Raw genomic sequence first — 57,671 nt, forward strand, 5'->3', positions numbered from 1 at the left:
ATGTTCCAATTGTTTGCTCCCAGTGCTTTTAGAATTCCTATCATTTGGGTTCTTTCTAAAATCAACACCAACAAAGCTACTATCATGTTAATTGTTGCAACGATTATCATTACAATTAATATGATTACAATATTGAAATCAAATAACTTTAACCATTCGAAAATACTATAATATTTTTCTTCTATGGTTGTACTATTATAAGTAGGAGGAATTTCTTTATAAATCTCTTCTCCTTTTTGTTTAATTTGAGTAAAATCGTCAATAAAAACTTCGAATGCACCAATTTGATCGTCTTTCCATTTATTGATCTTTTGAATATGACGAATATCTCCTATTATATAAGAAGCATCAAATTCTTGAAAACCCGAATTATAAATGCCGACAATTTTAAAAATACGTAAATTAGGATTGTTGCCTGATTCTTTTAGAAAATAGGTTTTGAATTTATCTCCTAATTTTAAATTTAACCTTTTTGCTATATATTGAGAAATTAATACTTCTTCATTTAAGTCTGATTTTAAATTTGGCATTTTACCTTCAACCAAATATTCCTTTAGGTTTTTAAAATTATAGTCTTTACCTGCTCCTTTAAATATAATTCCTTCAAAAGTTTCTTCGGTATGGATAATTCCTGCCTTACTTGCTGTTGCTTGAATATGACTTATGCCAGAAATATTTTTAAACTTTGGATAAAAATTCTGTTTTATTGATATGGGTTCTTTTGTGACTTCCGATTGATTGTTATCATAATTAGAAATTATAACATGACCATTAAACGCTGCAACTTTTTCTCGAATCTTATTTTGAAGTCCAATTCCAGTAGCTACAGAAACTATCATCATAATAATACCAATTGCTATAGCTGTGATGGCAATTTTTATAATTGGTGAAGAAATACTACTTTTATAACTTTTGGTAGTTATTAGTCTTTTGGAAATAAAATACTCTAAATTCAATTTTGGCTTTACTTTTGATTTCAAAAATACATCTTAAACACGAAATACACTAATAAAATTATTACACCTATATATAATGAGATATTTTACTTTATTTTTTTGCCTTTTGTCAGTTGTTTCTTCTTGTGGAAATTCTATTAAAAATATGGAAAACAAAGAAACTAAAAAAGTAGAAACAATTGTTTCAAATAAATCCAAAGCAGTAAAAGAAATAACTGTAAAAAAAACAATTAAACTTGAAACTGAAGTGGATACTGTTTTTAAAACTGGAGCTGATGATTGGAGAACATATTTGCCTGTATTAAAAAAATACAATTCGGTTGGTATAGTTGGCAACCAATCTAGTTTAGTTAATTACAATCCAAATTTAGATAATGATACTGATTATTACACTAAAACCGCAACAGACACAATGCACTTAGTTGATTGGTTGATTGGCTCAAAAATAAAGGTTTCTAAAATATTTGCTCCAGAACATGGTTTTAGAGGAAAAGCTGATGCTGGTGAATTAATTGTAGATGGAAAAGACACTAAAACAGGTTTACCTATAATATCCTTATATGGAAACAACAAAAAACCAAAGCCAGAACAATTAGAAGGAATTGACGTAATGGTTTTTGACTTACAAGATGTTGGTGCTCGATTTTACACTTACATCTCATCTCTACATTATGTGATGGAAGCATGTGCAGAAAATAATATTCCTCTGATTGTTTTAGACAGACCAAATCCAAATGGAGGAATAATTGATGGTCCAATTTTAGAAAAAGAAAATACTAGTTTTGTTGGAATGCATCAAATTCCGGTATTACACGGAATGACTATTGCAGAATATGCTATGATGATAAATGATGAAAAATGGCTAGCTAATGGCATTCAGTGTGATTTAAAAATTGTAAAGTGTTTGGATTATAATCATGATATGAAATATAATTTACCTGTAAAACCATCACCAAATTTACCCAATGCAAAATCAATAAATTTATATGCAAGTTTATGTTTGTTTGAAGGAACTAATGTAAGTGTTGGACGAGGAACTGAACAGCAATTTCAAGTTTATGGTTCTCCTTTTTTACCTGTAAGCGATTTTAGTTTTACTCCAATACCAAACGAAGGAGCAAAAGATCCATTATATAATGGTGTGCTTTGTTATGGTGAGGATTTATCAAAAATTAAAAGAGTAAAAGATTTAGAATTAAAATGGTTATTAAAAGCTTATGAAGAAACTCAAGATAAATCTAAATTCTTTAATTCGTTTTTTATTAAACTAGCAGGCACTAAAAGTTTACAAGAGCAAATTGAAGCAGGATTTTCTGAAAAAGAGATTCGAAAAACCTGGAAAAATGATTTAATCGAATTTAAAGCAATGCGAGAAAAGTATTTGATTTATGAATAAGTCACAAATTGGAAAAGTATAAAACCCAAAAAGGAGCTTTAATTATTTAACTAAAGTGGTAATTTCTCTTTCATTTTTTCTACGATATTATAAGCAGCTGGACAAATTGGAATATTTTTCAGTGTTAAATCTGTAATTTGATTGAACTTTTTTCTATCTGTGTGAGGAAATTCGCGACAAGCTTTTGGACGAACATCATAAATAAAACAAGTATTGTCAGAATCTAAAAAATGACAAGGAACACTTTGCAATACATAATCATCATCTTCGTCTACTTTTAGATATTGCTCAATAAACTGTTGTGGTTTTTGTTTTAAATGCTTTGAAATTCTTTCAATATCTGCTGAAGTAAACAGAGGACCTGTTGTTTTGCAACAATTGGCACAATCTAAACAATTGGTTTTCTTAAATTCTGCATCATGTAAATCTTGCATTACATAATCTAAATTTTTTGGAGTCTTCTTTTTTAACTTAACAAAATACTTTTTGGTTTCGATATGTGTATCTTTGGCAAGTTTTGTGAGTTCGTTTAAATTTGGTTTTAACATCATATAAAATTTCAATCACAAAGCTAATCAACTTTAAACTTTTAAACTAATAAAAGAATCCTTGAAAAGATTCTGAAATAAATTCAGAATACATGAAAGACCTATTCGGAAAAGCCATTTTAGATTACCAAACCAATAATTCTCCTGAAGATTTGATTACAGAAACTTCAATTTCTGAAGCTGATGAAATGAGTGTTGCTTATCTTTTTAGAAATTTTGATGAAATGCCAAAAATCGAACAAAAAGCATTAGAACTTTCAAAAGGTAAAGTTTTAGATATTGGTTGTGGTTCAGGAACTCATTCCCTTTACTTACAAGAAAAAGGATTTGATGTGACGTCTATAGATATTTCTGAAAATGCTATTGAAGCTTGTCAACTTCGTGGTTTGAAAAATGCTAAAGTTGAAGATGTTTTAGATTTAGATGAAAATGAAAAATATGATACCATTTTACTTTTAATGAATGGAACAGGTATTTTTGAAACCTTAGAAAATTGTTCGGAATATCTTCTAAAATTAAAATCGCTTTTAAATGAAAACGGACAAATTTTAATTGACAGTTCTGATATCATATATATGTTTGATGAAGGTGAAGATGGTGGAAGATGGATTCCAAGTGATGGTTATTATGGTGAACTAACTTTCAGTGTTCAATATAAAGGAGAAATTGAAGAAACTTTTCCTTGGTTATATTTGGATTATAACACTCTTCAAAATGCCTGTTTCGATAATGGTTTGAAATGTGAGCTAGTTTTAGAAGGAGTACATTTTGATTATTTGGCTAAACTATCAAAGTAAATTTCAATAAAAAAATTCCAAATTCCAACTAAATAGCGTTTGGAATTTGGAATTTTAAATATTGAACTTTTATATATTTATTCCATATACTTCATCATCATACCTTGTAATTCAGCTCCCCACTCTTTACCTGCTTCCATACTTTTTTTGTATAATTCTCCAGCATTTTTAGAAATTTTCATTCCAACTGGTGAATCATAAAACTTAAGCATCGCTTTAATATCTTCATGGGTATATGTTTCCATGTATATTTTTGCCATACTCTCATATAAAGAAGGTAATGTTGCATCAAAATCTTTTGAAAATGCTTCATATTTATCCGCAGGAATCATGGCCTTAATTTGATCTTTGGCGGCTTCCATTTGTGCAGCAGAACCAGATGCCTTTATTACTTTAATCGCATCATCTTTAAAAGAGCTTTGCGCTAATGTTATTTGAGTTACTAAAAGAATAATAACTGATAAAATTAATTTTTTCATTTTGCTTATTTATTTATTATTATGTAAATATATTGATTTCAAAAAACATTCCAAAAAATAATTATGGAATATTCAAATATTTATGAGTTTGTAATGAAACTCTCCATTTTGGGTTTTTCATTACATAATCTACAATTAAAGGAGTCATTTCTTCTTTTTTGCTCCATTCTGGTTGTAAAAATAAAATTGCGTTTGAATTGACTTTTGCAGCTTGTTCTTCAGCAAATTGAAAATCGTGTTTGTTGTAAATAATTACTTTAAGTTCATTCGCGATTGCATAAGCATCATCTACTGGTAATTTATTTTTCTTTGGCGAAAGACAAAACCAGTCCCATTTTCCTGAAACTGGATAAGCACCCGAAGTTTCAATGTGAACGTTTAAATTTTTATTTTTTAAACTTGACGTTAAAACAGACATATCCCACATTAATGGTTCTCCACCAGTAACTACAACTGTTTCTGCATATTTTTTTGCATTTTCTACTATCACATCTGTATTTGTAGGTGGATGAAGTTCTGCATTCCAACTTTCTTTTACATCACACCAATGGCAACCTACATCACAACCACCAATTCTTATGAAATATGCAGCAGTTCCTGTGTGAAATCCTTCTCCTTGAATGGTATAAAATTCTTCCATTAACGGAAGCATTTCTCCTTTATTGACTGCAATTTGTGTTTCTTTGTCTAACATTTTTCTTTAAATAGGGTGTAAAGTTACTAAATTTAGAAGTTAGAATTTAGAATTTAGAACTATAGTTCTTAAGGATTAAGTTTTTTTATTTAATTTTGACATAATTAGATATAAGATGGAGAGAATAAAATTTACAGAATTAGGTTTTAAAAAGAATTTGGATACTTTAATTGTTGTTGTTGGAATAATATGTCTAGTTATTGGTTTGATCGGTGTTTTTGTTTATCCCGAAAGTAAAATGGGATCATTAGCAGCAATTTCAGCATCACTTACTACTTTTCCTCAGTTTAAAAATTTATTTTTTAAGAATTATTTTGTTTGGAATAAAAAAGGAGGAAACATCAAAATTAACTCTAAAAGTAAATCTATTGCTTTTTCTGAAGTTGAATCCTTTAATTTTGAAGAAAATAAATTAAAAATTACAAAGAAAAACAAAACTCAACTTGAATTTTCATTAAATGAAATCAATAATGAAGATATTATTAAACTAAAAGAAATTTTAGCAAAACACATCAAAAAATCATGAAAAAATATTTTATACAAAAAGAACCTTTTGTAGTTCCAACAACTGATGGAAAGTTAATTGAAGAACATCATGGAAATGCTACAACTGGAAACAAAGACATTTCAATTGCTCATATGGTTGCACCACCAAAATGGTCAGAGCCTTTTCAAACTCCAGAATTTGAAGAATATACTTATGTGATTTCTGGAAAAAAACAATTTAGTATTGAAGATGAAGTTATTGTTTTAGAAGCTGGTCAATCCATTAAAATTGAAGCCAATACTAGAGTTCAATATTCAAATCCGTTTGACGAACCTTGTGATTATATTTCTATTTGTAAACCTGCTTTTGATTTTAACAAAGTGCATCGAGAAGAATAAATTATTCTTTTTTCATATCTTTTAATAATCCCATTGCGAAATAACCAATAATTGCGATACCAAATAAAATGCAAATCCACATAAATGCTTTGGTTTGCCAAAATGGTTTTTCGAAAGTATTTGTCTTTTGATTTTCTATTTTCTTAAAATTTGAAATCATTGCTTTTGGATAATCTTTAGCATTAAGTATAAAATTGGCTAAATCATATTGTGGTTTTGATAATGTAGAATCAATACTAACTTCATACTTTTCATTACTCTTTAAGTCTGAAATTACATACAATGAATTTTGCAATAACTCAATTTTTGAAAATTCTAAAGGTTGATTGTCTTGGTTTTCAATTTCTAAAGTGAATTCTTTTTCAAAAAAACCATTTAGTTGAAAGGAGTTTGAAGTATTCGAGTTTAATACAAATCCAGAAATTTCTTCTTGATAATTCTCCGTTCTCTTTTTAATTTTTCTTGTTCTTTTCACAAATAGTCTTGTGTTTCTAGAAAACAATTTGGTTGCAATTGCAAATGAAATTCCGTCCACTTTTTGAAAATTATCCGCTGAAAAAGTAATTATAGTTTTCTTGTCTTTCTTGTTTTCTGAAATTTTGTAGGTGAAATCATTTAATATTGATGATAGAATAACTTTTTCATCTCCTTTAAAAAATCCAATATCTAAAACATTTATAGGTAATGAATTTTTATCATTAAATTCAATCTTTAAAAACTTAAAATTGTTGTCAGGAAAAGAAACTATTTTTTCTGCTATTTTACCACTTTTATCATTTATATCTGTTAATGTTTGATTTGCAACTAGACCAAACCATTCTTTTTGATCATTACTTCCACTAATAGAATACGTTTTGTTAATTGTTGTATTAGTTATATGCAAACCTAATTCAGTGCTATTTTTTTGCATGGGATTATAATAAGGAACAACAATTGAAGTAAGTGAATCTTTCAAAATCGTTTTACTCAAAATCTTTAATTCTTTAAATCTCAAAAAGTATTGATTTATGTCGTCAAAAACAACATAGGAAACTTCATTCTTATTCTTATCTAAAATCCTGAAGTAATCTAAATTATCATGACTCGCAGAACGAACTTTTGAATCAATTAGAATTTTATGAAATCCATCTTCTTTGATGTTTTCAATTGTTCCTTTGTGATTTTGAGCAAATCCAAAAGTTATGCTGAATACTAAAACTAGTATAAATTTAATTTTCATCTGAATTCTTTTTTGAAGTTTCATCAACCACTAATTTCTTTATTTTTTGATACACAAATGATATGATCAAAATTAAAACTCCTAATAATATGAAGGCAATTATCTTTCCAGTTTCGGAAACGTTATTGATATCGTAAGCAAATAACTTCACAATAGTTAATCCTAATAAGGATAAAGCTATGATTCTTAAATTTTTCCATTGTTGTTTAATTCCGATAATTAGAAAAACAAACGAGAAAATTCCCCATAAAATAGGATAACCAATTTTAATAATTTGTCTTTTAAAGTTGTCTAATTTTAAATCTAAATAGTATTCTTTCTCATAAACTACATAATGATCACTCGAATCTGTTTTTGGAAAAGCTTTAGCAAATTCAACTTTATCTATATTATCTTGCGAAAATTGTAAGCTATGTGTCATAATTTCATTACTCAAAATATAAACTATGGCAAACACAAACAACCAAGGAGCTATTTTTGAATTTAAAATCTTCAATTTTGGTTCTGTTGTTGAAATTTTGTAAACTTCAAATCCGAAATAAACCAAACAAGCAAATATAATATAATGTAAATAAAAGGCATAATTTACATTTGAATCTTGAATAATGTTCGTGATGATTTCTTTATTTGGAAGACTATAAAACCAAACTATATAAAGTAATGTACTTACTAAAGTTATGATTAATAATACATTTCTAAAGATTATGTTTTTATATTTTGAAACTAAAAATAATAAAATTGCTGTAAATACAAAATGATAAGTCACAGAAAATGATTGCGCAGAACTCGAATTACTCAATAACTGATTTGATTGGTAAATGGTTTCGAAAATTCCAGTAAAATAGAGCACAATTACAGTTACAACTAATAAAGCGTTCTTATAAAATACAGCATCAAAAGTGAAATTGAATATTTTAGAAGTAGTTTCTTCTTTCTTCAAAATAAAATATGAAAGTACTAATGAAACTACAACAACAATTCCTGTAATAAATATTGAATTTAAAATAACGGATAAATCATTTTGGTTGTAAGTATAAGTTTGCCAATCCAACATTAAACTAATAATCGTCAAAAATTGAACTATAATTGCTCCGATTTTAAAGGAATTTATTTTAGATTTTTGCGACAACCAAAACAATAAAACCGCTTCAGCAGCCCAAAACATTGTGATTTGATTTCCTTCAAATTGTATTGGAATGGTTAAAGTAACAAAAGTTAAGACCAAACCAATTAATAAATAGATAGCGTTTTTGTCTAATCCGAATTTTCTATATAAAATGATAGCGTAAACTAAATTGTATAAGGCTAATAATAAGGTAAACATTCCTTTGAAGTTAATTCCCCAATTGTGAATGATTCCTAATCCTAAACCAAAGAATAAGAATGTATTTGCAACTAAAATCATGTATTCAATCACTGAAAACACACCTTTATTTCTTAAATTATTTAGCACAATTACAATACTGAAAATGAAATAGAATAATGTTGCAAATAATAATGCTCCTAAATGTGGTAGTTTGTTATCGTAAAGTTCCGTTGTGTACCAAGTTGAAAATAAAATACTAGTTAATATAAATGACAAAATAGTTATTACTTTCCATTTTTTAAAATAGGAAATCGCTAATAATCCAATGTTTAAAATTGCGATGTATGAGAATAAAACAACGTAATTTCCACTCCCTGTACTTATCATAAATGGAACAGCAAAACCACCAATATAAGATAAAACAGCTAATTCTTGTCGGTTGTAAGAAATGGAAACCAAAACACTAAATGCTGTAATTACAATCATAATTGCAAATGCAACGGTTTGACTAAACAATTGGTATTCGTGAAAAGCAATTGCAATCGTAAAATAGAAAATACTAATTGCTCCAGCGACTAACACCGAACTGAAAGCAGCAAAATTTTTCTTGAGTTTGTGAGCAATAGCCATGACTAATGAACCTGCTAAAACTCCGATTCCGACTCTTGCTGGTTCGTTTATCCAATCTTTGTCAATAGCATATTTTACAAAAAAACTGATTCCTAAAACCAAAATTAAGATTCCGATTTTATTGATAAGATTTTCTCCAACGAATTTTTCTAAATCAGGATTGTTTTCTTTAAACGTTTCAAACCAAGATTTTTTTGGAATATAAACTGGTTTTGGTACAGGTTTGTATTTTGGTGCAGAAATAGATTCAACAACTTCAATAGGTTTTTCTACAGTTATTTGTTCAACTTTTGGAGTTTCAACAACAACTGGTTCTATTGGTTTTGTTTCTTCTATTGGTTTAACAACTTGCTCTAAAGGTTTTTCCTTCTTTTGGATAGTTTTAGAATCAAGTTCTTTTTTTAGTTCAGAAATACTTTCATTCATTCTATAGAATGAATCTTGTAAGTTTTTAAACTTCGAATTCATTGAACTATAAATTAGAACGACTAAAATCAATATCACAAATAAAAAAAACTCTAACATTGTCTAATTTTTAAAAAGATTTAATCAAATGTAAGAAAATAACTGGTAGATATTAATTATGTTTTAACATTTCAAGTATTCTTTGTTCCACAGGTTCAGTTTCCCAAATCTGCTCTATACTTTCCATAGCCAAAATTTCTTGCATAATTTCGTTTTGTCTATCACCAATCGATAGTGCATCTGCATAAGGTTGATGACTAAAAGTAACACGACTGTATAAAGGAATCCATTTGTCTGGATGCTTTTCTGAAAACCATTTTTCAATTTTCTTTTGTAATAAGAAATTTGGATCAGCCGTTTTCGTACTCATTTCTATGAAATTTCTATACGATAATTCGGCAATGGCATCAGCATTTGGTTTGCGCGAGTTTTCATATTCAGTAAAAATTGTTTGCCAATCATCACCGTATTTTTCCATCAATTCATTTAGAATTGTAATATCTTCAAAACCTGCGTTCATTCCGTGACCATAAAAAGGCACAATTGCGTGACAAGCATCACCAATTAAAGCAACTTTATCATTATGTGTCCAAGGAAAACATTTCATAGTTACCAAATAACTCTTTGGATTTTTAAAGAAATCTTTTACTAAATCTGGAATAACTTCTGTAGTTGAAGGAAAATATTTGGCAAAAAAGTCAACTAATGTTTTCTCATCATCTAATTGCTCAAAAGAATTCTCTCCTTCAAAAGGCATAAACAATGTACAAGTAAAACTTCCGTCTAGATTTGGTAAAGCAATCAACATGAAATTTCCTCTTGGCCAAATATGCAGTGAGTTCTTATCTAATTTATGCGTTCCATCTTCATTCGCTGGAATATTTAGTTCTTTATAACCAATTTCAAGAAACTCTTGCGAATAATTAAACATGCTTTGACGTTGCATTCTGTGTCTAACTCTTGAAAAAGCACCATCAGAACCGAAAACCATATCGTATTTATGTTCCGTCCACTCACCTCTTTCGTCTTCACCAATATGAAGAATTGCTTCAGATAAGGAAACATCCCAGACTTTTTGTTCAAAGAAAAACTCAACACCTTCAACTTCTGCTAAGTCAATCATTTTTCGATTCAAAACTCCCCTTGATAGCGAGAAAATAGCTTCTCCATCTTTTCCATATTTCTGATAAATCAGTGATTGGTCCATATTATGAATCGCACGTTTATCCATTGGAATACCAATTTTTCTAATATCATCAGCAATTCCAATGTTCTCTAAAGCTCTCCAACCACGATTTGACATCGCAAGATTGATACTTCTTCCTGAAAATTTGATGTTTCTAATATCTGGACTTCTATCGTAAACGTGAACAGTATGACCTGCTTTTTTTAAATATATAGCTAATAATGAACCTACTAAACCTGCTCCAACTACTGCGATTTTTTTAGAACTCTGCATAATTATTCTTTTCTTATTACAAAAATAACGATTATTAATAGTTTTAAGGCAAGTTTTTAATTCAAATAGTATTATTTTTTGTTTAATCATACTGTGTTTAAGTTAAACAAATTGATTATATTTGAACTTTAAAACAAAATTATGGTTCAATTTAATAAAGAAGATGTTCAAAAACTTCCAAAAATAAATCGCTTAAACCTTATAAATAGTTGTACAGGTTATAAATCGGCAAATCTTATTGGAACAAAATCAAAAGATGGAAAATCAAATGTGGCAATTTTTAGTAGCATTACCCATTTAGGAAGTGATCCTGCTTTATTGAGTTTTATATTAAGACCAGCAACTGTTCCTAGAAACTCTTATACGAATATGAAAGAAACAGGTTATTTTACGGTTAACCATATAACAGAAGAAATAATTGCTCAAGCCCATCAAACTTCTGCAGCTTATGATTTTGGAATATCTGAATTCAAAATCACAGGTTTAGAAGAAAAATATCATAATGAAATTCATGAACCGTTCGTTGCTAAAAGTCCTGTTCAGATTTTATGTAAATATTTAAGTGAATATGAAATTAAAGAGAACAATTGTATTCATGTTTTAGCTTCAATTGAAACAATATTTTGTGATGAAAAACTTATTACAAAAGACAATTGGTTGCAATTAGAAAAAGGAAATATAGTAGCAATAAATGGTTTAGATGGTTATTGTTTACCAAAATTAATTGATCGTTTTGAATACGCTAGACCAAATACTGAAACAAAATCTATGCTTAAAAATGGCTCATAAAAAAATTAATTTACCAGAAAAAATATGCATTGTTTGTCAATTACCTTTTTCTTGGCGCAAAAAATGGGAGAAAAATTGGGAGCAAGTTAAATATTGTAGTGATAAATGTAGATTAAAGAGAAATTCCAATAATAAAATTCCAAATTCCAATTAAAATGAATAATCTAGTTTGGTTTAGAAATGATTTACGAGTAAACGATAATAATTCGCTTTTTCAAGCTTGTGAAAATGCTAAAAATGTAATTGGTTTGTATTGTTTGGATCCTAGACAATTTGAAACTAATAAATCGGGTTTCAAAAAAACGGAAAAATTTAGAGCAAAATTTTTGTTGGAAACATTGCGTGAACTCAAAAATAATCTAGCACTAAAAAATATACCTTTTTATGTTTTTCATGATTTGCCTGAAAATATAATTCCTGATTTGGTCTCAAAACATCAAATAGATTCTATTTTTTTACAAAAAGAATGGACACCTGATGAAGTGAAAATTAATACAAATTTACAAGAACTACAAAATCTTAAAAGTGTTAATTGGATTGAAACTTTTGATCAATTTCTTTTTCATCCTTCTGATATTCCTTATCAAGATTTCAATAAAATTCCAGAAATTTTTACTGAATTTAGAAAAAAATGTGAAAAAGAATCAAAAAATAGAAGTTGTGTTTCTATTGAACAAATACCTTCCGAAAATTTCTTTGAAACCTCTAACATACTTCCTAGTTTGGAAGATTTAGGTTTAGAATCATTCAAATTGCATAAAAAATCAGCTTTTCCTTTTCGTGGTGGCGAAAATCAGGCATTAAAAAGAGTGGAGAATTATTTTTTTGAAACCGAAAATTTGTCAGAATACAAAAAAACACGTAATGGGTTAATTGGCGAAAGTTACAGTTCAAAACTATCAGCTTGGCTAGCAAATGGAAGTATTTCGGCAAGAACAATCTATTGGCAAGTTCAAGAATATGAAAACCAAATTTGTAAAAATGAAAACACTTATTGGCTAATTTTTGAACTTATTTGGCGTGATTATTTTAAATATATTTCGCTTAAACACGGTGACAAGATATTTAAGCTTGATGGAATTTTACAAAAACAATACGAATGGAAACTTAATGACAAAGCTTTTCGACAATGGATAAATGGAAACACCAAAGAACCTTTTGTAAATGCTAACATGATTGAGCTACAAAATACCGGTTTTATGAGTAATCGAGGAAGGCAAAATGTAGCGAGTTTTTGGGCAAAAGAATGGGAACAAGATTGGCGATTTGCTGCTGCATATTTTGAAAGTATGCTAATTGATTACGATGTACATTCAAATTATGGCAATTGGATATACAATGCTGGTGTTGGAAATGACCCAAGAGATAGAAAATTCAACATCAAAAGACAGGCTGAAATGTATGATGGAAAAGGAGAATTTCAAAAACTATGGTTAAACGTTTAAATTAGAACCTCAAACAAGTTCACATTGACAGAAAAAAAATGAAAAAACTACGTCTAATTCTAGGTGATCAACTCAATTATCAACATTCATGGCACAAAGAAGTTGATGAAAACACAATTTATTTGATGGCAGAAATGCGTCAAGAAACCGATTATGTGAAACATCATATTCAAAAAGTAATTGCTTTTTTTCTTTCGATGAGAAATTTCGCTGATGTATTAAAATCAAAAGGTCATGAAGTAATTTATTTCAAAATTTCTGATGAAGATAATGCACATGATTTAGAAAATATAATTAAGAATTGTATTGAGAAACACAACATTTCACAATTCGAATATCAATTACCTGATGAATATAGATTAGACGAACAGTTAAAAAACATATGTTCAACCTTAAAAATTGAAACTAAAGCATTCGATACAGAGCATTTTTACACTTCAAGAACTGAATTAACTGAATTTTTTGAAGGTAAGAAAATGTTGTTAATGGAAAATTTCTATAGAATGATGCGTAAAAAACATCATGTTTTAATGAAAGGCTCTCAACCAGAAGGCAATCAATGGAATTTTGATAAGGATAATCGTTTAAAATATAAAGGACAAGTTCCTATTCCAAATGAAATTACTTTCAATCAAAATATTGAAGCAGTTCTAAACGAAATTGAAAAAGCAAATGTTGCTACTTTTGGAAAAATTGATACCAAGAAATTTTATTGGCCGACTTCAAGGGAAGATTGTTTAAAACAGTTAGATTATTTCTGTAAAAATTTATTAATTCATTTTGGTGATTATGAAGACGCTATGCATACGGATGAAAAATTCTTATTTCATTCGCGTTTATCATTTGCCATGAATAGTAAAATGCTTTCCCCAAAAGAAGTTATTGAAACTGTGGTTGATTTTTATCACGAAAACAAAGAGGCTATTACTATTTCTCAAGTTGAAGGTTTTGTTCGTCAGATTTTGGGTTGGCGTGAATATGTTCGTGGAATTTATTGGAAAGAAATGCCGAATTATTCTAAAATGAATGAATTAGAAAACCACAATAAATTACCTGATTTTTATTGGACAGGAAAAACAAAAATGAATTGCATGCAAAAAGCCATTTCTCAAAGTTTGGAAGAAGCTTATGCGCATCATATTCAACGTTTAATGATTATTGGAAATTTTTCTTTGTTAACTCAAATGCACCCCGATGAAGTTGACGCTTGGTATTTAGGTGTTTATATTGATGCTATTGAATGGGTCGAATTGCCCAATACTCGTGGAATGAGTCAATATGCTGATGGTGGAATTTTAGCCACTAAACCTTATGTTTCATCAGGAAGTTACATTAATAAAATGAGTAATTATTGTTCTAGTTGTCATTACAATGTAAAGGACAAATTTGGCGATAAAGCTTGTCCGTTTAACACTTTATATTGGAATTTTCTTGACGAGAAAAAACAATATTTTGCCAATAATCAACGAATGGGAATGATGTTAAACATGCTCAAAAAAATGAAACCAGAAGAATTAGCTAAAATCAACGAGAAAGCTAATCATATTATTGAAAATTTAAACGAATATTAGTCTTCTTCTTTGTTTTTAGGTAACTCAACTTTAACATGTCCCCATTTTTTTCCTCTTTTAATATCAAACAAATGTGTTTCAGAAATATTAAATTCTTTGGCAATCATTTTAAGCCTCGTTTTTCTGTTTGGATTCAATAATTTCATCTTCAACCTAATCACTTGTGTTTCTGTTAGTTTCGAATTATAGGTAACAATATGAGAAACAGCTCTTATTTGTTTGGCTTTGATAATTTTTGGATTTTTCATCCTATGTGCCTGATATTCATCACTTGTTGCCCATTTTAAATTACTAAAATGCACATTCATCAAATCATAATCTAAATGCAAGATAAAAATTTGATCTTCGCTAACCTTTTCAACAAAATTATTAGCCACAAGATGACTTAAACGGTAATTAAAATGAGTTAACTTATTGTTAATTACCCTAGCCAATTTTAAAACTCTAAAACCATTTGTGATAGCTCCTTTTATCAGTTTAGAATCTTCTATTGATTCTTTATAACTTCTTAAATTTCCGTAATTTGAAATTGAGTATTTTATATTATGTTTTGATTTTACAACTTCAAATTCTTTCCATTCTTCCCTTACCCTTATGAAATTTTGCATACTTTTTATTTTTTTGTAGGAATCTCTACTTTTATATGGCCCCAATTTTCGCCCGTTTTTATACGATGAATCTGCATTTCTGAGATATTAAATTCTTTTGCTATTAGTCTTAATCTAGTTTTTCGATTGGGATCTAATATTTTTCTTTTTAAACGAATTACATCTGTAGATGTTAATTTTGCACCATCGCGCTTAATATTGAACTCTTTAAATTTCTTCTTAGCTTCGATAACCGCTGGACTTTTCTTTCCGTGAGCAATCATTTCGTCATAGGTTGCCCATTTTAAATTATTCAAATGGTTGTCTAATTTATTGTAATTCAAATGCAAAACATGGGTTTGTTCTTCACTTGTTTTTGGAATAAATTGTTCTGCAATTACTTTATGAATTGAATAACAATAGTAATTCATTACATCATTTTCAAATCTCTTATACCTTAAAAATTGAAATCCTTCAGTTATAGAACCCTTTAAGTCTCTACCGTTTTCAATTGTATCGATAAAACTTCTAAAACCACCATAATTTGATACTGCATATCTTGTTTCTCTTTGTCCTGCAATGTCAAACTCTCTCCATTGTTCACTAAATCTTTTGAAGTTTTCCATATTGTTTATTTTTGAAATGTAATTTTATCTCCAACATTCATTTTTTGTGATTTTGCCAAAACACCACACATGTGAAATAACATTCTTGCCCCAACATTTCCATCCCAATCATCATCACCTGGTGCAACTTCTACTAAATCAAAACCAATTATTTCTTTATTTGATTCTGCTAAACGACTTAATAAATAAGTTGCTTGTTCATATGACATTCCTCCTGGAACTGGTGTTCCTGTGTTTGGTGCGTATAAACGACTCATTCCGTCAATATCAAAAGAAATACACACTTTTTGAGGTAAAGAATAAATTAAATGATCACATAAATGTTGCCAAGTATTTCCTTCAAAAAGTTGCTTTTTGATGTCAGTATCTGTGTGAACTAAAACTCTTCCTTCTTGTTTTTTTACAACTTCAACTTCTTGTTCGCAGAAATCACGAATTCCAACTTGAACAATTTTAGAAATTTGAGGAATTTGTAATGCATTATACATTATGGAAGCATGAGAATATGTAAATCCTTCATAAGCAACACGTAAATCCATATGAGCGTCTAAATGCAGAATTCCGAAGTTTTCATGTTTGCTAGCTAAAGCTTTATAATATCCTAAAGGAGTTGAATGATCTCCACCAAGCAAAACTACTTTTTTCCCTTTGTTTAACCATTGTAATGTTTGTTGTTCCACAGCTTCCACCATATTAGAACACGCATAATTTATTTCTTCTAAACCTTCGTTTAAGCTTGAGTTTTCTGCAATGCTCTCTCCTTCTTCTAAAGCTTTGATTATTGGCTGTGCTAATTCTTTATATTTTTTTGAATTGGAAGCTAAATCCTTTGCTGGTTCATCTAAATATATGCCTAATTTCCATAATTCTGGAAACTCTTGATGTAATAAATCTATTTGAAATGATGCGTCTAAAACAGCTTCTGGTCCTTCACTTGCTCCTGCTCCATAACTAACCGTTACTTCCCAGGGCACAGGAACTACAATAATTTCTGATTGTTCTGCTGAAAATGGTAATCCAAAAACGGTTGCATCTGCTAAACCTGGTTGTGATGGATCGAATGAGTTTATTATTTCTTGTTTTTCCATTTTTAGGATGTTCGATTTTCAGATATTGGATTTTCGGATAGTATGCGTAAATCTTGATATATCTTTATTTATTTAAATTTGTTATTTTAATTTGTTTTGCAAATATTTCATAAAACTTATTATCCTTTTTATAATTGATGAAAGTTCTTCTGCTAATATTTCATATTCAGTTGTTTTTATGTAATTTAAATCTTTTGAAACTAATAATTGTGTTTCTATTTCATAACATGAACCTAAAGATGTTTCAAGAAAAATTATAAAATGCTTGTCAGATGACTTTGCTGAACCTTCTGCTATATTAGAAGGAACTGAAATAACTGCTCTAGTTAATTGACTTATTAATCCAAATCTTTCTGAATCTGGAAATGTTGCTGTAACCTTATAAATCTTTGGGCAAAATTTGATACTTGCTTTCCAAATTTCTAATTCTTTATAATTGTGCATCTTTTTTCAATATATGTTATCCGAAAATCCAATATCTGAAAATCCGAAAATCTATTCTAAAATTCCTTTTTTCAACAATTGTCCGAATTCATACATGTCTTCGAAAGATGTGTAAAGTGGAACTGGTGCTAATCTAATAACATTTGGTTCTCTCCAATCTGTGATTACTCCGTTTTTCATTAAATAGTCGAATAAACTTCTTCCCTCTCCGTGAAGAAACACTGATAATTGACAAGCTCTTTCTTCTTGATTTGAAGGTGTAATGATTTCAAATGTACTATCTACTTCTTTATCAATTTCATGAAGAATATATTCTAAATAGGCTGTAATTAAATTACGTTTTTTGATTAATTTTTTCATTCCGATTTCTGCGAACATATCTACAGAAGCTAAATAAGGTGCTAAAGATAGAATTGGTAAATTACTAATTTGCCATCCATCTGCACTTCGAGCTGGATCAAATTTTGGTTCCATTAGAAAACGTCTTTCTTTGTTATGTCCCCACCAACCAGCAAATCTTGGTAAATCTGTATTGTTATGATGTGCTTCGTGAACGAAATATCCTGAAGCATTTCCTGGTCCAGAATTCATGTATTTATAACTACACCAAGCTGCGAAATCAACATTCCACTCGTTTAGTTTTAATTCAATATTTCCTGCTGCGTGAGCTAAATCCCAACCAACGTAAGCTCCGTATTTATGACCTGCTTCTGTGATGGTTTTTATGTCAAAAACTTGACCTGTGTAGTAGTTTACTCCACCGATTAGAACTAAAGCTAACTCATCTCCTACTTCATCAATCTTAGCTAAGACATCTTCTAGACGAATGTTGTGTTCTCCTTCTCTTCTTTTAATTTCTACAATAGCATCTTCTGGTTTTAATCCATGAAAATGAACTTGACTTTGAAACATGTATTGATCAGATGGAAAAGCTTTTTCTTCGCAAATAATTTTATATTTTTTTGGTGTTGGATTGTAAAATGAAACCATTAACAAGTGAAGGTTTACGGTCAACGTATTCATTACTCCAATTTCTGAAGGTTTTGCTCCAACGATTTCTGATAAAGGTTGGCAAAAACGTTCTTGATAATCCCACCAAGGTTTGTCGGCATAAAAATGTCCTTCTACCGCTAAGTTTGCCCAATCGTTCATTACTTCATCCACATAAGCTTTTGTTCTAACTGGCTGTAAACCCAGTGAGTTACCTGTAAAATAAATTACTTGTTTTCCGTTTACTTTTGGAAAAATAAATTCGTTTCTATAGTGACTTAATTCGTCTTGTGCATCTAATTGTTGTGCAAATTCTCTAGTATTATGAAAATCCATTGTGGTTATTGGTTTGAAGTGTAAAAATAGCGAAAAGTTTAGAGGTTTAAAAGTATAGCTGTTAAAAGTTTGATTTTGTGTAAGACAATGGCCAACTAGCCCTGATACAAGAATTGTTTGAGCTCTCCTTTTTAGGAAGCGAGTTCTTGTAGCAGGAATATGGTTTTCTAAAATGCCCGAGCCATTCGCTACTGATATTCATCTGCACAAGTCCAAAAAAAAATCTCATCATTGCTGATGAGATTCTATAATTTTGATAATTGCTTTTGATTAAATAATCAACATTGCATCACCATAAGTGTAAAATTTATATTTTTCTTCAATAGCTTGTTTGTAAGCTTCTTTTAATAAATCGTGACCACAAAATGCAGCTGTTGTCATTAAAAGAGTTGATTTTGGTAAATGAAAATTTGTAATCATGCAATTTGCGATTCCGAATTCGTAAGGTGGATAAATAAATTTGTTTGTCCAACCTGAATATGGATTAAGTGTTTGTTGTGAAGAAACTGTACTTTCTATGGCACGCATAGATGTTGTACCCACTGAACAAATACGTTTTTTATTTACTTTTGCATTGTTTACGATATCACACGCTTCTTGAGAAACAATGATTTCTTCTGAATCCATTTTGTGTTTTGATAAATCTTCTACTTCAACTGGATTGAAAGTTCCTAAACCAACATGTAAAGTTACTTCTGCAAAATCTACACCTTTGATTTCTAATCTTTTTAATAAATGTTTAGAAAAGTGTAAACCTGCCGTTGGTGCTGCAACAGCTCCTTCATGTTTAGCATAGATTGTTTGGTAACGATCTGCATCTTCTGGAGTTACTTCTCTGTTGATGAATTTTGGGATTGGCGTTTCTCCAAGTTCAGTTAATTTGCTTCTAAATTCTTCGTAAGAACCGTCATATAAAAAACGTAATGTTCTACCTCTTGATGTTGTATTGTCAATTACCTCAGCGACTAATGAATCGTCATCACCAAAATATAATTTGTTTCCGATACGTATTTTACGAGCTGGATCAACTAAAACATCCCAAAGGCGTTGTTCTGCATTTAGTTCTCTTAATAAAAACACTTCGATACGTGCACCTGTTTTTTCTTTGTTTCCGAATAAACGTGCTGGAAAAACTTTCGTATTGTTTAAAACCATTACATCCCCTTCATCAAAATAGTCAATAACATCCTTGAACATTTTGTGTTCGATAGTTTTTTCTTTTCTATTGATAACCATTAAACGAGATTCATCTCTGTTTTCTGCTGGAAATTCTGCTAATAATTCTTCTGGTAAAGTGAATCCGAAATGTGATAATTTCATATAAGAAAGTTATAAGTTATATGTTATAAGTTGGTTGCCCACACTTTTAACGAGTGCAAATATACGACTGTGGAATAGGCGTTGTCAAGTGTTTTGATGTTTATTTTTAAAAAATCAATGAAAACGGCAAGTCACAATGTTTTATATATCAGAAATATGAAAGCCCAAGCTTTTTAAATCCTCCCAAAAAGTGGGAAATGATTTTGAAACCACCTCAGCTTCATTAATAACTAATGACGTTTTTAATGCTAATGGTGCAAAAGCCATCGCCATTCTATGATCTTGATATGTGTCTATACTTGATTCGATTATTAGATTTTTCGATTGTTCGATTGTTAGAGAATCGTTTGTAACTGAAACAGTAGCTCCAAGTTTTGACAATTCGGTTTTTAGTGCTTCTAATCGGTCGGTTTCTTTAATTTTTAAAGTGTGTAACCCTGTTAAATGACAACCTATTCCTAATCCGAAACAGGTTACTGCAATGGTTTGAGCAATGTCTGGAGAATTTTTTAAATTGTGAATTGTGAATTGTGAATTGTGAACGTAGACTTTACGTAAAATAATACTATGATTTTCAAAAAAAGTTTCTACTCCAAAGTCTTTGTATATTTCTGCTAATGCTGAATCTCCTTGTAAGCTATTTTGTTTGTAGCTTGAAAGAGTGATTTGTGTTCCAATTTCTGAAAGGGCAACAATTGAATAGAAATACGAAGCCGAAGACCAATCTGATTCAATGGTGAATTGTGAATTGTGAATTGTAAATTGTGGGTTTACTTTGATGACATTATTTTTAAAACTGGTTTCAACACCTATTTCATTTATTAATGCTAATGTCATTTTTATGTATGGAATGGACGTGATTTCTCCTTCGAGTGTTAATTCTAATCCGTTTTCCAACTTTGGTGCAATTAATAATAAAGCTGAAATATATTGACTACTAACATCTGCTTTTAAGGACACTTTGTTTTTTGTGATTTTTTGACCTTTGATTCTTATTGGTGGAAAACCTTCATTTTCTTCATACGTAATTTCTGCTCCAAGTTGTTTTAAAGCTTCTACTAGAATCTTTATTGGACGTTCTTTCATTCTTGAAGAACCCGTTAGAACAATTTCTCTATTTTCTTGAATGGCAAAAAAAGCGGTTAGAAATCGCATAGCTGTTCCAGCATGATGAACGTCAATTAATTGTGAATTGTGAATTGTGAGTTGTGAATTTCGTAATGCTTCTACCATCACGTTTGAATCATCTGATTGAGAAATGTTTTTTAATTCAATATTTGGATATAAAGCTTGCAACAATAATAAACGATTGGTTTCTGACTTAGAACCCGTAACATTAATTGAAGATTGAGTTTTATTTATACTTGATTGTTGAAGTACTATATTCATTTAGTTAGAAACAAATTTTAATCCTACTAATGATAGAATTAATGTGGTTAAAAAAAATACACGCCAAAAAGTTGCTGGTTCTTTAAAAATAAATATTCCAACTAAAACACTTCCAACAGCTCCAATTCCTGTCCAAACTGCATAAGCTGTTCCGATTGGTAATTCTTTTGTTGCTTTTACCAATAAAACCATACTTATGGTTAAGCAAATTAAAAAACCAGCATACCAATAATAAGATATGTTTCCTGAAGTTTCTTTTGCTTTTCCTAAGCAAGTTGCAAAACCTACTTCAAAAAGACCTGCTATTATTAATAAAATCCAGTTCAATTTATTTAAGTTTTTCGTTATTGTGATGTCTGTCGTGATCGCGATTAGTTTTTAAATCTAATTTTTTGTCAAAAGCGGCTTGAAGGTCGATTCCGGTTTGATTGGCAAGACACAAAACTACAAAAACTACGTCAGCTAATTCTTCGCCAAGGTCTTTATTTTTATCGCTTTCTTTTTCGGATTGTTCTCCGTAACGACGAGCGATTATTCTAGCCACTTCTCCTACTTCTTCAGTAAGTTGAGCCATGTTTGTTAATTCGTTAAAATAACGAACTCCATGTTCTTTTATCCAAGTGTCAACTTCTTGTTGGGAATTTTTTAGGTTCATTTTTTATAATTATGAATGGTGAATTGTAAATGATGAATTGCAAATTTACAATTCATAATTTGTAATTCACAATTAAAGAATTGCTAACCAGTTTTTTTCTTCATAAACACCTGTTTCTTTCTCCGAAGCTATCACTTTTGCCGCTAATTCTTTCATAGCTTCGGCATTTTCTTCTTTATTGATAATGCAATTAATGATATATTCTCGAACTTGTGCAACAGTTTCATCAATAATTTTCATATGCTTTTCTTGGTCTTGCATTGCCATTACTAAATTGGCTTCGGCTAGTTTTTCGTCTAAGATTTTGTCTTCATAGTTGGCAATATCCTCGTCCATCTCTTCAAAATCATAGTCGAAAATACCACGTTCGTTTAAACGTTTGGTAACTATTTGTTTAAATTCTCGCATGATATCTGGTTGATCTAATAATGGTTGTTGCTCTACCCATTGCATAAAGGCCTCGTCTGCAACATCTGCTTCTAAATAATAAATTATTTTTTCGGTATATTTTGTTTTCACCTTGTTGAAATTTTTAGGTTTATTGTTTTGGTTTATTAAATGTATCTTCTTTCCATTTTTCGGGATTGGTTTCTATATAATTACAAATTCTAAGATAGGATAATTCATCTTTTATAATATGATCATAAAAAGAGCGATGCCAAACAAAATCTTTAAAACCCATGCTATGAATTTCTTTTGAAGATGTGGTTTTAAATGCTCCAACTAATTGTGACACTGATTTTATTTTAGTACTTGAATCCACTAAATGACTATCTATTTCTAAAACAAAATGAAAATGATTTGGCATTACAATAGTAGCATGTAAAACAACATATTTATAATGTTCTGCTAACCAATTTATTTGATTTTGAACAACAACACCAAATTTATTTAAATTCATTTTTTTATTTTCTACAAAACCCAAACAACAATCGAAATTTTTTACATTGCCCGTAATGAAATATAAATTATTTTGCGAATAATTATATCCTAATTTTCTATTGGGCTTTCTATTTAAATTATTTTGCATTTTGAAAATTAAATTAATCTTTCAATTAAAATTACGAATTATTCTGCAAATATTGGGTACGGACAGGTCGCGACCTGTCCCTACACAAAATTATTTTTCTTATTTTTCTCTTGATAAACAACATATCACAATTTGTGAATTATTAATACCAAATTTAATAATTAATTGTTAATTATTAATGCTGCCTTGCGAATTGTGGGTTTTGTTTAAAAAGCGCCATTTTTGGGGTTATGAATGCCAAATTTGGGGTTTATAGCGTCATATTTGGGGTTATTGACGTCAAATTTGAGGTTGTTTGATGCCATGTATGAGGTTGTTTGCGTTTTAATTGGGGTTTTGGATGCCAAGTTTGGGGTTCTAGATGTGATATTTGGGGTTTTTAATATAATTGCTTTGCAATTATATTAAAAACGGACAGGTCTCGACCTGTCCGTACTTTTATTAATTTAAAATTATTCTGTGGGAGTGTTTGTTGTGCCTGTTCGGTTAAAGAATTGCGATAACTCATTCACTTTAGTTTCATAGCCAGCTACTTTAGTATTAAACTTATACTTGCTATAATCATAATCGGTTAATGCTGCCTGATAATTGTCGAAATCGTGTAAAATTTTATTGTTGTTTAAACCATCAATAATGTTTTGCAGTCGGTTGATGGTATTTTGCAGAAACTCTCTCGAATCGAAGTCGTTTTGAAACTCAGCCCAATCGACATCTGGAGAACTTAATGCTGGTTGTCCGCTTTTATAATCTTTTACCTTATTTACAATAAGTTTATTCTGCTCGTTTATGCTACCGTATTTTTGGCGTTCATCGGGCAAAAGGTTTCTAAATTTAGCACTCAAAAGGTTTTCTAGCGCTGTTAAATTGGTTGCTGTTCCTGTTTTTTCGGCAGCTGTGTAGTGCACTGGGTTTAAATTTTCAAAAGGCATAAGTATCTGGTTTTAAGTTAATACTAAACCAAAATTAGTGAATTTTCTTATATCTTGAAAAAAAATTATTCTTTGTTCTTAGTGTCAATAATAATGGTAACTGGACCGTCATTTACTAGTGCAACTTTCATGTCTGCACCAAATTTCCCTGTATGTATTTTCTTACTCACTTCGTTTTCCATTTGCGAAACAAAATTCTCATATAAAGGAATGGCAGTTTCTGGTTTTGCGGCTTTTATGTAAGACGGTCGATTTCCTTTTTTGGTAGCTGCATGAAGTGTGAATTGACTAACCACAATAATTTCACCATTTATATCTTTTACGGATAAATTCATTACTTCACTTTCATCAGCAAAAATGCGAAGATTAGCAATTTTTGATGTCAACCAATTGATGTCTTCTTGATTATCTGCTTCTTCAATTCCTATTAAGATTAGTAAGCCTTGATTTATTTGGGCTACTATTTTGTTTTCTATTTCAACGGATGCTTCTAATACTCTTTGAATTACTGCTTTCATAATTTTTCATTTAGTAATTGCGAGGTACGAAGCAATCTTTTCAACTTTACGTAAAACTTCATGAGATTACTTCGTGCCTAGTAATGACTGCCAATTAACAGATTGCGACCAGGGACAGGTCTCGACCAGGGACAGGTCTCGACCTGTCCCTACTCGGATTTTCTTGTTTTATCGCTTTCTGCTCTGTCTTCTCCGTAGATGTCGTTTCTATAATTGTCTTCGTCTCCTTCTAATAATTGCAAATAAGATTTATATCTTGACCATGCAATTTCATCTTTATCTAAAGCATCTTTAACGGCACATTTTGGTTCGTCTTTATGCAAACAATTGTTGAATTTACACTCCTCTTTTAAAGCAAAAAATTCGGGATAATAATCTCCGATTTCTTGTTTATCCATATCTACAATTCCAAATCCACGAATTCCGGGTGTGTCTATTATTTGAGCTCCGAAAGCTAAATCAAACATTTCTGCAAAGGTTGTAGTATGTTTTCCTTGTGAATAGGATGCCGAAATTTGATTGGTTTTTAAATTTAATGAAGGTTCTAAAGTATTCACCAAAGTTGATTTTCCAACACCTGAATGTCCTGAAAACATAGAAACTCTATCTTTCATTAAAGCTTTAAGTTCTTCAACTCCAGTTCCATCTTGAGCAGAAACTCGCAAACATTTATAACCTACACTAGTGTAAATGTGTTGCATGTATAATTGTTCGTCTAAAGTAGCTTCATCAAACGTATCAATTTTATTGAAAACAATTACTGCTTCAATTCCATAGGCTTCTGCTGTAACTAAAAACCGATCGATAAAACTAGTTGTAGTTGGTGGATTATTAATCGTTACCAATAAAATAACAATATCAATATTTGATGCAATAATATGCATTTGATGGGATAGGTTAACCGATTTTCTTACAATATAGTTTTTACGATCATGAATAGTATTAATTGTACCAATATTTGCTTCATCAACGTTATCCACATCAAAGTCTACTACATCTCCAACTGCAATTGGGTTTGTACTTTTAATTCCTTGCATTCGGAATTTTCCTTTAATACGACATTCGAAAAACTTATTTTCTTTAGTTTTTACGGTGTACCAACTTCCTGTAGATTTATAAACGATTCCTGTCATTCTTAATTTAGAAATATGAAGTTAGACTTTAGAATTATTCTAACTTTCAACTTATGAGTTACAAAGATAGCATTTCTTGTTTTATTAAATAGAAAAAGGCCATCTATTAGACAGCCTTTTAAAAATTTTATGTAGTAGAGAATCTTATTATTGAATAATCATTCTTCCTAATTTATCAGCTTTCTTTCTTGAAGCATAAATTAAAAATTCGTTGTCATTTTTTCTATAATAAACACCTGGTCTAATTACTAATTCGTTTTTAATAACTTCTTCCGGATCAAATCTTGTGATATTTCCTTTAGCATCAAATCTGAATAAAGTTGGAACTGCATTATTATAATTACCTAAACTTTTTATTTCCTCAATATCAGTAATTCCTTTATTCTTTTTGTTATCATTAAAAATAATATTCAATTGACCATCTTTATAAATAGGAATAGCACTTAAATATTCTGGTCCTTTGCCCATTACTGCTAAAGGGATTGAGACACTCATTCCTACTGAAAAACTTCCACCACTTGAACCTCCAAACATACCTACAGACATTACAGTAACTGCTGCTGCTTGATCTTTTGCCACTACATTGCTCCACTCTAAAGAACCGTCAGGCTTTAAGCAAGTTACTATTATTCATTTCTAATGAAAGTTATAGGTTGAATTGCTAAGGGACCTATACCAGATTTTTGACCTACAATTACTAGTTGATATTCTGATAAAACAATTAAACCACCATCATTTTTTTCAATTATTGTATGAATGTTATATAATGGTTTTACGTCTTTTCCTTTTTTAGCTCTTCTTTCTCCTAATAACTTTACTTTAGTCTCGTAGTCAAATTCATTAAATTTAAGGTTATCGTTAACGTTTGTTGCTAAATTAATTGTTGCATTGTAAACCCCTTTTAATTCTTTATTTGCCTTTCCATTATCTCTAACACTTGAATAAAAACCTACTAATTGTAACGTTTTTTTATTCGTAGCCATCATTTTACAATTGATAATTTCTTTGTCTTTAAAGTTAATATCAATTACTTCTTTTTTATAAGCATTAGCATTTTTAAATGCAAAAACTTGAAAGTTTTCAACTTTTTCTTTCTTTTTAGAATCTCTATAACTTTCATTAACTACCAAGAAAACATCGTTAAAAACATTTACATCAAAATCTGACAATACGAATTCATAGTCTTTTTTTGAATCATCGTAAGTAACTTTATCTATGTTTGAGAAAACTGGTTTTAAGTTGGAATCAAATAATTTGATTTCATATTTCAGTGCGTCTTCCTTGTCAAAAATAGCAGTATGCATAATTAGAATACTGTTTTCATCCGGTGAAACTTTAAAATAGAAAGATCCTTTGTCTCTGTTTTTAGCTACTTCAGATTCGAAAAGTGTAACCATGTTTTTTTTCAACTTTCCATCTTCACCCAGTTCTAAACCTGCTAAAGTATATATCTTGTCTTTTTTATGATAAACACTTCCAATAATATATGGTTTACCATCTAACAAAGCTACTTCTTCAAATTCGATCTCTCTATCTTTTAACTCAGGCAAAACAATTAGCTTGTTTGAAAGCATTTTCATTTCACCTGAACTAAAAGTTTTTATGTAATAATCATCCTTGCCTTTTAAAGCTAAAGCGTATACAATTCCGTTATTTTCACCAAAAAGTTTTACAATTTTTGCTTTATCATCTGGTAATTCAACACCATATGAAATTTTAATATTTTCAATATCATACTGTGCAAAAACATTTGTACTACAAACTACAAAGAGTACAAGAAAAAAGTAGATTTTATTCATTTTTATAATTTTTTTTGCAATAATAAGAAAAAAAAATTAACAATTAATTATTTACAACCTTTTCTTGATGATTTATACTTTCTTGGTGAATAGCTTTAAACAAATGCATTACAAAATCATTACTTAATCCTTTTTCTTCTCCTTCTAAAATCATTTTGCCTAGAATTTCATTCCAACGTTTATTTTGAAGAATTGCTACATTATTCTCTTTTTTCAAGACACCAATTTTATCAGCTACTTTCATTCTGCTTCCTAAAACTTCAAGTATTTTAGCATCAAGTTCATCAATTTGAGAACGCAAACCATTCATTTTACTTAAATATTCGCTTCCGCTTTCTGTTTCTTTTCTGACTTTTAAATCTTCAAAAATTTGTTTTAATGTTGTTGGAGTTACTTGCTGAGCAGCATCACTCCAAGCGTTATCTGGATCGATATGAGTTTCAATAATTAATCCGTCAAAATTCATATCTAAAGCTTGTTGTGATACTTCTTGAATCATATCTCTTTTTCCTGTAATGTGCGAAGGATCACAAATTAAAGGTAAATCTGGAAAACGATTTTGTAAGTCAATCGGAATTTGCCATTCTGGAATATTTCTGTATTTCGTTTTTTCATACGTTGAAAATCCTCTGTGAATTACTCCTAATTTTTTGATATTTGCTTTGTACAAACGTTCAACTCCACCAATCCATAAAGCTAAATCTGGATTTACTGGATTTTTAACTAAGACTATTTTATCAGTTCCTTCTAAAGCATCAGCAATTTCTTGCACTGCAAATGGATTTACAGTAGTTCTTGCTCCAATCCACAAAACGTCGATATCGTGTTCTAAAGCCAATTTTACGTGAGCAGCATTTGCTACTTCTGTTGCCATTAGCAATCCTGTTTCTGCTTTTGCTTTTTGCAACCATTTCAAACCGATTGCACCAACACCTTCAAATCCACCTGGACGCGTTCTTGGTTTCCAAATTCCAGCTCTAAATATACTTACATCAGAATTTTTTAATTCGTGAGCAATTTTTAAAACTTGTTCTTCTGTTTCTGCACTACATGGACCAGCAATTACTAATGGATGATCTAATTTAAAATCATCTAACCATGTTCTCATTTCTTTCTTATTTTCCATTTTTTAGCTATTTTAATATTTCTTTAATTCTATTTGTATTTTGCATTTCGTTAAAAACCTCATCATAATTATCATTTTGAAGTAACTCTTTGAACTGCGTTAAATTTAATATGTATTCGTCTAATGTTTCAATAATATTATCTTTATTCTGTTTAAAAATCGGTGTCCACATGGCTGGTGAACTTTTGGCTAAACGAACAGTACTTTCAAATCCACTGCCAGCCATATCGAAAATATCTCTTTCGTTTTTCTCTTTTTCGATTACTGTTTTTCCTAACATAAACGAACTAATATGGGATAAATGTGATACATAAGCAATGTGCTTATCATGTGATTTTGGATCCATATATCGAATTCGCATGCCTAATTTTTGAAATAAATCTAAAGCCAACTCTTGTTGTTTGTAAGCCGTTTTTTCTACTTCACAAATGATGTTTGTTTTTCCTTGAAACAACTCTTTTATAGCTGCTTTTGGTCCAGAAAACTCTGTTCCTGCAATTGGATGTGTTGCTAAAAAATTGCGTCTTCTTTGATGGTTTTCAACGACTTCACAAATTGGAAATTTAGTTGAACCAACATCAATCACTAAAGCATTATCATTAATCTTATCTAATATCTGAGGCAAAATTACTAAACCAACATCAACTGGCACTGAAACAATTACTAAATCTGCATTTTCTAAATCCTCAAAATTGGCTTTCTGATGAATAATTCCCAATTGAATTGCTTCAGCTAAATTGCTTTCATTACTATCAATTCCGAAAAAAGTAGCTTCTTTAAAATGTGATTTCAGATCCAATGCTATTGAACCTCCTATTAAACCTATTCCTATTATATATATATTCATAAAAATTCCAATATTAAAAATTCCAAATTCCAACTAAAATCTTGAAATTGCTTCTTTTATTTTTTCTTCAGTTACACATAATGAAAAACGAATGTATCCATTTCCGTTGCATCCAAAAATAGTTCCTGGTGTGATGAATATGTGTTTTTCTAGTAATATTTTATCAATAAATGCTTCAGAAGATTCTACATGACTTGGTAATTTTGCCCAAACGAATAATCCAACTGAGTTTTTATTTACTTCACAACCTAATTTTTCTGCTAGTTGAATTACTACTTCTTTACGTTTTTTGTAAATATTATTTTGTTCATCAAACCAAGATTTATCTAATTTTAAAGCTTCAATTGCTCCTTTTTGAATGCCATAAAACATTCCAGAATCCATATTACTTTTTACTTTTAGAATGGCATCCATGAAATTTGAATTTCCTAAAACCATTCCAACTCTCCAACCTGACATATTATAGGTTTTGCTTAATGAATTTAGTTCTATTGCAATATCTTTTGCTCCTTCAACTTGTAAAATTGACATTGGATTATCATTCAAAACAAAACTGTATGGATTGTCATTTATAATTAGGATTTTATGCTTTTTCCCGAAAGCGACTAGTTTTTCAAACAATTCTAAAGAACCATTAACACCTGTTGGCATATGAGGATAACTCACCCACATAATTTTGACATTTGATAAATCAAGTTGTTCTAATTTTTCGAAATCAGGTTGCCAATTAGTTTCATCAGTCAAATCATAATAAACAGGTTTTGCTTGAACTAATTCTGTCACAGCTGCATACGTTGGATAACCTGGATTTGGAATTAAAACGGTATCTCCTTCATTTAAAAAAGCCATTGAAATATGCATAATTCCTTCTTTCGAACCCATTAAAGGCAATATTTCTGAATTAAAATCTAACTCAACATTAAAGTGGTTTTTATAAAAATCAGCCATTCCTTTTCTTAATTCTGGCAAGCCTTGATAACTTTGATATTCATGTGCCTTGTCATCAAACATTGCTTTTTGAATGGCTTCAATAACTAATGGTGAAGGCAATAAATCTGGACTTCCAATTCCCATATTGATAATTGGTTTTCCATCAGAAATAAGCTGACGAACTTCTTTCAACTTTTTTGAAAAGTAGTATTCTTGAACTGTATTTAGTCTGTTGGCTGTTTTTATCATTAGGTTATTGCTTTTTGGAACACAGATTTGAGAAATTAAAGAAATTTATATAATTGTTTTTTGTTGTTTACAAAGATTTCACAAATTTTTACAAATTAATTCTTTTGATTTTTGTTATTGAAATTGCTCTTGACTATTGTTATTGCTCTTGATTTTTGTTGTTATTTTTATATTCACCCAAAACTTTAAAATGAGTTGTCATTATTTCTAAAAGTTGTTTCGCTTTTTCGTAATCTTTGTAATCATCAAATGTGATATCAACAAAAAATGAATATTGAAAAGGTGTTTCTATTTTTGGTAACGACTGAATTTTAGTTAAACTTAATTTACAATCACTCATTACATTTAAAACCGTTGCTAAACTTCCTCTTTTGTGTTCTAACTCAAATTTTAATGAAGCTTTATTTATTAAACTTTTATTTGATTCATCTTGGTTTGTACTAATAATTACAAACCGAGTTTGGTTGTCATTAATCGTTTGAATTTCGGATGCTAAAATTTCTAAATCGTATAATTCAGCAGCTGTTTTACTTGCAATTGCGCCAATTCCTTTTAAATTATTATCATGAATTCGTTTGGCTGTTTCGGCTGTGTCTTTGTCTTCCACTAACTTTATATGCGAATATTTTTTAAAGAATTCTTTACACTGCAAAATTGCCATTGGATGTGAATGAACTTCTGTAATATCTTCCAACTTTTGACCTTTCAAAGTCATAAAATTATGATGAACAGATAAATAGTATTCACCTATTATTTTCAAATTATTATTATCTATCAAAGCGTAATTCGGAATTATTGAACCCGCAATTGAATTTTCTATTGCCATTACAGCAAATTTCGAATCTTCTTTTAAGACACTTTCAACTAAACTATCAAAAGACATACATTCGTGTATAGCAATAGCTGCATCAAAATAGTCTAATGCTACTTGATGGTGAAATGAACCTTTTATGCCTTGTATTGCTATTTTGTTTTTCATTAATATTCGTTTTATTCAAAAGATTCTGAACTACTGAACTAAATTCAGCACGAGTAAATTCAGAATAAAAAAAAATCCCGATTTTCATCGGGATTATATATTGTGAATTTAATTTATTTTAAAAATTAGCATACGATATAACAATCCCTTTCTGTTCTCCAGAAGAAATAAGAAAAATTGTTATAATAAAGTGTACTGCTTGTCATTTGTTTTTTTATTCTATTGGCTAAAGTAGAAAATAATTTCTATAAAAAAACTTAATTTAATAAAAAAAATCACTTAAACGTTTTCGTCAACTAAAAGTTTTTTTGAATTCCAACTGTATAAGCTTGACCAAAATTAATGTAAAAAACACTATTTGTATTGTTCAAATCTTGGTTTTTCATTGAACTATAAGACATCCCTCCTAATCCAAAATTCATTCCAAAACCATTTTTAATTTTTAAATGAATTAATGGTTGTAAAGTTGCATAAACCCCATTTGATTTTGAAGTAATTTCTGAAAAATTATCAGTAGAAAAGACTTCTTTTCGATTTTGAAATCCAATGCCTAAATCAGTAAATAATGAGAAGCTATCATTTAAAGATGTTGAATATCTTAAGAACGAACCAAGAGAAAAATTATCTCTTTTACTTAAATAATTATTGGCAGTTGATTGTCCATACCATTTACTTTGGTTAATTGATGATTCCAAACCAACTGTCCAATTATCATTAAATTGATATCCTAGTTTTGGATTAAATCCAAAATTTTGATTATCAATTGCATTATCTTCAGATTTCTTATCTGAATAATAACTTGCACTTCCTGAAACTAAATAAGTTCCTTTTTGAGCATTTGCAACAATAGCAAATGTCATTAATAAAAACAATAATGTTTTCTTCATTTTTTTGTTTAATTTAAAATTACATAACAATGATACTAAAGAAATTTCTTAAATTTTTATCAAAAAAAATAAAATTTAGTTAATTTAACTTTTCATGATTTCACACTAGTCAAATTCTTTAATTAATTATTACATTTGCTATAAATATTACAACATGTCAATAGAAGTTAAGAATATAACTAAAAATTACGGTGCTCAAAAGGCATTAGATAATGTTTCGTTTTCGGTTAAAAATGGAGAAATTGTTGGTTTTCTTGGTCCAAATGGTGCTGGGAAATCGACTTTAATGAAGATTTTGACTACTTATATTACTTCTGACGAAGGAAGTGCTTCTGTAAATGGCAATGATGTTGAAACGGCTTCAAAAGAAGTTCAGAAGTCTGTGGGTTATTTGCCTGAACATAATCCGTTGTATTTGGATTTATATGTTCGTGAATATTTAGCTTTTAACGCTGATGTTTATAAAGTAGATAAATCAAGAATTGAAGAAGTAATTCAATTGACTGGTTTAACTCCAGAAGCGAATAAGAAAATTGGACAACTATCAAAAGGTTATAGACAACGTGTTGGTTTGGCAACTGCTTTGTTACACAATCCTGATGTTTTAATTTTAGATGAACCTACAACGGGATTAGACCCAAATCAATTGGTGGAAATTCGTGAATTGATTAAAAACATTGGAAAAGACAAAACGGTTTTTCTTTCAACACACATTATGCAAGAAGTTGAAGCGATTTGTGATAGAGTTATCATCATCAATAATGGAAAGATTGTAACTGACAAAAAACTTAATACTTTAGTAAAAGAGCAACAAGAACAAACTATTGAAGTGGAATTTGATAAAGTGGTTGATGAAACTATTTTAAATACAATTCCGAATATAAAAACTACTAAAAACTCTCACGATTTTATTTGGGAATTGACTTTTGAAACTGAAAGTGACATGAGACCAATCGTTTTTGATTTCGCTCACGACAATGGCTTAAAGATTTTACAGTTGAACTTGAAGAACAAGAATTTAGAACAAATTTTTAGAGAACAGACGAAGAAGTAGTGTTCAGTGTTCAGTGTTCAGTGTTCAGTGTTCAGTGTTCAGTGTTCAGTAATTGGTTTTTTATTTGGAGTTTGGTTACATTTTTAACTCATAATCTTTAAATTTTTCAATCTTTCAAATCATTTAATATCTTAATTATAAATTAATTGTCCTTGATATAAAACTTGTACCTCAACAATTGGTGGATTGTTTTTTAAAATTACATTTCCTGTGCTGTAAATTGTTCCAGATATTTTTTGCTGTGGATTTACTATGATATCATTCGAACTTCTTTGGAAAACATAAACATTTTGAGCGATTAGATTTGAACCCTCAAAAAGTTCGTCTCCATTGTAAAAAGCTACTGATAATTCGTTAGTATTTCCTGAAATATTGTAAAAACTGGCTCTGTTATCTTCTACAAATAAACTATTGCAATTCACTTCTAAATGAAATTCTCCTGAAGCAGTGTCTTCAAACAAACCTGATTGCAAATGAAAGTTTGTGAAATTCAACACATTTTCTGAATACACATTGTGTTGAGAAGATGAATAAATTGTATCTAAATCATCAATTGAAATATAAATTTTTATAGGTTCATAACTTTGAAAAGTTTTTGTTGCATTTTTTGCATCAATAAAAAGTTGCTTGTCGATTACTGAAAAACTAACTTTATCAATCACATTTTCTCCTGCTGTAATTTCAACTTTAGTTTCCGTTTTATCTGTTATATGCAATTCAATTCCTTCTGAAATATTAATTTTATCAAAAAATCCAACCGAAATTTCTTTTGAAACTATTTCACCCGAAGATTCTAGCAGCTGATTTTCATCGCAACTCAATAATAAGAAAAGACCAAATAAAACGACTAATTTTTTCATAATTTCACTCCTATTCCAAATTCTAAAGCTTCAGCTTTTGCAGCATGTGTTTTTAAGGATAAACTGCTGAATACAGTTTTGTTCCAATGGTATTTTACACCTAATCTTTGATATATAGGTCCTAAAAAATCAAAAGGTTCATACACATAATATCCAACTTGAGCTTCAAGGGAAATTTTATTAATTACTAATTCATAACCTGCAAAAAGTCCGACACGTTTGAAATCAGTATCTTCTTTTATATTTTCATTTGGATAAGCTACTGACTTATATTTTATGTATTCTTTCAAATAATACATGGCAAAGACATCAACTCCTAACTGTATTTTACTTTTTTTTGTGAATTGCTTATCGGCATAAAAACTCAATTCATAAAAAGGTTTTTGACCGCTTCCAATTATATCACTTTCATTTATTCCTGTTCGGAAAGCAATGTTATATTTTAATGGAAATGTCGTTTTTAAAGTGTCGTTTGATATTTTATATTCGATATTTTCATCCTTAAAAGCATAATTCAATCCTAACTGAAATGATAAAGTATTTGTACTCGTATTTGGTGATTTTATATTAGCATTTGAATGGTGGAAAAAAGCTAAGCCTGTTTGAAAACCAATATTTCCAATGACTTTTTCTTTACGATAATTCAATAAAAAATAGGTCGAAGGCATAACTTTAGTACTGTATGCGAAATTTCTAAAATTCTCGTTTTTATCATAAGGATTTGTGTTGTAAGCAACTCCTTGTCCAATTCGAAACACTAAATTTCGATTTAAAAAGTAGAAATTATAATGACCAAAAACTCCATATAAATCTCCTAAAACTTGATTTTTATTGACTTGATGATGCAATGAAAATCCGTAATCTGGAAAATTAAATTCTGATTGCCATTCTTCTTCCCCAAAAGTCTTTTTGTTAAAACTCAACAAAATACTTTCAGGATGTTTCGTAATCAAATGTTTAATTGTTTGATTATGAGGCAAAATTTTTCCATACAAATAATCAGCATCAACAGAAAATTGAGCGCTTGCCATTGAAAAAATGAATAAGAAAAATAAAATTTGCTTCATATTGAGGGCAAATATAATAGAAAGTTTATCAAAAAACTTCTTTAGCAATAGCTTTTATATTTTCTGCTTTTCCCATCGAATAATAATGCAAAACTGGAATTCCGGCTGCGACTAATTCTTTACTTTGTTGCAAACACCATTCTATTCCGATTTGTTTTACAGCATCATTATCTTTAGCTTTTACAACAGCCATTATTAAATCGTCTGGTAAATCAACACTAAAACGATGTGGAATTAAGTTTAATTGCTTTTTTGTAGCAATAGGTTTCAATCCTGGAATAATTGGAACTGTGATTCCAGATTTTCTACATTTTTTTTCAAATTCAAAGAATTTTTGATTATCAAAAAACATTTGGGTTACAATATAATCTGCCCCATTTTTAATTTTTTGTTTTAAGAAATGAATATCGCTATCCATACTTGGTGCTTCCATATGTTTTTCAGGATAACCTGCAACACCAATGCAAAAATCAGTGCAAGAAGAATTCTGTAAATCTTCATCTAAGTAAATTCCGCTATTCAAATTCGAAATTTGTTTTACTAAATCTGATGCAAATTCATTGCCTTCTTTTTCTGGTTTGAAATAGGTTTCGTTTTTCAAAGCATCACCACGAAGAGCTACAACATTATTAATTCCGAGAAAATCCAAATCAATTAGTAAATTTTCTGTGTCTTCTTGTGTAAATCCACCACATAAAATATGAGGAATGGCATCCACTTCATATTTATTTTGAATTCCAGCACAAATTCCAACGGTTCCTGGTCGTTTTTTTACAATCTTTTTTTGCAACAAACCGTTTGGTAGTTCTTTGAATTCGTACTCTTCACGATGATAAGTAACATCAATAAAAGGTGGCTTAAATTCCATTAAAGGATCAATACTATCAAAAATAGATTGAATATTTTGTCCTTTTAAAGGTGGAAGAATTTCGAAGGAGAATAAGGGTTTTCCGTTGGCTTTTTCTATATGTTGCGTTACTTTCATGTTTTAATCTGCTATGTTTGGTGATAACCATTTTGTGGCAACTTCTGTTGAAATTCCTCTTCGTTTAGCATAATCTATTACTTGATCTTCTTTAATTTTTCCTAATCCAAAATATTTACTTTGTGGATTGGCAAAATAATATCCAGAAACGGATGAAGCTGGCCACATTGCCATACTTTCCGTTAAGGTTACTCCGATTTCTTGTGCTACATTTAATAATTTCCAAATCGTTGGCTTCTCTAAATGATCTGGACAAGCCGGATAACCTGGTGCTGGACGAATTCCTTTATATTCTTCTTTGATTAATTCGAGATTGTTCAAATTTTCATCAGAAGCATAACCCCAAATTTCCTTACGAACTTTTAAATGTAAATATTCAGCAAAAGCTTCGGCTAATCTGTCTGCTAATGCTTTTACCATAATTGAATTGTAATCGTCTAAATCTTTTTCATATTCCTTTGCTTTTTCTTCGACTCCAAAACCTGTTGACACACAAAAACATCCAATATAATCTTGAATTCCTGAATCTTTTGGTGCGATAAAATCGGCTAAAGCTATGTTTGGTGCTCCTTCTGTTTTTTGAGATTGTTGTCTTAAAGTTAGAAAGGTTGTTGCTTGTTGGTTATCAGTTTTTAGTTGAATATCATCATCATTAATTGTGTTTGCTGGAAAAATTCCCAGAATTCCTTTTGCGGTGAACCATTTTTCTGATACAATTTTATCTAACATGAATAAAGCATCGTTGTATAGATTCGTTGCATCTGTTCCTACAACCTCATCCACTAATATTTTTGGAAATTTTCCGAATAATTGCCATGATTGAAAAAAGGGTGTCCAATCGATAAACGGAATTAATTCAGATAATTCAACCTCAACCACTTTTGTTCCTATGAAATTTGGTTTGGTTGGTTGATAATTCTTCCAATCTAATTGCAATTTGTTTTTTCGAGCTTGTTCAATGGTTAGATAATTTTTATCGCGACTTCTGTTTAAGTATTTATCCCGTAATTCATCATATTCTTCACGAATAGCTTTTACATAATTTTCTTTGGTTTCTTTTTGCAATAAATTACTGGCAACAGTTACAGCTCTTGAAGCATCATTCACGTGAATTACAGTTTCTTTATATTCTGGTGCAATTTTTACAGCTGTATGTGCACGTGAAGTTGTTGCACCACCAATCATAATTGGAATTTTTATGTTTAGTTTATCCATTTCTTTAGTTAAATAAACCATTTCGTCTAAAGAAGGTGTGATTAATCCGCTTAAACCAATAATATCTACGTTTTCTCGAACAGCAGCTTCAATAATTTTTTCTGGTGGAACCATAACTCCCAAATCAATGATTTCAAAATTATTACAGCCTAAAACTACAGCGACTATGTTTTTTCCAATATCGTGAACATCACCTTTTACAGTTGCCATTAATACTTTTCCAGCACTTGATGATTTTCCTGTTTTTTCAGCTTCAATAAATGGTAATAAATAAGCAACAGCTTTTTTCATAACTCTCGCCGATTTTACAACTTGCGGCAAGAACATTTTTCCACTTCCAAATAAATCTCCTACAACGTTCATTCCAGCCATTAAATTAACTTCGATAACTTCGATCGCTTTTGCTGAATTTGAACGAGCTTCTTCTGTATCAATTTCTATGAATTCGTCAATTCCTTTGACTAATGAATGTTTTAAACGTTCTTGAATGGAACCACTTCTCCATTCTGCAATAACTTTTTCATTTACTTTATAATCTCCTTTGTAACTCTCGGCTAGATCTAAAAGTCGTTCAGTCGCATCTTCTCTTCTATTTAATAAAACATCTTCTACGTGTTCTAATAAGATTGGGTCAATTTCATCATAAATCTCTAACATTTCTGGATTTACGATTCCCATTGTCATTCCGTTTTGGATGGCATGATATAAAAAAGCAGAATGCATCGCTTCTCGTACTTTATCATTTCCTCTGAATGAGAAAGAAACGTTACTTACACCACCTGAAACATTTGCGTACGGTAAATTTTTTCGGATCCATTTCGTAGCTCTGAAAAAATCTAATGCGTTTAATTTGTGTTCATCCATTCCAGTTGCTACAGGGAAAATATTTGGATCGAAAATAATATCTTGAGCTGGAAATCTGACTTTATCTACTAAAATATCATAACTTCTTTTGCAAATTTCAATTCTTCTTTCGTAATTATCCGCTTGACCATTTTCATCAAAAGCCATAACAATTACTGCTGCACCATATTTTTTTATTAATTTGGCATGATGAATAAAAACTTCTTCACCCTCTTTTAAGGAAATAGAATTCACCACACTTTTCCCTTGAACTACTTTTAAACCAGCTTCAATAATTTCCCATTTTGAGCTATCAATCATTATTGGAACACGTGCAATATCTGGTTCAGCCGCAATTAAATTTAGGAATTTGGTCATAGCATAAACACCGTCTAACATTCCTTCATCCATGTTTACATCGATAATTTGTGCTCCACCTTCTACTTGCGTTCTTGCAACATCTAAGGCTTCATCGTATTTTTCCTCTTTAATTAATCTAAGAAACTTGCGAGAACCAGTTACATTAGTCCGTTCACCAACATTTACAAAATTGGTTTCTGGCGTTATAATTAAAGGTTCTAATCCTGATAATTGTAAGTATTTATTGGTTTTATAGCTCATCGTTTATTCTCTTGTAATGCTTGTTGACTTCTTTATAAAACAGTTTAAAATCTGTTCTAAAATTTTGCCATTTATTTTGTAATCCTTTTTTTGTGTCTACTATTTTATTTTTCATTATAATCAGACTTCTACGGTTATTCCTCTTGGTTTAAATTCATGTGCTACTTCGGCAATTAGTTGGATGTGCTCTGGAGTAGTTCCACAACAACCACCAATAATATTCACTAAATTATCTTGTAAATATTCCCGAATTAAAGCCTGCATCTCTTTTGGAGTTTGATCGTATTGTCCGAAAGCATTTGGTAAACCTGCATTTGGATGTGCTGAAATATTTAATTGTGTATTATGTGCCAAACGTTTTAAATAGGGTTTTAATTGGTCTGCACCTAAAGCACAATTAAATCCGATACTTAACAATGGAATATGGGAAATTGAAATTAAAAAAGCCTCAACGGTTTGACCTGATAAAGTTCTTCCTGAAGCATCTGTAATTGTTCCAGAAACCATTACTGGAATATCGATATTTTTTTCTTCCTTAACTTCTTCAATAGCGAAAAGAGCTGCTTTTGCATTTAACGTATCGAAAATCGTTTCTACTAGTAAAACATCACAACCACCATCAATTAGTGCTTCTACTTGTTGTTTGTAAGCAATTCGTAAATCATCAAAAGTCACTGCTCTAAAACCTGGATCATTTACATCTGGAGACATTGATGCCGTTCTGTTTGTTGGTCCAATTGAACCTGCTACGAATCTTGGTCTATCTGTGAATTCATCTGCAACTTCTCTTGCAATTTTAGCCGATTCATAATTTAATTCATAAACTATGTCTTCTAAATGATAATCAGCCATTCCGATAGTTGTCCCAGAAAATGTATTAGTTTCAACAATATCAGCACCAGCTTGAAAATACAAACGGTGGACTTGCTTTACAGCTTCGGGTTGTGTTATGGAAAGTAAATCGTTATTTCCTTTTAATGGATGCGGAAAACCTTTGAAACGTGTGCCGCGAAAATCTTCTTCTGAAAAATTATTGCGTTGTAACATTGTTCCCATTGCTCCATCAAGGACTAGGATTCTTTCTTTTATAGCTTCTTGTATTTTTGACATATCGTATTACTTATAAATTGTCATCAAGAAACTGGAAAGAATTTCGTTGAGTTATCTGCTTTTTACTATCTGACTTAACAGATACTGAAATAACTTCAGCATAAAAATAGAATGTAGCACCTTTCTCATTAAAGGAATAAGAGGTTGCCAAGCTTTCATTGAGTCTAATCTCTCCAGCTTTCGTGATAACAATCATTATGTTTATGAACAGGACAAAGGTAATATTAAATTTTTAATTGTGAAATATTTTCCGAAATAACTTTATTATTGACTTAAAGAAAGAATAAAAATCCACTAAAGTTGATTATTTTAGAATATTTTAAATTAAAGACAGCGTTTTGCCGTGATTTTGATTTTAAAATAAACTCATTTTAAATTAAAAAGTCCCTTTACTATGAATAAAGGGACTTTTTTAAAGATTAAAATAATCCTTCCACAGATAAATAACGTTCACCCGTATCATAGTTAAAGGCTAGAATTACAGCATCATCTGGCAAAGAAATAATTTTTTTAGCCACAGCTGCTAAAGTAGCTCCTGTAGAAATTCCAACAAAAACTCCTTCTTGTAGAGCACTATTTTTAGCAAATTCAAAAGAATCTTCTTTTGAAACCGTAATTACTTCATCTATTAAATTGCTGTGATAATTTTCTGGTACAAAACCAGCACCAATACCTTGTAAAGGGTGTGGTCCAGGATTTCCACCACTTAAAACAGGAGATAATTCTGGTTCAACTGCAATTATTTTTACGTTAGTAAATTTTTGTTTTACAATTTCAGCAACTCCTGTAATATGACCACCCGTTCCAACTCCAGTAATGATATAATCTATACCATCAGGAAAGTCTTCTATAATTTCAACTGCTGTAGTTTTTTTATGAATTTCAATATTTGCAGGATTTTCAAATTGTGAAGGTGACCAAGCATTTGGAATTTCTTTAACTAATTCGGCTGCTTTTTCGATAGCACCTTTCATTCCTTTTTCACGTGGAGTTAACTCGAATGTAGCTCCATAAACTTCCATTAATTTTCTTCTTTCCACACTCATGGATTCTGGCATTACCAAAATCACCTTATAGCCTTTTACAGCAGCAACTAAAGCTATGCCAATTCCAGTATTTCCAGAAGTTGGTTCGATAATTACACTGTCTTTATTCAAAAGTCCCTTTGCTTCAGCATCTTCTATCATACTTAAAGCAATACGATCTTTGATACTTCCACCGGGATTTGCTTTTTCTAATTTAATCCAAACATTTTTATTTGAACCAAATAATCGATTGATTTTTACAACGGGAGTTTTTCCAATTGTTTTTAAAATATTTTCTACTTTCATAACTTTTATTTTTAATTAATTATATACTAAAATTGATTGGTTCAGGAAAATTATTCTTGGACCTTACACTTATTTCACTCTTATGATAGACTAATGTTTTTGATGGAATTGAATCCGTAATCCAAACATTTCCTCCAATTACTGAATCTCTTCCAACAATTGTATTTCCTCCTAAAATAGTTGCATTGGCATAAATGATTACATTATCTTCTATTGTTGGATGTCTTTTCACTTCTGCTTTATCTTTACTTACACTTAAAGCCCCTAAAGTTACTCCTTGATAAATTTTAACTTTATTACCTATTATAGCAGTTTCCCCAATTACAATTCCGGTTCCGTGATCAATAAAAAAACGTTTTCCAATAGTTGCTCCAGGATGGATATCTATACCTGTTTTTCCATGAGCGTATTCTGAAATTACTCTTGGTAAAACTGGCACTTTTTTATTCCAAAGATTATTTGCCATTCTATAAATCGCAATCGCAAAAAAACCTGGATAAGCTAACAAAACCTCATCTTTTGATTTTGCCGCTGGATCAAATTCAAGGATTGCATCCAAATCAGCTAATAAATCTTGATGAATGTTTAATAAATCTTCAAAAAAAGAATCTGCCAATTCATCTTCATTTATATAACCAACTTGAGACAAAAAAAATTGTAACTCTTGGTTCAATTCATTTTCCTTATGTTGAAACATTTGAATTGTTTCACATTGTCCGTGTCCGTAAAATAGCCATGCAAATAAATCCTCTAACCAATTTTCAATTTTCTTTTTAATAATTGGTACAGTTTGTTCGGCCTTATTTTTATCAAACAATACTTGACTTATATTTTTACTTTTCATACTAATCGATTTAATCAAATTCTTTTAAAACAAAAAACCTCTACAGATAGCAGAGGTTTCATTTGATATATTTTAAAAATTTAAAATTATGCAATAGAAGTCCTCTGAGGAAATTTCCACATCTTACAACAAGTATTACAAATAATTAAATTCATTTTTTATTCTATTTACATTACAAAGGTATTATCAAATATCAAATAAAGATTTATTTTCTAAAAACTTTAACTTTATTTTTAAATTTAAGGAATTTTATCTTCTTTTTAGTCGACAAATAGTTTTATTTTCTTTTTGTACTATTTTAATACATAAAAAAAAGGTCAGAACTAATTCTGACCTTTTATAAAATATTATTAGAAAATTGTTAGTTTTTTACGAATTTAGATGTTGCAACACCTTCATCAGTTTTAACATTTAACATATAAACACCAGAAGTTAAATCCGAAACATTAATTTCCATTTCAGAATCAAATGCATTGTTAATTGTTTTTACTGTTCTTCCATTAATATCAACCATAGTGATTTCATTCACTGATAAACCGTTTTTAACAGATAAGTTTAAAACGTTGTTTGCTGGATTTGGGTAAATAGAGAAATTATTTGCAAAGAATGATTGAGTACTTGCAACAGCGGTTGTTGTTACTTTAAAATCATCTACTGCAAAACCAAATTGATCGTCTGATACACAATTAATTGAAAAATAAACTGCTTGCCCATCAAAAGATGCTGGTACAGTGTAAGTATATTGAACCCAATTTATATTTGACGGAATAGTAATTGTACCCGCAGATAACAAAGTAATATTTGCAGTAGTGTTTCCAGAAGAAATACCGACTTTAAACTTTTCAGCACCAAAACCAGAATCACAAGCTTTTGCCCAAAAAGTTAAAACATTTCCTGAAGAACCTAAAGTTATTTGAGGAGATATTAACCAATCATTATTTAATAATGGAGCTGGACTAGCTGCTGCAAAACATACCATGTGTTTATTACCAGTTCTTGCAGTCCAATTACTTGTTGCTGTTGGTGCTAATGGAGCTACAGTTGTAGTTGCATTAAAAACCTGAAAAGATTTTGCAACTCCTGAATTAGGAAATGTTACACCTGTAAAACCGTAAGTGGTTTTTAAGTCAACATCAATAAGAGTCCAATTTCCAACACCTGTAATAGCAAAATCTGCATAAGTATCGAAAGAATCCTCAAACAATGTTGTTTGAGCAAAATTTGTTGCGTTAACACCTAAAAGTGCTAAACCTAAAAGTAAAGTTTTTTTCATAATGTAAAATTTTTGATGAATTAATATATAAATCAAAAATAAGGAATTTAGTTACATAAATAACATTTTAAACCTTTTTTAACAAATTATCTGTTCTATTATATAAAACATTTCTATCTTTGCCAAACTAAAATTAGAGGAAAAATTTGACTGATTGCAACCTCGTTAAAAAAATGCTAAAGCAGAAACTCTCCTTTAGTATTTGACGCGAACATATCTTTTAAAATTTTCCATATTAAAATAATTAAAATTTTATAATATGGCATATTTATTTACGTCTGAATCTGTTAGTGAAGGACATCCAGACAAAGTAGCGGATCAAATTAGTGATGCATTAATTGATAATTTCTTGGCATTTGATCCAGAATCGAAAGTAGCTTGTGAAACTTTAGTAACAACTGGTCAAGTAATTTTGGCTGGTGAAGTAAAGTCGAACACCTATCTCGATGTTCAGCAAATTGCAAGAGAAGTAATCCGAAAAATCGGATATACAAAAAGTGAATACATGTTTGAAGCTGACTCTTGTGGTGTGCTTTCTGCTATTCACGAACAATCTTCTGATATTAATCAAGGAGTTGATAGAGCTAATAAAGAAGAACAAGGTGCTGGTGACCAAGGAATGATGTTTGGTTACGCAACTAATGAAACTGAGAATTACATGCCTTTAGCATTAGATTTATCTCATGCTTTATTAATTGAGTTGGCTAATTTAAGAAGAGAAAATTCTGAGATTACTTATTTACGACCAGATGCGAAATCACAGGTTACTTTAGAATACTCTGACGACAACAAACCTGTTAGAATTGATGCTATCGTTATCTCTACACAACATGATGACTTTGTTAAACCAAAATCAAGTTCAAGAGCAGATAAAGATGCTGCCAATGATGAAATGTTGGTAAAAATTAAAAGTGATTTAGTTTCAATTTTAATTCCAAGAATTAAAGCTAAATATCCTCAATACGCTCATTTATTTAATGATGATATTACGTATCACATTAACCCAACTGGAGTTTTTGTAATTGGTGGACCTCATGGTGATACTGGCTTAACAGGAAGAAAAATTATCGTTGATACTTATGGTGGAAAAGGAGCTCATGGTGGTGGTGCTTTTTCTGGAAAAGATCCAAGTAAAGTTGACCGTTCTGCTGCTTATGCAACAAGACATATTGCTAAAAATTTAGTTGCTGCTGGTTTATGTGACGAAATTTTAGTTCAGGTGTCTTATGCAATTGGTGTTGCAAAACCAACATCAATAAATGTTAATACATACGGAACTTCAAAAGTTAAAATGACTGATGGAGAAATTAGTAAAAAAGTTGAAGCTATTTTTGATATGCGTCCTTACTTTATTGAACAACGTTTAAAATTAAGAAATCCAATTTATAGTGAAACGGCTGCTTATGGTCATATGGGAAGAACTCCAGAAACTGTAACTAAAACTTTTCAATTGCCTAATGGTGAACCAAAAACAGTTACTGTTGAATTATTTACTTGGGAGAAATTAGATTTTGTTGATAAAGTAAAAGCCGCTTTTAAATTGTAAGAGAGTTGAAAGACCGCTTCACTAAAAGAGTGAGATAATGGACTTATAAATCCATAAAAAAAACCTGATTTAAAATTTTGAATCAGGTTTTTTTATGGATTTAGATAATGAATTTATAAATTATATTTCAAACTTAAAATTAAATATCTTGGTTGCACAAAGTAGCTCGAAAAATTACTAATTCCTCCCAATTGACTAAAACTATTGGTATTTAAAGATTCTGTGTTTAAAATATTTGTTCCAGCTAATTTATATTCCCATTTGCTGTCTTTCTTTTGATAAATTAAACTTGCACTTAAAAAATCGAATTCATTGTCTATCTTCTTTGATATATTTAAAATAAATATATTTTGTTGTAAATTTTTATTTTTGTAGCTTCGTATATTAATATTAATTAATAAAAACTTTAATTATGAAAAAAATTTTTAATTTATCATTTGTCTTAATTTTCACGAGTGCATTTGCAGTAAATCCTTTGTATAAAAATCAAAACATTAAAAATTATTTAATCCCCAAAAATCCAATCTGTGACGATAATTATCTTTTTGAGGTTTCAAACGCTGATTATGCTTATTATTGGTTATCCACTTATCCTCCTTCAAACGCAAATCAATGGTATTATGATACTATCTGGGCAAATTACACTCAAGCACTCAGTCAAGCTTCACAAAACAGAAAAGACTGTAATAGGTCAACACAATAAATTTATGAATTAGGTCTTTTAAATATGTTTAAATGATATTATTTAAAAGACCTTAATTATTAATTTATAAATTATACTTTAAACTCAATATTATAAATTTTGGCTGCACAAAATAGCTCGAAAAATTACTTATACCAGCTAACTGATTAAAACTGTTGTTGTTTAAAGCTTCAGTATTAAGTAAATTTGTTCCAGATATTTTATATTCCCATTTACTGTCTTTTTTCTGATAAATTAAACTTGCACTTAAGAAATCAAATTCGTTATCTATGGTTTTTGCTTTATTTCTATTGTGATTATATGTGTAATCTGAAACAAACGAAAAAGCATTTAAAAAGAAGTATTCTAACCCAACAGAAGGGCTATCTGTAAAAAAAGTATCTGTAAAGTTATCATTTATTGTGTAAACATAACCTAAAGACAAGTTTGGAGCATTTTTAAAATTAGTAGAAAATTTTGCATTATAACTTTGTGTAAATGATTCTGTAGTTTGAATTTGGTCTGGTTGAGATGGAAAAACACGAATGTTGTTGAATTTACCCCAATTGAAACTACCACCGACAGATGCTTTGTAGTGTTTTAAAAAAGAACGACCGTAACCAAATATACCAAAAATTGTTTCATCGGCAAAATTAGAAGGCAAATTAACAGAAGATGTAGTTTGAAAAACACTATTTAACAGAGCTTTGTTCTTAATAGGATTAACTTGTTTATTATATGCTAAATTAGCAAAAATATTTTCGAAATTAAACATGTTATATTTAAAATATCGAATAGTATGACTTTGTGATAAAGAATTTTCTAGATTACGATTTCCACTGAATAAACTGTTGTAATTAGAAAAAATATAGCCCTCAGCAAGTCTTGTAATATCGGTGAAATTATTTTGCAAACTATACTCGTATGTTAAAGTTTCCGATTTTTTAATATCATATTTTACATAAAAATCTGGCAGAATACGATTAAAATTCATTGAATTTGAAGAGCCCAATTGTGTGTCTTTTGTGATGTAATTGTGAACACTAAATCCTGGATTAAATGTAAATTTTCCTGTAATGAACTTATAATGCAGACCAACAAATGTATCATTAAATGCAAAATTCACTTGGTTTTTTGTGTCAATTGTAGAAAGTGTATTTATATCTTCTTTTACCGATTGGTTATCTAATATTTGAAAAATATCTGAATTAAAATTTTGATATGAATACGTGTTTCCAATAGTCACATTAATATTACTTTTTGGAGTAAGCATATAATAATAATCCCCTTTTAAATCAATTTTATTGGTTTTAATAAATCTGTTTTGATTGATGTTATATGGTGAAACATCTGGGATTTGCGTATCAAAAACTAAAACTGGGAAAGGGTTATTCGCTAAAATGGCATTATAAAACGGATCTTCTTCTTGGTATAAATGTTGCGTTTCAAAAGCTAAAACGTTTTTACTATCTAATGTATAATAGTAATTGAAGTTTTGATTTAAAGAAACTGGATTTTGTTTTTTATTGGTATCAATATTTCCAATTACATTTGAGTTAGAATTTTGATTTTCAACTTGGTCAGAAAATTTTACTAAAACGTCATAATCTACATGCAATTTATCAGAAGGAACATAACTTGTACTTAACTTCAATAAAGTTTGTGTTGTAGTCTGATTTGACAAATCTGTTCTAGTTTCATCTTCTAAACCATTTTCATTTGGTCTGTCTGTGATGGATAAATTTTTAGTAGCTGTTTTATTTCCTAAAACGATTCCGAAACCACTAAAAGTTAGAGCTTTTGAAGGATTATAACTAAAATTAGCAGCTCCAAATTTTGTATCAATATTTAAGGCTTGATTGTTGTTTAAGTTTCCAATTCCTAGATCATTTGAAGAAACGTTGAAATTTGAACCTCCTTTTCGCATCATATTTTTAAATCCTCCAGTAAATTTGAAATAATCCCTTGTGGTTAAAGGCAATTCACCAATATTATTGAAATTACTTATTACATTCACACTAAATTTCGGATTGTAATAAAACAACTTGGGATTTATTAAATAGCGATCTTCTGTATCCCATGCTCCAGCGCCAGCCGTAACATCTCCAAACCAAAAGTTCTTTTTCCCTTCTTTTAATTTTATGTTTATAGCAACGTTTTCTTCGTTATTTTCTAACCCTTTTAAGTTAGAAACCTCGTTATAATTTCTTAAAACCTGAATTTTATCTAATGCATTTGCTGGAATGTTTTTAGTAGCAATTTTTGTATCACCATCAAAAAAATCTTTCCCTTCAACCATTACTTTTTGGACTGATTTTCCTTCCACCGTAATATTCCCATCTGCATCAACTTCTACTCCTGGTAATTTTTTTAAAACATCTTCAAGCTTACGTTCAGTACCATTCGTAAAAGAATCTGAATTATATATAATAGTATCTCCAGAAATCGAAACTGGCATTACATAGACTAATTCTACTTCTTTTAGCATGTTTCCTTCTTTTAAGACTATGTTGTAATTCATAGTTTTATCAGTAGTTGTTACTTGCTTTTCTTGTGAATTATAACCAATATAACTAATCTTTAAAGTATATGGCGTATTGGCATTAAGGTTAAGTTGGTATTTTCCAGCATCATTAGTAATTGCATAGGCATCCATAGCTTTTGTAGTATTGTTAATTGCCATAACATTAGCCATTTCTAATGCCACTCCAGTTGTGTCTTTAACTGTACCTTCAAATCGAATGTTTTGAGAAATGGCACTCATTGAAAGTGTCATTGTCAAAATGAAAAGTAATTTTTTCATCAAATTTATTTTAGTTTGTATTTTTTTGTTTGATTAATTCATTTTTATTTCAATAGCACCATTTTCATTCATCATGCTATTCATTTTGTCTTCTTGAATTTTATTAAATTCTTTTTGAGTTACTTTTTTACCGTTTTTTGGAGCTTTTATTTCTATTTTCTCTTTTGGATTTATTACAATTTTAGAACATAAAAGCGTTGTATTTCCATCGTGTAATTCTAAAATTAATCCTGGTAAACCCCAAAATTCTCTCGGTCCATTTGATACTGGAATTTCCATTGTGTACCAAGCTTCGATTATTTCGTCTTTTGGTTCACTAATAGTCATAAAACTGGTTTTATTCTCTTCTTGTTTTTTCTTAAATTCTTCGTATTCCTCAATATCTTCTTCTGTAACTGGAATTATAATTTGAGCTTTATTGCAAGTATAATTACCAATTTTCTTTTGTTCTTCTGTAATTTTCCAATCAAATTTCTCTAATGAATCTGTTATTAAAAATTCTTTTCCAAAAATATCATTGTTGTTAATGAATTGTTTGTTTTTAAAATTTTTATAATATTTTGAATTATTTCCTCCCGAATAACCCATTGAAATTCTATTACCTGAAGGGTTTGGCGCATCTAATTTTTCTTCTTCAGCATAAACAGATTCAAAATTTGTAAAGGTTAGAATGTAATTTTTCTCAAATGCTTTTTTCATTTTCTCCATCATTTTTTCTTTAATGTCTGGAGTAATTCCTTCACCACTAATATTAAAATCTTTTATTTGAGTTTGTGAAGAATAATAAGCAATTCCTTGAAAATTCTGTGACAAAACATTAGTGATAATGAAAGAAAAAAGTACAATTAATAAGTTTTTCATTTGATAGATTTATTTATTTTATTTGTTAAAATCCTCTTCCTCTTCCACCACCTTGACCGCGGTACATCTCTCTCATTTCTTCCATTTTCTTGGTAACCGTATCATCGTACTCTTTTTGCGATACAACTTTTCCTGTTTTAGGAGCTTTTATGTCTGCTTTCTCTTTTACGTTTAAAGCAATTTTTGAGCACAATAAAATTGTAGTTCCGTCATTAACTTCTAGAATTAATCCAGGTAAACCCCAGTATTTATCTGGCCCTTGGTTAATAGGAATTTCAGGTGCATACCAAGCTATTATAGTTTTCTCTTTAATTTGCTCAATATCTTCCATAAAGTTGGTTTTCTTATTTGCATCTGTAGAATCCTTTGCTTTAGCTGCTTTTTCTTTTTCTTTTTCTTCTTTCGCTTTATCTTTATCATCTCCACGCATTCTAAAGTTTCTAAAATCTGTAGCATCTGTAGCTATAACCGCAGTTGCTTTATAACAAGTATACTCACCAATTTTTTTAGTTTCGGCAGTCATTTGCCATTTATAACTTGGCAAACTGTCTTTAATTAGAAATTCTTTTCCAAAAAATTCTTTGTCAACTGAGTACATTTTTTCTTTAACATTTTTATATTGAGTTCCGCCTCCACCCATCATGGAAGACATCATTCTTCCACCACCACCATTTTGCCCTGGTGCATCTAATTTTTCTTCCTCTTTATAGATTGAAGCTGATTTATCAAAGTTTAAAACAAAAGTCTTTTCAAACATTTTTTTCATTCTTTCTTCAATATTTGCTTTCATGTCTGGCGTAATTTCTCTGTTACCTCCAAAATTTTTCATCATTTCTGCTGTACTTGTTTTTGACTCATAAACAGCCAAACCCTGAAATTCTTGCGCTTGCATGAAAGTTGTTACTAAAAACAATGCAGTTAAAATTGTATTTTTCATTTTTATATAGTTTTCTATTAATTACACTTATGAAAGGGAATATTCTTGTGTTAAATTTATTTTTAAATAATTTCCTATAGTTTAGACTTCTAAATGCGAATTTTGTTACATCTAAAAATCAAAATGTTCTGTTAAAAACCTATCTTTAGACTTTAAATTTTCAAAAAGGTTTAATTGAAATGAAAAAAATAAAAAAAGTTGTTTTTTTGATTATACTATTTTCATGTATTCCTATGTGGACGCAAGAAGTAATCAAACCAATACTAATAGATTCCTTAGAAGTAAAAACTGATAATTATATTGGAAAAGACAATTTAAAAAATGATTATTTTTCTTTTAAAAACGTTATCAAAAAAAGAAATAGTAGTCAAGAATACGAATATCAAAACTTGTCTTTGGGAAAAATAAAAGGCATTTGCATTACCAATCCTTTACAAGTTGTCGTTTTTTATGAAGATTTTAATTCACTAGTTTTATTGGACAATCAATTAAATGAAACCCAGCAAATCAATGCAAATAGGTTTGAAACTCCTATTAAAATTGAAGCCTTTGGATTAGCTAGTCAAAATCAGGTTTGGCTATATGATGGTTTTTTACAAAAGATTAGTTTGTATAATTTCAAAACTAATACAATTAAAATAATTTCAACACCAATTACTGAAAAAATAAAAGATTATCATAGTGATTATAATTATTTTTATTGGATTAATGAATCTAATACACTTTATAGTATTTCAATTTTTGGAAAGATAAAAACATTGGGAAATATTCCTGATTATGATACAATTCAAGTTATAGATGAAACCAACTATATTATCAAATTAAATAATGAATTACTTTACTTCAATAGTAACAAGCCTTTAGGACAAAAAATTGATTTAAATAAAAAAAGCTTCACCAATTTTTTCTATACCAACGGAATTTTATCTATTTTTACAGACAATCAAATTATTAATTATAAAATAGATTTACCATAATGCATGTAGCTATAGCAGGAAATATTGGAGCAGGTAAAACAACTTTAACCAAGTTATTAGCCAAGCAATTTAAGTGGGAACCTCATTATGAAGATGTTGTTGACAATCCGTATTTAGATGATTTTTATCACCAAATGGAACGTTGGAGCTTTAATTTGCAGATATACTTCTTAAATAGTCGTTTTCGTCAAGTATTACAAATTCGTGAAAGCGGAAAAAAAATCATTCAAGATAGAACCATTTATGAAGATGCACATATTTTCGCACCCAATCTTCATGCAATGGGATTAATGACTAATAGAGATTTCAACAATTACAGTTCATTATTTGATTTAATGGAAGGTTTAGTTGGACCACCTGATTTATTAATTTATTTGAGAAGCTCTATTCCTAATTTAGTAAACCAAATTCACAAGAGAGGAAGAGAATATGAAAACACAATATCAATTGATTATTTAAGTCGATTGAATGAACGTTACGAAGCGTGGATTCATAAATACGACAAAGGAAAATTATTAATTATTGATGTTGACAACATGGATTATGTAAACAATCCAGAAGATTTAGGAGAAATTGTCAACAGAATTAATGCAGAAATAAACGGATTATTTTAGTCCAAACGAAACCTCTTAATTGAGGTTTTTTTATAGTATAAATTTAAAACACAAATATGCCATTAGTAACACCACTTTCACCTGATCACGATAAAGAAACACAAGAGTTAGCTGCTTTTTTTAATGAAACTTTAGGGTTTTGTCCTAATTCGGTTTTAACTATGCAACACCGACCAGCCATTTCAAAAGCTTTTATTAATTTGAATAAAGCAGTTATGGAAAATCAAGGTCGCGTGACTTCTGCCTTAAAAAGAATGATTGGATGGGTTACAAGTAATGCTGCTGGTTGTAGATATTGTCAAGCACACACCATTCGTGCAGCTGAACGATATGGGGCAAACCAAGAGCAATTAGATAATATTTGGGAATATAAAACACATCCTGCGTTTTCTGATGCTGAAAGAGCTGCATTAAATTTTGCATTAGCTTCTTCTTTAATTCCTAATGCTGTTGATGAAACAATCAAAACTGATTTATACAAACATTGGAACGAAGGAGAAATCGTTGAAATGCTTGGGGTTATTTCTCTTTTTGGATATTTAAACCGTTGGAATGATTCGATGGGAACAACTATTGAAGATGGTGCTGTTGAAAGTGCCGAACAATATTTAGGAAAAACAGGTTGGGAAAAAGGAAAACATGTTTAGAAACTGGATTTTCAGACTTTAAATTTTCAGCATAAAAAAATGCCTTTCAATTACTTGAAAGGCATTTTTATTTTATTGAAGAACTATTTATTTTATCGCTCTTATTTCTTTATCAACTTCTTCTTCGTTTCCTTCAAAGTTAAATTCTTCTACAGTTTCATTTCCGTCTACTGTCGAAATCACTTTTACACTTGCTTGAACGTTTTCATCATTAATCTTAGTTTTTTCAACGATTACTCTTTTAGAAACTTCTTGATTCATATTTTGATTCATGAATTTACAAGTTTTGCTTGTACATCCTTTTTCCATACATTCTTCTTTAGACATAGAAGCACATTCACCCATATTAGCACAACAAGACATTGCAGCTTTATTTGTTACAGTATGCGCCTCTCCTCCTAAAATTGGAGCAATTACTAAACCAATTAAACACGTTAATTTAATTAAGATATTCATTGATGGTCCAGAAGTATCTTTAAATGGATCTCCAACCGTGTCTCCAGTCACAGCTGCTTTGTGAGCGTCTGAACCTTTAAATGTGATTTCACCGTTAATTTCTACACCAGCTTCAAAAGATTTTTTTGCATTATCCCAAGCTCCACCTGCATTATTTTGAAACACAGCCCAAAGTACACCTGAAACAGTAACTCCAGCCATATAACCACCTAACATTTCAGCTACTAATTGATTATTCTCTGGATAAATTAAAACTCCTATTAATACAATTGCAATTGGGAAACCGATAGTTAAAATTCCTGGCAACATCATTTCGCGTAAAGCTGCTTTTGTAGAAATTTCAACACATTTCCCGTATTCTGGTTTTCCAGTTCCTTCCATAATTCCTGGAATTTCTTTGAACTGACGACGAACTTCATATACCATGTCCATAGCTGCTTTTCCAACTGAATTCATTGCTAATGCTGAGAAAACTACAGGAATCATTCCACCAACAAACAACATGGCTAATACTGGAGCTTTGAAAATATTAATTCCGTCAATTCCTGTAAAAGTCACATAAGCAGCAAATAAAGCTAACGAAGTTAAGGCTGCCGAAGCGATTGCGAAACCTTTTCCTGTTGCTGCTGTAGTATTTCCTACTGAATCTAAAATATCTGTTCTTGTTCTTACTTCTTTTGGTAATTCACTCATTTCAGCGATTCCACCAGCATTATCTGCTATTGGCCCAAAGGCATCAATTGCTAATTGCATTGCTGTTGTTGCCATCATTGCTGAAGCTGCTAAAGCAACACCATAAAATCCTGCTAAAGCATAAGTTGACCATATGGCAGCTGCAAACAATAAAACTGTTGGAAAAGTAGAAATCATTCCTGTTGCTAAACCTGCAATTACATTTGTTCCTGCACCCGTTGAAGATTTTTGTACAATTGCCATAACTGGTTTTGTACCTAATCCTGTGTAATATTCTGTTACTGATGAAATAGCTCCACCAACAAATAAACCAATTAATGAAGCATAGAATACTCTCATTGAAGAAATTTCTTTTAATCCTTCCCCAAAGAAATTCATATCCATAGTTTCTGGCAACATATATTTCACCAAAATAAAACATGAAATAGCAGTTAAAGCAATAGAAACCCAGTTTCCTATATTTAATGCTTTTTGAACTTGTGGTTCTTTTGCATCATCATTATTAATTTTTACTAATAAAGTACCAATGATAGAAAATAAGATTCCAAAACCTGCAATTGCCATTGGCAATAAGATTGGACCAATTCCACCGAAAACATCATCGATGCTTCCACCCATATCTTTAATTACATAGTTACCTAGAACCATTGCCGCTAAAACTGTTGCTACATAAGAACCAAATAAATCGGCACCCATTCCGGCAACGTCCCCAACATTATCTCCAACATTATCTGCAATTGTAGCAGGATTTCTTGGATCATCTTCTGGAATTCCAGCTTCAACTTTTCCTACTAAATCTGCTCCAACATCGGCAGCTTTAGTATAAATACCACCACCAACACGTGCAAACAAAGCAATAGATTCTGCTCCAAGAGAAAACCCAGCTAATGTTTCTAAAACGATAGTCATTTGTTCAGTTGATGTCCAAACCCCACCCATAAAATAGTGAAAGAAAAATATAAAGAAAGCTGTTAAACCAAGAACTGCCAGACCAGCAACTCCTAATCCCATAACTGTTCCACCACCAAAAGAAACTTTTAGTGCTTGTGGCAAACTTGTACGAGCAGCTTGTGTTGTACGAACGTTAGTTTTTGTAGCAATTTTCATTCCCATATTTCCGGCAAAGGCAGAAAATATAGCTCCAAAAATAAATGCTATAATAATAAGGTAACTTGTTGTTGGTACAAAATACGCAACTACGGCTAAAACAATACTTGCTCCAATTACAAAGAAAGTTAATAGTCTATATTCTGCTTTTAAGAAAGCTAAAGCACCTTCATAAATGTAATCTGAAATTTCTTTCATTTTACCATCTCCTGCATCTTGTTTTAAAACCCAAGCTCTTTTATACATCATAAAAAGCAACCCAATTATAGCCATGATTATTGGCACATAAATCATTATTGAATCCATAAAATTTTAGTTAATTTTTTATACATTATTATTTTCAAAGTCAAACAAAAATAAACAAAAAAGGCAATATTACTACTAATATTGCCTTTTTTATAAAATTATGTTAAAATTTAACCTATACTAAATAGACCTTCTGGTTTGTTTTCGATTTCATTAAATCTTTGTTTGCATTTAATATAAATTTCTTTTGCTTCAGTAACATCTCCCCAACCTTCTACATCTACTTGTTTGTTTTCCAAATCTTTATAAACTTGAAAGAAATGTTCTATTTCTTTTATTAAGTGTGGGTTTACATCACTTAAATCATTTAATTGGTTCCAAATTGGGTCAGAAACAGGCACACAGATTACTTTTTCATCTGGTCCTTTTTCATCTGCCATGTGGAAAACTCCAATTGGTTTAACTTCCATTACACAACCTGGAAAAGTTGGTTCAGTTACTAAAACTAAAACATCTAATGGATCACCATCTAATGCTAACGTTTCTGGAATAAATCCGTAATCTGCAGGATACATCATTGAAGAAAATAACATTCTATCAAAACGCATTCTTTTTAAATCAAAATCGTATTCGTATTTATTTCTACTTCCCCTTGGAATTTCTATCAACACATCAAATGTAGTAACTTTATCTACTGTCATTTCTTTTTATTTTTTGGACTGCAAAAATACAAATTCTAACATTTTTAAAAGAAAAAAAATACTTTTATTTTACTCTAAATTGCAAAATAAATATACATTATCTAGTTTATCAGTAAATTAGAGGTTCTCTATTTCTTTTCTTTAAGTAATAATGCCAAAAAAAATAGGTTGCTAAAGATCGATTTGGTTTCCAATTTTCTGATAAAATTATCATTTCTTCTTTTGTGGTTACAGAAAATAACTCTTTTAATGTGTTTTGAAGTGCAATATCGCCAATAGGGAAAACATCTTCTTTTTGAAGACAAAACAGGATATAAACCTCAGCAGTCCAATGGCCAATTCCTTTGATAGCTGTTAATTCTAATTTTATCTCTTCTTCTGATTTTTGTGAAAGTGATTCTAAATCTAACGTCTTATTTATAATTGCTTTAGAAAGTTCTTTTAAATAAATTGCTTTTTGTTTGGAAACAGCGTTATTTCTTAACTCTTCATCGGAAGTATTTATAATGTTTTGTGGCGTTACTTCTCCTAAAAAAGATTCCATTTTTAAATAACAAGCTTTTGCTGAGGCTAAGGAAACTTGTTGTTCGATAATTAATTTACAAAGTGATTCAAAACCTTGTGGGCGAGTTGAAATAATTGGTTCTCCATATAAATCAATTATTTGTTGAAAAACTTTGTCTTTGTTTAGTAAATATGAAATACTATTTTTCAAATTATACGAGGTTTGTGTTAGTGGTTGGAACGGCATCCTTTTTTGTTTTTCAAAACAAAAAAGATATAGTGGAAGACACGACCTGAAAGGGAACACCCAAATTAAAGAAATTCCAACAGTTAAAATTCCAAATTTCAAAAAAAACAATTAGAAATAGAATCCGAATGAACCTTTTACTGTAAATTTATTTGCACCAGGAAGGTCAAAATAATTTCCTCTCCAAGCGAAATCTAAACGGAATACTTTGAAAATATTTCCGATTCCAGCGTGATATTCCCAATACACTTTGTCTGGTGCTTGATATGCTAATCCGGATGCGTTTATTTGTCGGTTTTCGTTTGAAACTGTTCCGTAAACTGTTTTTATTCCCACGATTTCTCTCCAATTTAATTTTTGCAAAAGAGGAATTCTTGAAAACAATCTTCCATTAAAATGGTGTTCAAAATGCAATGAAGCATATTCATCTGCCACAAAATCATAGTAATTTAATAGATTATAAGTATTGTCGATTACAAAATAAGATTGATTCCCTGGCACAACACCCATTAATCCTAAAGGTACTTGTCCGAAAGTTTTTCCTAATTCTAAAGTCGTAAATAACCTTCCAAAACCTCCTACTAAAACAGGTTGTCTATAGTAAAACTGAACTTTTTCATAGTTAAAATCGCTATCTAATACACCTTTAAATCCGTGGCTAAAACTTAAAAATAATCGAGCATAATTATCATCTACATCTTGTCTTTCAACACCGTAGCCAATGGTTCTTCTTTTTGGTGTATATTCTCCAACTATATTGATTTCGGATTGTTTTACAGTTCCTTTTGTTGTTGTAAACGTATTGTCTGTGAAATAATCTAAACTAAAATCGTTTGAAGCAGATTCAAGGGTTCGATAAGAAAAATTTGTTTGTAAAACTAGATTTTTAACGGGTTCAATTGCAATTCCTACATTTGTTAAATTAACATTTGTTAGTTTATTGTTT

57 protein-coding genes and 1 riboswitch (1 of these 58 running past the window's edge) are annotated in these 57,671 nt (G+C 30.0%); of the genes, 14 read left to right on the forward strand and 43 right to left on the reverse strand.

Going from position 1 to position 57,671, the window contains the following annotated elements:
- On the reverse strand, nucleotides 1-956 hold a 956-nt coding region (locus G507_RS0109720), incomplete at its 3' end, for an ABC transporter permease (RefSeq protein WP_026717289.1).
- Nucleotides 957-1,101: 145 nt separating this feature from the next.
- Here G507_RS0109720 and G507_RS0109725 point away from each other — a divergent pair.
- The gene (locus tag G507_RS0109725) at nucleotides 1,102-2,352 is read left to right on the forward strand and encodes an exo-beta-N-acetylmuramidase NamZ family protein (RefSeq protein ID WP_084518974.1); all 1,251 of its coding nucleotides are present in this window, start codon (nucleotides 1,102-1,104) and stop codon (nucleotides 2,350-2,352) included.
- Nucleotides 2,353-2,402: 50 nt separating this feature from the next.
- On the opposite strand, the gene G507_RS0109730 is transcribed toward G507_RS0109725, so the two are convergent.
- On the reverse strand, nucleotides 2,403-2,900 hold the full coding sequence (locus tag G507_RS0109730) for a YkgJ family cysteine cluster protein (RefSeq protein WP_026717291.1): 498 nt from the start codon (nucleotides 2,898-2,900) through the stop codon (nucleotides 2,403-2,405).
- Between the two features lie 92 nt (nucleotides 2,901-2,992).
- On the opposite strand from G507_RS0109730, the gene G507_RS0109735 reads away from it, so the two are divergent.
- On the forward strand, nucleotides 2,993-3,697 hold the full coding sequence (locus G507_RS0109735; protein ID WP_026717292.1) for a class I SAM-dependent methyltransferase: 705 nt from the start codon (nucleotides 2,993-2,995) through the stop codon (nucleotides 3,695-3,697).
- Between the two features lie 77 nt (nucleotides 3,698-3,774).
- On the opposite strand, the gene G507_RS16805 is transcribed toward G507_RS0109735, so the two are convergent.
- On the reverse strand, nucleotides 3,775-4,176 hold the full coding sequence (locus G507_RS16805; protein WP_051191596.1) for a DUF2059 domain-containing protein: 402 nt from the start codon (nucleotides 4,174-4,176) through the stop codon (nucleotides 3,775-3,777).
- Between the two features lie 61 nt (nucleotides 4,177-4,237).
- Nucleotides 4,238-4,870, reverse strand: a complete 633-nt coding sequence (locus G507_RS0109745; RefSeq protein WP_026717293.1) for a 7-carboxy-7-deazaguanine synthase QueE — start codon at nucleotides 4,868-4,870, stop codon at nucleotides 4,238-4,240.
- Between the two features lie 115 nt (nucleotides 4,871-4,985).
- Here G507_RS0109745 and G507_RS0109750 point away from each other — a divergent pair, with 115 nt between their 5' ends.
- Nucleotides 4,986-5,396, forward strand: coding sequence for a hypothetical protein (locus G507_RS0109750; RefSeq protein ID WP_026717294.1), 411 nt, complete (start codon nucleotides 4,986-4,988; stop codon nucleotides 5,394-5,396).
- The gene (locus G507_RS0109755) at nucleotides 5,393-5,755 is read left to right on the forward strand and encodes a cupin domain-containing protein (protein ID WP_026717295.1); all 363 of its coding nucleotides are present in this window, start codon (nucleotides 5,393-5,395) and stop codon (nucleotides 5,753-5,755) included. The genes G507_RS0109750 and G507_RS0109755 overlap by 4 nt, the downstream gene beginning before the upstream one ends.
- A gap of 1 nt (nucleotide 5,756) precedes the next feature.
- Here G507_RS0109755 and G507_RS0109760 read toward each other — a convergent pair whose 3' ends face one another.
- The 3 genes from G507_RS0109760 to G507_RS0109770 form a co-directional block, all read right to left on the reverse strand.
- The gene (locus tag G507_RS0109760) at nucleotides 5,757-6,974 is read right to left on the reverse strand and encodes a hypothetical protein (protein ID WP_157496571.1); all 1,218 of its coding nucleotides are present in this window, start codon (nucleotides 6,972-6,974) and stop codon (nucleotides 5,757-5,759) included.
- Entirely contained in the window at nucleotides 6,964-9,378 is a 2,415-nt protein-coding gene (locus G507_RS0109765; RefSeq protein ID WP_245575615.1) for a DUF2339 domain-containing protein, read from the reverse strand. The genes G507_RS0109760 and G507_RS0109765 overlap by 11 nt, the downstream gene beginning before the upstream one ends.
- A 109-nt stretch (nucleotides 9,379-9,487) precedes the next feature.
- Nucleotides 9,488-10,834: an FAD-dependent oxidoreductase gene (locus tag G507_RS0109770; protein ID WP_026717298.1), complete on the reverse strand. Its 1,347-nt coding sequence runs from the start codon at nucleotides 10,832-10,834 to the stop codon at nucleotides 9,488-9,490.
- Between the two features lie 141 nt (nucleotides 10,835-10,975).
- Here G507_RS0109770 and G507_RS0109775 point away from each other — a divergent pair, with 141 nt between their 5' ends.
- From G507_RS0109775 to G507_RS0109785, 4 genes are read left to right on the forward strand one after another with little or no spacing between them, the layout of a single operon-like run.
- Entirely contained in the window at nucleotides 10,976-11,623 is a 648-nt protein-coding gene (locus tag G507_RS0109775) for a flavin reductase family protein (RefSeq protein WP_026717299.1), read from the forward strand.
- Nucleotides 11,613-11,777, forward strand: coding sequence for a DUF2256 domain-containing protein (locus G507_RS17560; RefSeq protein ID WP_084518962.1), 165 nt, complete (start codon nucleotides 11,613-11,615; stop codon nucleotides 11,775-11,777). Before G507_RS0109775 ends, G507_RS17560 begins: the two co-directional genes overlap by 11 nt.
- Before the next feature lies 1 nt (nucleotide 11,778).
- Nucleotides 11,779-13,068 (forward strand): DASH family cryptochrome, encoded by a 1,290-nt coding sequence (locus tag G507_RS0109780; protein ID WP_035666079.1) that lies wholly within the window; start codon nucleotides 11,779-11,781, stop codon nucleotides 13,066-13,068.
- A 38-nt stretch (nucleotides 13,069-13,106) separates the two neighbouring features.
- Nucleotides 13,107-14,639 carry a cryptochrome/photolyase family protein gene (locus tag G507_RS0109785; RefSeq protein ID WP_026717301.1) on the forward strand — a complete coding sequence of 511 codons (1,533 nt, stop codon included), beginning with the start codon at nucleotides 13,107-13,109 and terminating at the stop codon, nucleotides 14,637-14,639.
- On the opposite strand, the gene G507_RS0109790 is transcribed toward G507_RS0109785, so the two are convergent.
- The 21 genes from G507_RS0109790 to G507_RS0109895 form a co-directional block, all read right to left on the reverse strand.
- Entirely contained in the window at nucleotides 14,636-15,247 is a 612-nt protein-coding gene (locus tag G507_RS0109790; RefSeq protein ID WP_026717302.1) for an NUMOD4 domain-containing protein, read from the reverse strand. The genes G507_RS0109785 and G507_RS0109790 overlap by 4 nt on opposite strands.
- Nucleotides 15,248-15,252: 5 nt before the next feature.
- On the reverse strand, nucleotides 15,253-15,852 hold the full coding sequence (locus G507_RS0109795) for an NUMOD4 domain-containing protein (RefSeq protein WP_026717303.1): 600 nt from the start codon (nucleotides 15,850-15,852) through the stop codon (nucleotides 15,253-15,255).
- Between the two features lie 5 nt (nucleotides 15,853-15,857).
- A complete protein-coding gene (locus tag G507_RS0109800; protein WP_026717304.1) occupies nucleotides 15,858-16,940 on the reverse strand; it encodes an agmatinase family protein in 1,083 nt (360 codons plus the stop codon).
- An 81-nt stretch (nucleotides 16,941-17,021) separates the two neighbouring features.
- Nucleotides 17,022-17,384 carry a four helix bundle protein gene (locus G507_RS0109805; protein WP_026717305.1) on the reverse strand — a complete coding sequence of 121 codons (363 nt, stop codon included), beginning with the start codon at nucleotides 17,382-17,384 and terminating at the stop codon, nucleotides 17,022-17,024.
- A 51-nt stretch (nucleotides 17,385-17,435) separates the two neighbouring features.
- Complete coding sequence (gene kynU / locus G507_RS0109810) at nucleotides 17,436-18,710, reverse strand: kynureninase (protein WP_026717306.1); 1,275 nt, start codon at nucleotides 18,708-18,710, stop codon at nucleotides 17,436-17,438.
- Nucleotides 18,711-18,980: 270 nt separating this feature from the next.
- Nucleotides 18,981-20,030 (reverse strand): tRNA preQ1(34) S-adenosylmethionine ribosyltransferase-isomerase QueA, encoded by a 1,050-nt coding sequence (gene queA / locus G507_RS0109815; protein ID WP_026717307.1) that lies wholly within the window; start codon nucleotides 20,028-20,030, stop codon nucleotides 18,981-18,983.
- 141 nt (nucleotides 20,031-20,171) lie between these two features.
- Complete coding sequence (aroA, locus tag G507_RS0109820; RefSeq protein WP_026717308.1) at nucleotides 20,172-21,419, reverse strand: 3-phosphoshikimate 1-carboxyvinyltransferase; 1,248 nt, start codon at nucleotides 21,417-21,419, stop codon at nucleotides 20,172-20,174.
- The gene (locus G507_RS0109825) at nucleotides 21,420-21,746 is read right to left on the reverse strand and encodes a DMT family transporter (RefSeq protein ID WP_026717309.1); all 327 of its coding nucleotides are present in this window, start codon (nucleotides 21,744-21,746) and stop codon (nucleotides 21,420-21,422) included. It abuts the gene before it with no gap.
- A 1-nt stretch (nucleotide 21,747) separates the two neighbouring features.
- Nucleotides 21,748-22,074: a nucleotide pyrophosphohydrolase gene (locus tag G507_RS0109830; RefSeq protein WP_026717310.1), complete on the reverse strand. Its 327-nt coding sequence runs from the start codon at nucleotides 22,072-22,074 to the stop codon at nucleotides 21,748-21,750.
- Nucleotides 22,075-22,146: 72 nt separating this feature from the next.
- On the reverse strand, nucleotides 22,147-22,593 hold the full coding sequence (locus tag G507_RS0109835) for a hypothetical protein (protein WP_026717311.1): 447 nt from the start codon (nucleotides 22,591-22,593) through the stop codon (nucleotides 22,147-22,149).
- Between the two features lie 19 nt (nucleotides 22,594-22,612).
- Nucleotides 22,613-23,104, reverse strand: coding sequence for a transposase (locus tag G507_RS0109840; protein WP_035666082.1), 492 nt, complete (start codon nucleotides 23,102-23,104; stop codon nucleotides 22,613-22,615).
- 452 nt (nucleotides 23,105-23,556) lie between these two features.
- The gene (locus tag G507_RS16810) at nucleotides 23,557-24,033 is read right to left on the reverse strand and encodes a hypothetical protein (protein ID WP_035666085.1); all 477 of its coding nucleotides are present in this window, start codon (nucleotides 24,031-24,033) and stop codon (nucleotides 23,557-23,559) included.
- Between the two features lie 65 nt (nucleotides 24,034-24,098).
- Nucleotides 24,099-24,551, reverse strand: coding sequence for a D-aminoacyl-tRNA deacylase (gene dtd, locus G507_RS0109855; protein WP_026717313.1), 453 nt, complete (start codon nucleotides 24,549-24,551; stop codon nucleotides 24,099-24,101).
- 149 nt (nucleotides 24,552-24,700) lie between these two features.
- On the reverse strand, nucleotides 24,701-25,684 hold the full coding sequence (gene rsgA / locus G507_RS0109860) for a ribosome small subunit-dependent GTPase A (protein ID WP_026717314.1): 984 nt from the start codon (nucleotides 25,682-25,684) through the stop codon (nucleotides 24,701-24,703).
- A 147-nt stretch (nucleotides 25,685-25,831) separates the two neighbouring features.
- Entirely contained in the window at nucleotides 25,832-26,263 is a 432-nt protein-coding gene (locus G507_RS0109865) for a hypothetical protein (protein WP_026717315.1), read from the reverse strand.
- 47 nt (nucleotides 26,264-26,310) lie between these two features.
- Nucleotides 26,311-27,483 (reverse strand): hypothetical protein, encoded by a 1,173-nt coding sequence (locus G507_RS0109870; protein ID WP_026717316.1) that lies wholly within the window; start codon nucleotides 27,481-27,483, stop codon nucleotides 26,311-26,313.
- Between the two features lie 43 nt (nucleotides 27,484-27,526).
- On the reverse strand, nucleotides 27,527-28,609 hold the full coding sequence (locus G507_RS0109875; protein ID WP_026717317.1) for a bifunctional 3-deoxy-7-phosphoheptulonate synthase/chorismate mutase type II: 1,083 nt from the start codon (nucleotides 28,607-28,609) through the stop codon (nucleotides 27,527-27,529).
- A 7-nt stretch (nucleotides 28,610-28,616) separates the two neighbouring features.
- Entirely contained in the window at nucleotides 28,617-29,456 is an 840-nt protein-coding gene (locus G507_RS0109880) for a prephenate dehydrogenase (protein ID WP_026717318.1), read from the reverse strand.
- Between the two features lie 33 nt (nucleotides 29,457-29,489).
- On the reverse strand, nucleotides 29,490-30,635 hold the full coding sequence (locus G507_RS0109885) for a pyridoxal phosphate-dependent aminotransferase (protein WP_026717319.1): 1,146 nt from the start codon (nucleotides 30,633-30,635) through the stop codon (nucleotides 29,490-29,492).
- A gap of 139 nt (nucleotides 30,636-30,774) precedes the next feature.
- Entirely contained in the window at nucleotides 30,775-31,614 is an 840-nt protein-coding gene (locus tag G507_RS0109890) for a prephenate dehydratase (protein WP_026717320.1), read from the reverse strand.
- A 296-nt stretch (nucleotides 31,615-31,910) separates the two neighbouring features.
- Nucleotides 31,911-32,501: an outer membrane beta-barrel protein gene (locus tag G507_RS0109895; RefSeq protein ID WP_026717321.1), complete on the reverse strand. Its 591-nt coding sequence runs from the start codon at nucleotides 32,499-32,501 to the stop codon at nucleotides 31,911-31,913.
- A 154-nt stretch (nucleotides 32,502-32,655) separates the two neighbouring features.
- Between G507_RS0109895 and gldA the strand changes: the two genes are divergently transcribed.
- A complete protein-coding gene (gene gldA, locus G507_RS0109900) occupies nucleotides 32,656-33,555 on the forward strand; it encodes a gliding motility-associated ABC transporter ATP-binding subunit GldA (RefSeq protein WP_026717322.1) in 900 nt (299 codons plus the stop codon).
- A 131-nt stretch (nucleotides 33,556-33,686) separates the two neighbouring features.
- On the opposite strand, the gene G507_RS0109905 is transcribed toward gldA, so the two are convergent.
- The 8 genes from G507_RS0109905 to G507_RS0109950 all read right to left on the reverse strand — a co-directional run bounded on the left by G507_RS0109905 (nucleotide 33,687) and on the right by G507_RS0109950 (nucleotide 43,704).
- Nucleotides 33,687-34,415: a head GIN domain-containing protein gene (locus G507_RS0109905; RefSeq protein ID WP_026717323.1), complete on the reverse strand. Its 729-nt coding sequence runs from the start codon at nucleotides 34,413-34,415 to the stop codon at nucleotides 33,687-33,689.
- The gene (locus G507_RS0109910) at nucleotides 34,412-35,482 is read right to left on the reverse strand and encodes an acyloxyacyl hydrolase (protein ID WP_026717324.1); all 1,071 of its coding nucleotides are present in this window, start codon (nucleotides 35,480-35,482) and stop codon (nucleotides 34,412-34,414) included. The genes G507_RS0109905 and G507_RS0109910 overlap by 4 nt, the downstream gene beginning before the upstream one ends.
- A 28-nt stretch (nucleotides 35,483-35,510) precedes the next feature.
- Nucleotides 35,511-36,467: a methylenetetrahydrofolate reductase [NAD(P)H] gene (metF, locus tag G507_RS0109915; protein WP_026717325.1), complete on the reverse strand. Its 957-nt coding sequence runs from the start codon at nucleotides 36,465-36,467 to the stop codon at nucleotides 35,511-35,513.
- Between the two features lie 3 nt (nucleotides 36,468-36,470).
- Nucleotides 36,471-39,146 carry a methionine synthase gene (gene metH / locus G507_RS0109920; RefSeq protein WP_026717326.1) on the reverse strand — a complete coding sequence of 892 codons (2,676 nt, stop codon included), beginning with the start codon at nucleotides 39,144-39,146 and terminating at the stop codon, nucleotides 36,471-36,473.
- Between the two features lie 120 nt (nucleotides 39,147-39,266).
- Entirely contained in the window at nucleotides 39,267-40,256 is a 990-nt protein-coding gene (locus G507_RS0109930) for a homocysteine S-methyltransferase family protein (RefSeq protein WP_026717327.1), read from the reverse strand.
- A 62-nt stretch (nucleotides 40,257-40,318) separates the two neighbouring features.
- Nucleotides 40,319-40,448: riboswitch (SAM riboswitch) on the reverse strand.
- A 227-nt stretch (nucleotides 40,449-40,675) separates the two neighbouring features.
- Nucleotides 40,676-41,587: a cysteine synthase A gene (cysK, locus tag G507_RS0109940; RefSeq protein WP_026717329.1), complete on the reverse strand. Its 912-nt coding sequence runs from the start codon at nucleotides 41,585-41,587 to the stop codon at nucleotides 40,676-40,678.
- Nucleotides 41,588-41,606: 19 nt separating this feature from the next.
- Nucleotides 41,607-42,431 carry a serine O-acetyltransferase EpsC gene (gene epsC, locus G507_RS0109945; protein WP_026717330.1) on the reverse strand — a complete coding sequence of 275 codons (825 nt, stop codon included), beginning with the start codon at nucleotides 42,429-42,431 and terminating at the stop codon, nucleotides 41,607-41,609.
- A 361-nt stretch (nucleotides 42,432-42,792) separates the two neighbouring features.
- Nucleotides 42,793-43,704: a T9SS-dependent choice-of-anchor J family protein gene (locus G507_RS0109950; RefSeq protein ID WP_026717331.1), complete on the reverse strand. Its 912-nt coding sequence runs from the start codon at nucleotides 43,702-43,704 to the stop codon at nucleotides 42,793-42,795.
- Between the two features lie 259 nt (nucleotides 43,705-43,963).
- Between G507_RS0109950 and metK the strand changes: the two genes are divergently transcribed.
- Nucleotides 43,964-45,250 carry a methionine adenosyltransferase gene (gene metK / locus G507_RS0109955; protein ID WP_026717332.1) on the forward strand — a complete coding sequence of 429 codons (1,287 nt, stop codon included), beginning with the start codon at nucleotides 43,964-43,966 and terminating at the stop codon, nucleotides 45,248-45,250.
- A gap of 412 nt (nucleotides 45,251-45,662) precedes the next feature.
- A complete protein-coding gene (locus G507_RS0109960) occupies nucleotides 45,663-45,953 on the forward strand; it encodes a hypothetical protein (RefSeq protein ID WP_026717333.1) in 291 nt (96 codons plus the stop codon).
- A gap of 64 nt (nucleotides 45,954-46,017) precedes the next feature.
- Here G507_RS0109960 and G507_RS0109965 read toward each other — a convergent pair whose 3' ends face one another.
- The 3 genes from G507_RS0109965 to G507_RS0109975 are packed head-to-tail and all read right to left on the reverse strand — an operon-like array spanning nucleotide 46,018 to nucleotide 50,533.
- Nucleotides 46,018-48,735, reverse strand: a complete 2,718-nt coding sequence (locus G507_RS0109965; RefSeq protein WP_026717334.1) for a carboxypeptidase regulatory-like domain-containing protein — start codon at nucleotides 48,733-48,735, stop codon at nucleotides 46,018-46,020.
- Between the two features lie 33 nt (nucleotides 48,736-48,768).
- Nucleotides 48,769-49,596, reverse strand: coding sequence for a GLPGLI family protein (locus G507_RS0109970; protein WP_026717335.1), 828 nt, complete (start codon nucleotides 49,594-49,596; stop codon nucleotides 48,769-48,771).
- A gap of 25 nt (nucleotides 49,597-49,621) precedes the next feature.
- Nucleotides 49,622-50,533: a GLPGLI family protein gene (locus G507_RS0109975; RefSeq protein WP_026717336.1), complete on the reverse strand. Its 912-nt coding sequence runs from the start codon at nucleotides 50,531-50,533 to the stop codon at nucleotides 49,622-49,624.
- 179 nt (nucleotides 50,534-50,712) lie between these two features.
- Between G507_RS0109975 and G507_RS0109980 the strand changes: the two genes are divergently transcribed.
- Genes G507_RS0109980 through G507_RS0109990 form a run of 3 tightly spaced genes read left to right on the forward strand, consistent with a single transcriptional unit; the run spans nucleotide 50,713 to nucleotide 52,771 of the window.
- A complete protein-coding gene (locus G507_RS0109980) occupies nucleotides 50,713-51,510 on the forward strand; it encodes a hypothetical protein (protein WP_026717337.1) in 798 nt (265 codons plus the stop codon).
- A complete protein-coding gene (locus tag G507_RS0109985) occupies nucleotides 51,510-52,124 on the forward strand; it encodes a deoxynucleoside kinase (RefSeq protein WP_026717338.1) in 615 nt (204 codons plus the stop codon). Before G507_RS0109980 ends, G507_RS0109985 begins: the two co-directional genes overlap by 1 nt.
- A 56-nt stretch (nucleotides 52,125-52,180) precedes the next feature.
- Nucleotides 52,181-52,771 (forward strand): carboxymuconolactone decarboxylase family protein, encoded by a 591-nt coding sequence (locus tag G507_RS0109990; RefSeq protein WP_026717339.1) that lies wholly within the window; start codon nucleotides 52,181-52,183, stop codon nucleotides 52,769-52,771.
- Nucleotides 52,772-52,858: 87 nt separating this feature from the next.
- Here the strand turns inward: G507_RS0109990 and G507_RS0109995 are convergent, their stop codons facing one another.
- The 4 genes from G507_RS0109995 to G507_RS0110015 form a co-directional block, all read right to left on the reverse strand.
- Nucleotides 52,859-55,333, reverse strand: a complete 2,475-nt coding sequence (locus G507_RS0109995; RefSeq protein WP_026717340.1) for a sodium-translocating pyrophosphatase — start codon at nucleotides 55,331-55,333, stop codon at nucleotides 52,859-52,861.
- 110 nt (nucleotides 55,334-55,443) lie between these two features.
- Entirely contained in the window at nucleotides 55,444-55,974 is a 531-nt protein-coding gene (locus tag G507_RS0110000; protein WP_026717341.1) for an inorganic diphosphatase, read from the reverse strand.
- A 109-nt stretch (nucleotides 55,975-56,083) separates the two neighbouring features.
- Nucleotides 56,084-56,689, reverse strand: a complete 606-nt coding sequence (locus G507_RS0110005; RefSeq protein ID WP_026717342.1) for a DNA-3-methyladenine glycosylase family protein — start codon at nucleotides 56,687-56,689, stop codon at nucleotides 56,084-56,086.
- 147 nt (nucleotides 56,690-56,836) lie between these two features.
- On the reverse strand, nucleotides 56,837-57,671 hold the final stretch of the coding sequence (locus tag G507_RS0110015) for a DUF5686 and carboxypeptidase-like regulatory domain-containing protein (protein ID WP_026717344.1). It continues 1,643 nt past the right edge of the window; the window shows 835 of its 2,478 coding nt (coding positions 1,644-2,478); its start codon lies off the right edge, out of view; it ends in the stop codon at nucleotides 56,837-56,839.

Source organism: Flavobacterium gelidilacus DSM 15343 (assembly GCF_000422685.1).
Lineage (GTDB): Bacteria > Bacteroidota > Bacteroidia > Flavobacteriales > Flavobacteriaceae > Flavobacterium > Flavobacterium gelidilacus.

Excerpts from the sequence above, each read along its gene's own strand:
- G507_RS0109725 (WP_084518974.1), top strand. The coding sequence starts at position 1,102 with ATGGAAAACAAAGAAACTAAAAAAGTAGAAACAATTGTTTCAAATAAA.
- G507_RS0109730 (WP_026717291.1), bottom strand. The coding sequence starts at position 2,900 with ATGTTAAAACCAAATTTAAACGAACTCACAAAACTTGCCAAAGATACA.
- G507_RS0109735 (WP_026717292.1), top strand. The coding sequence starts at position 2,993 with ATGAAAGACCTATTCGGAAAAGCCATTTTAGATTACCAAACCAATAAT.
- G507_RS16805 (WP_051191596.1), bottom strand. The coding sequence starts at position 4,176 with ATGAAAAAATTAATTTTATCAGTTATTATTCTTTTAGTAACTCAAATA.
- G507_RS0109745 (WP_026717293.1), bottom strand. The coding sequence starts at position 4,870 with ATGTTAGACAAAGAAACACAAATTGCAGTCAATAAAGGAGAAATGCTT.
- G507_RS0109750 (WP_026717294.1), top strand. The coding sequence starts at position 4,986 with ATGGAGAGAATAAAATTTACAGAATTAGGTTTTAAAAAGAATTTGGAT.
- G507_RS0109755 (WP_026717295.1), top strand. The coding sequence starts at position 5,393 with ATGAAAAAATATTTTATACAAAAAGAACCTTTTGTAGTTCCAACAACT.
- G507_RS0109760 (WP_157496571.1), bottom strand. The coding sequence starts at position 6,974 with ATGAAAATTAAATTTATACTAGTTTTAGTATTCAGCATAACTTTTGGA.
- G507_RS0109765 (WP_245575615.1), bottom strand. The coding sequence starts at position 9,378 with ATGAATTCGAAGTTTAAAAACTTACAAGATTCATTCTATAGAATGAAT.
- G507_RS0109770 (WP_026717298.1), bottom strand. The coding sequence starts at position 10,834 with ATGCAGAGTTCTAAAAAAATCGCAGTAGTTGGAGCAGGTTTAGTAGGT.
- G507_RS0109775 (WP_026717299.1), top strand. The coding sequence starts at position 10,976 with ATGGTTCAATTTAATAAAGAAGATGTTCAAAAACTTCCAAAAATAAAT.
- G507_RS17560 (WP_084518962.1), top strand. The coding sequence starts at position 11,613 with ATGGCTCATAAAAAAATTAATTTACCAGAAAAAATATGCATTGTTTGT.
- G507_RS0109780 (WP_035666079.1), top strand. The coding sequence starts at position 11,779 with ATGAATAATCTAGTTTGGTTTAGAAATGATTTACGAGTAAACGATAAT.
- G507_RS0109785 (WP_026717301.1), top strand. The coding sequence starts at position 13,107 with ATGAAAAAACTACGTCTAATTCTAGGTGATCAACTCAATTATCAACAT.
- G507_RS0109790 (WP_026717302.1), bottom strand. The coding sequence starts at position 15,247 with ATGCAAAATTTCATAAGGGTAAGGGAAGAATGGAAAGAATTTGAAGTT.
- G507_RS0109795 (WP_026717303.1), bottom strand. The coding sequence starts at position 15,852 with ATGGAAAACTTCAAAAGATTTAGTGAACAATGGAGAGAGTTTGACATT.
- G507_RS0109800 (WP_026717304.1), bottom strand. The coding sequence starts at position 16,940 with ATGGAAAAACAAGAAATAATAAACTCATTCGATCCATCACAACCAGGT.
- G507_RS0109805 (WP_026717305.1), bottom strand. The coding sequence starts at position 17,384 with ATGCACAATTATAAAGAATTAGAAATTTGGAAAGCAAGTATCAAATTT.
- kynU (WP_026717306.1), bottom strand. The coding sequence starts at position 18,710 with ATGGATTTTCATAATACTAGAGAATTTGCACAACAATTAGATGCACAA.
- queA (WP_026717307.1), bottom strand. The coding sequence starts at position 20,030 with ATGAAATTATCACATTTCGGATTCACTTTACCAGAAGAATTATTAGCA.
- aroA (WP_026717308.1), bottom strand. The coding sequence starts at position 21,419 with ATGAATATAGTACTTCAACAATCAAGTATAAATAAAACTCAATCTTCA.
- G507_RS0109830 (WP_026717310.1), bottom strand. The coding sequence starts at position 22,074 with ATGAACCTAAAAAATTCCCAACAAGAAGTTGACACTTGGATAAAAGAA.
- G507_RS0109840 (WP_035666082.1), bottom strand. The coding sequence starts at position 23,104 with ATGCAAAATAATTTAAATAGAAAGCCCAATAGAAAATTAGGATATAAT.
- G507_RS16810 (WP_035666085.1), bottom strand. The coding sequence starts at position 24,033 with ATGCCTTTTGAAAATTTAAACCCAGTGCACTACACAGCTGCCGAAAAA.
- dtd (WP_026717313.1), bottom strand. The coding sequence starts at position 24,551 with ATGAAAGCAGTAATTCAAAGAGTATTAGAAGCATCCGTTGAAATAGAA.
- rsgA (WP_026717314.1), bottom strand. The coding sequence starts at position 25,684 with ATGACAGGAATCGTTTATAAATCTACAGGAAGTTGGTACACCGTAAAA.
- G507_RS0109870 (WP_026717316.1), bottom strand. The coding sequence starts at position 27,483 with ATGAATAAAATCTACTTTTTTCTTGTACTCTTTGTAGTTTGTAGTACA.
- G507_RS0109875 (WP_026717317.1), bottom strand. The coding sequence starts at position 28,609 with ATGGAAAATAAGAAAGAAATGAGAACATGGTTAGATGATTTTAAATTA.
- G507_RS0109880 (WP_026717318.1), bottom strand. The coding sequence starts at position 29,456 with ATGAATATATATATAATAGGAATAGGTTTAATAGGAGGTTCAATAGCA.
- G507_RS0109885 (WP_026717319.1), bottom strand. The coding sequence starts at position 30,635 with ATGATAAAAACAGCCAACAGACTAAATACAGTTCAAGAATACTACTTT.
- G507_RS0109890 (WP_026717320.1), bottom strand. The coding sequence starts at position 31,614 with ATGAAAAACAAAATAGCAATACAAGGCATAAAAGGTTCATTTCACCAT.
- G507_RS0109895 (WP_026717321.1), bottom strand. The coding sequence starts at position 32,501 with ATGAAGAAAACATTATTGTTTTTATTAATGACATTTGCTATTGTTGCA.
- gldA (WP_026717322.1), top strand. The coding sequence starts at position 32,656 with ATGTCAATAGAAGTTAAGAATATAACTAAAAATTACGGTGCTCAAAAG.
- G507_RS0109905 (WP_026717323.1), bottom strand. The coding sequence starts at position 34,415 with ATGAAAAAATTAGTCGTTTTATTTGGTCTTTTCTTATTATTGAGTTGC.
- G507_RS0109910 (WP_026717324.1), bottom strand. The coding sequence starts at position 35,482 with ATGAAGCAAATTTTATTTTTCTTATTCATTTTTTCAATGGCAAGCGCT.
- metF (WP_026717325.1), bottom strand. The coding sequence starts at position 36,467 with ATGAAAGTAACGCAACATATAGAAAAAGCCAACGGAAAACCCTTATTC.
- metH (WP_026717326.1), bottom strand. The coding sequence starts at position 39,146 with ATGAGCTATAAAACCAATAAATACTTACAATTATCAGGATTAGAACCT.
- G507_RS0109930 (WP_026717327.1), bottom strand. The coding sequence starts at position 40,256 with ATGTCAAAAATACAAGAAGCTATAAAAGAAAGAATCCTAGTCCTTGAT.
- cysK (WP_026717329.1), bottom strand. The coding sequence starts at position 41,587 with ATGAAAGTAGAAAATATTTTAAAAACAATTGGAAAAACTCCCGTTGTA.
- epsC (WP_026717330.1), bottom strand. The coding sequence starts at position 42,431 with ATGAAAAGTAAAAATATAAGTCAAGTATTGTTTGATAAAAATAAGGCC.
- G507_RS0109950 (WP_026717331.1), bottom strand. The coding sequence starts at position 43,704 with ATGAAAAAAACTTTACTTTTAGGTTTAGCACTTTTAGGTGTTAACGCA.
- metK (WP_026717332.1), top strand. The coding sequence starts at position 43,964 with ATGGCATATTTATTTACGTCTGAATCTGTTAGTGAAGGACATCCAGAC.
- G507_RS0109960 (WP_026717333.1), top strand. The coding sequence starts at position 45,663 with ATGAAAAAAATTTTTAATTTATCATTTGTCTTAATTTTCACGAGTGCA.
- G507_RS0109965 (WP_026717334.1), bottom strand. The coding sequence starts at position 48,735 with ATGAAAAAATTACTTTTCATTTTGACAATGACACTTTCAATGAGTGCC.
- G507_RS0109970 (WP_026717335.1), bottom strand. The coding sequence starts at position 49,596 with ATGAAAAACTTATTAATTGTACTTTTTTCTTTCATTATCACTAATGTT.
- G507_RS0109975 (WP_026717336.1), bottom strand. The coding sequence starts at position 50,533 with ATGAAAAATACAATTTTAACTGCATTGTTTTTAGTAACAACTTTCATG.
- G507_RS0109980 (WP_026717337.1), top strand. The coding sequence starts at position 50,713 with ATGAAAAAAATAAAAAAAGTTGTTTTTTTGATTATACTATTTTCATGT.
- G507_RS0109985 (WP_026717338.1), top strand. The coding sequence starts at position 51,510 with ATGCATGTAGCTATAGCAGGAAATATTGGAGCAGGTAAAACAACTTTA.
- G507_RS0109990 (WP_026717339.1), top strand. The coding sequence starts at position 52,181 with ATGCCATTAGTAACACCACTTTCACCTGATCACGATAAAGAAACACAA.
- G507_RS0109995 (WP_026717340.1), bottom strand. The coding sequence starts at position 55,333 with ATGGATTCAATAATGATTTATGTGCCAATAATCATGGCTATAATTGGG.
- G507_RS0110000 (WP_026717341.1), bottom strand. The coding sequence starts at position 55,974 with ATGACAGTAGATAAAGTTACTACATTTGATGTGTTGATAGAAATTCCA.